The 55170-nt window shown below is 67.7% G+C and carries 54 protein-coding genes and 1 pseudogene (1 of these 55 only partly in view); 32 read left to right on the top strand and 23 right to left on the bottom strand.

Annotation, left to right across the window (positions count from 1 at the left end; all coding sequences use genetic code 11):
• From ugpE to ugpB, 3 genes are all read right to left on the bottom strand, one after another.
• Nucleotides 1-826, bottom strand: partial view of a sn-glycerol-3-phosphate ABC transporter permease UgpE gene (gene ugpE, locus JWP60_RS20320; RefSeq protein WP_299795381.1) — the 5' portion only. Its footprint begins 29 nt before the window's first position; the window shows 826 of its 855 coding nt (coding positions 1-826); its start codon is at nucleotides 824-826; the stop codon falls past the left edge of the window.
• A 2-nt stretch (nucleotides 827-828) separates the two neighbouring features.
• Nucleotides 829-1710, bottom strand: coding sequence for a sn-glycerol-3-phosphate ABC transporter permease UgpA (ugpA, locus tag JWP60_RS20315; protein WP_299795379.1), 882 nt, complete (start codon nucleotides 1708-1710; stop codon nucleotides 829-831).
• A gap of 237 nt (nucleotides 1711-1947) precedes the next feature.
• Nucleotides 1948-3258 (bottom strand): sn-glycerol-3-phosphate ABC transporter substrate-binding protein UgpB, encoded by a 1311-nt coding sequence (gene ugpB / locus JWP60_RS20310; protein WP_299795378.1) that lies wholly within the window; start codon nucleotides 3256-3258, stop codon nucleotides 1948-1950.
• Between the two features lie 191 nt (nucleotides 3259-3449).
• On the opposite strand from ugpB, the gene JWP60_RS20305 reads away from it, so the two are divergent.
• The 22 genes from JWP60_RS20305 to JWP60_RS20200 all read left to right on the top strand — a co-directional run bounded on the left by JWP60_RS20305 (nucleotide 3450) and on the right by JWP60_RS20200 (nucleotide 29033).
• Entirely contained in the window at nucleotides 3450-7346 is a 3897-nt protein-coding gene (locus JWP60_RS20305) for an FAD/FMN-binding oxidoreductase (RefSeq protein ID WP_299795377.1), read from the top strand.
• A complete protein-coding gene (locus tag JWP60_RS20300) occupies nucleotides 7343-7771 on the top strand; it encodes an HIT family protein (RefSeq protein ID WP_299795376.1) in 429 nt (142 codons plus the stop codon). Before JWP60_RS20305 ends, JWP60_RS20300 begins: the two co-directional genes overlap by 4 nt.
• 133 nt (nucleotides 7772-7904) lie before the next feature.
• A complete protein-coding gene (locus tag JWP60_RS20295; protein WP_299795375.1) occupies nucleotides 7905-9287 on the top strand; it encodes a FecR domain-containing protein in 1383 nt (460 codons plus the stop codon).
• Nucleotides 9288-9365: 78 nt separating this feature from the next.
• On the top strand, nucleotides 9366-11003 hold the full coding sequence (locus JWP60_RS20290; RefSeq protein WP_299795374.1) for a ShlB/FhaC/HecB family hemolysin secretion/activation protein: 1638 nt from the start codon (nucleotides 9366-9368) through the stop codon (nucleotides 11001-11003).
• Between the two features lie 143 nt (nucleotides 11004-11146).
• A complete protein-coding gene (locus tag JWP60_RS20285; protein WP_299795373.1) occupies nucleotides 11147-11557 on the top strand; it encodes a DUF971 domain-containing protein in 411 nt (136 codons plus the stop codon).
• 14 nt (nucleotides 11558-11571) lie between these two features.
• On the top strand, nucleotides 11572-12303 hold the full coding sequence (gene ubiE, locus JWP60_RS20280) for a bifunctional demethylmenaquinone methyltransferase/2-methoxy-6-polyprenyl-1,4-benzoquinol methylase UbiE (RefSeq protein ID WP_299795372.1): 732 nt from the start codon (nucleotides 11572-11574) through the stop codon (nucleotides 12301-12303).
• A 31-nt stretch (nucleotides 12304-12334) separates the two neighbouring features.
• A complete protein-coding gene (locus JWP60_RS20275; protein ID WP_299795371.1) occupies nucleotides 12335-13294 on the top strand; it encodes a Tim44-like domain-containing protein in 960 nt (319 codons plus the stop codon).
• Between the two features lie 290 nt (nucleotides 13295-13584).
• Nucleotides 13585-14175: a hypothetical protein gene (locus JWP60_RS20270; protein ID WP_299795370.1), complete on the top strand. Its 591-nt coding sequence runs from the start codon at nucleotides 13585-13587 to the stop codon at nucleotides 14173-14175.
• Complete coding sequence (gene ubiB, locus JWP60_RS20265) at nucleotides 14172-15734, top strand: ubiquinone biosynthesis regulatory protein kinase UbiB (RefSeq protein WP_299795369.1); 1563 nt, start codon at nucleotides 14172-14174, stop codon at nucleotides 15732-15734. The genes JWP60_RS20270 and ubiB overlap by 4 nt, the downstream gene beginning before the upstream one ends.
• 56 nt (nucleotides 15735-15790) lie before the next feature.
• Nucleotides 15791-17263 carry a sodium:solute symporter family protein gene (locus JWP60_RS20260; protein ID WP_299795368.1) on the top strand — a complete coding sequence of 491 codons (1473 nt, stop codon included), beginning with the start codon at nucleotides 15791-15793 and terminating at the stop codon, nucleotides 17261-17263.
• Between the two features lie 315 nt (nucleotides 17264-17578).
• The gene (locus tag JWP60_RS20255) at nucleotides 17579-17962 is read left to right on the top strand and encodes an FmdB family zinc ribbon protein (RefSeq protein WP_299795366.1); all 384 of its coding nucleotides are present in this window, start codon (nucleotides 17579-17581) and stop codon (nucleotides 17960-17962) included.
• Nucleotides 17963-17969: 7 nt separating this feature from the next.
• Nucleotides 17970-18584, top strand: a complete 615-nt coding sequence (locus tag JWP60_RS20250) for a DUF502 domain-containing protein (RefSeq protein WP_299795364.1) — start codon at nucleotides 17970-17972, stop codon at nucleotides 18582-18584.
• 37 nt (nucleotides 18585-18621) lie between these two features.
• On the top strand, nucleotides 18622-20409 hold the full coding sequence (gene aspS, locus JWP60_RS20245) for an aspartate--tRNA ligase (protein ID WP_299795362.1): 1788 nt from the start codon (nucleotides 18622-18624) through the stop codon (nucleotides 20407-20409).
• 103 nt (nucleotides 20410-20512) lie between these two features.
• Complete coding sequence (nudB, locus tag JWP60_RS20240) at nucleotides 20513-20962, top strand: dihydroneopterin triphosphate diphosphatase (RefSeq protein WP_299795360.1); 450 nt, start codon at nucleotides 20513-20515, stop codon at nucleotides 20960-20962.
• A complete protein-coding gene (locus JWP60_RS20235) occupies nucleotides 20959-21687 on the top strand; it encodes an endonuclease/exonuclease/phosphatase family protein (protein WP_299795358.1) in 729 nt (242 codons plus the stop codon). The genes nudB and JWP60_RS20235 overlap by 4 nt, the downstream gene beginning before the upstream one ends.
• A gap of 8 nt (nucleotides 21688-21695) precedes the next feature.
• Nucleotides 21696-22910, top strand: coding sequence for a cardiolipin synthase ClsB (gene clsB / locus JWP60_RS20230; protein ID WP_299795356.1), 1215 nt, complete (start codon nucleotides 21696-21698; stop codon nucleotides 22908-22910).
• Complete coding sequence (locus JWP60_RS20225; protein WP_299795353.1) at nucleotides 22907-23929, top strand: ligase-associated DNA damage response exonuclease; 1023 nt, start codon at nucleotides 22907-22909, stop codon at nucleotides 23927-23929. The genes clsB and JWP60_RS20225 overlap by 4 nt, the downstream gene beginning before the upstream one ends.
• Nucleotides 23930-24062: 133 nt before the next feature.
• The gene (locus JWP60_RS20220; protein ID WP_299795351.1) at nucleotides 24063-25787 is read left to right on the top strand and encodes an ATP-dependent DNA ligase; all 1725 of its coding nucleotides are present in this window, start codon (nucleotides 24063-24065) and stop codon (nucleotides 25785-25787) included.
• Nucleotides 25788-25831: 44 nt separating this feature from the next.
• Nucleotides 25832-26557, top strand: a complete 726-nt coding sequence (gene folE, locus JWP60_RS20215; RefSeq protein WP_299795349.1) for a GTP cyclohydrolase I — start codon at nucleotides 25832-25834, stop codon at nucleotides 26555-26557.
• Between the two features lie 8 nt (nucleotides 26558-26565).
• Complete coding sequence (locus JWP60_RS20210; protein WP_299795347.1) at nucleotides 26566-26988, top strand: BLUF domain-containing protein; 423 nt, start codon at nucleotides 26566-26568, stop codon at nucleotides 26986-26988.
• 8 nt (nucleotides 26989-26996) lie between these two features.
• Entirely contained in the window at nucleotides 26997-27824 is an 828-nt protein-coding gene (locus JWP60_RS20205) for a DUF429 domain-containing protein (protein WP_299795345.1), read from the top strand.
• Nucleotides 27825-27932: 108 nt separating this feature from the next.
• Entirely contained in the window at nucleotides 27933-29033 is a 1101-nt protein-coding gene (locus JWP60_RS20200) for a flavodoxin family protein (protein ID WP_299795343.1), read from the top strand.
• Nucleotides 29034-29040: 7 nt separating this feature from the next.
• Here JWP60_RS20200 and JWP60_RS20195 read toward each other — a convergent pair whose 3' ends face one another.
• The 7 genes from JWP60_RS20195 to JWP60_RS20165 form a co-directional block, all read right to left on the bottom strand.
• A complete protein-coding gene (locus JWP60_RS20195; protein ID WP_299795341.1) occupies nucleotides 29041-30108 on the bottom strand; it encodes a membrane dipeptidase in 1068 nt (355 codons plus the stop codon).
• Between the two features lie 17 nt (nucleotides 30109-30125).
• Nucleotides 30126-30962 (bottom strand): DUF2059 domain-containing protein, encoded by an 837-nt coding sequence (locus tag JWP60_RS20190; RefSeq protein WP_299795339.1) that lies wholly within the window; start codon nucleotides 30960-30962, stop codon nucleotides 30126-30128.
• Nucleotides 30963-31085: 123 nt separating this feature from the next.
• On the bottom strand, nucleotides 31086-32759 hold the full coding sequence (locus tag JWP60_RS20185; protein ID WP_299795337.1) for a Na/Pi cotransporter family protein: 1674 nt from the start codon (nucleotides 32757-32759) through the stop codon (nucleotides 31086-31088).
• A gap of 19 nt (nucleotides 32760-32778) precedes the next feature.
• On the bottom strand, nucleotides 32779-32955 hold the full coding sequence (locus JWP60_RS20180) for a hypothetical protein (protein ID WP_299795335.1): 177 nt from the start codon (nucleotides 32953-32955) through the stop codon (nucleotides 32779-32781).
• An 82-nt stretch (nucleotides 32956-33037) separates the two neighbouring features.
• On the bottom strand, nucleotides 33038-34279 hold the full coding sequence (locus JWP60_RS20175) for an MFS transporter (protein ID WP_299795333.1): 1242 nt from the start codon (nucleotides 34277-34279) through the stop codon (nucleotides 33038-33040).
• A gap of 108 nt (nucleotides 34280-34387) precedes the next feature.
• The gene (locus JWP60_RS20170; protein WP_299795331.1) at nucleotides 34388-36043 is read right to left on the bottom strand and encodes a SulP family inorganic anion transporter; all 1656 of its coding nucleotides are present in this window, start codon (nucleotides 36041-36043) and stop codon (nucleotides 34388-34390) included.
• Between the two features lie 31 nt (nucleotides 36044-36074).
• Nucleotides 36075-37397 carry a sulfatase-like hydrolase/transferase gene (locus JWP60_RS20165; protein WP_299795329.1) on the bottom strand — a complete coding sequence of 441 codons (1323 nt, stop codon included), beginning with the start codon at nucleotides 37395-37397 and terminating at the stop codon, nucleotides 36075-36077.
• Nucleotides 37398-37479: 82 nt separating this feature from the next.
• Here JWP60_RS20165 and JWP60_RS20160 point away from each other — a divergent pair, with 82 nt between their 5' ends.
• Entirely contained in the window at nucleotides 37480-39960 is a 2481-nt protein-coding gene (locus tag JWP60_RS20160) for a ligase-associated DNA damage response DEXH box helicase (protein ID WP_299795327.1), read from the top strand.
• Between the two features lie 108 nt (nucleotides 39961-40068).
• The gene (locus JWP60_RS20155) at nucleotides 40069-40509 is read left to right on the top strand and encodes a BON domain-containing protein (protein WP_299795325.1); all 441 of its coding nucleotides are present in this window, start codon (nucleotides 40069-40071) and stop codon (nucleotides 40507-40509) included.
• Between the two features lie 156 nt (nucleotides 40510-40665).
• Here JWP60_RS20155 and JWP60_RS20150 read toward each other — a convergent pair whose 3' ends face one another.
• From JWP60_RS20150 to JWP60_RS20120, 7 genes and pseudogenes are all read right to left on the bottom strand, one after another.
• Entirely contained in the window at nucleotides 40666-41808 is a 1143-nt protein-coding gene (locus JWP60_RS20150) for a putative zinc-binding peptidase (protein ID WP_299795323.1), read from the bottom strand.
• 95 nt (nucleotides 41809-41903) lie between these two features.
• Nucleotides 41904-42218: a BON domain-containing protein gene (locus JWP60_RS20145; protein ID WP_299795321.1), complete on the bottom strand. Its 315-nt coding sequence runs from the start codon at nucleotides 42216-42218 to the stop codon at nucleotides 41904-41906.
• Between the two features lie 111 nt (nucleotides 42219-42329).
• Entirely contained in the window at nucleotides 42330-42785 is a 456-nt protein-coding gene (locus JWP60_RS20140) for a hypothetical protein (RefSeq protein WP_299795319.1), read from the bottom strand.
• On the bottom strand, nucleotides 42782-43153 hold the full coding sequence (locus JWP60_RS20135) for a phage holin family protein (RefSeq protein WP_299795317.1): 372 nt from the start codon (nucleotides 43151-43153) through the stop codon (nucleotides 42782-42784). Before JWP60_RS20135 ends, JWP60_RS20140 begins: the two co-directional genes overlap by 4 nt.
• 14 nt (nucleotides 43154-43167) lie before the next feature.
• Nucleotides 43168-43437, bottom strand: coding sequence for a hypothetical protein (locus JWP60_RS20130; RefSeq protein ID WP_299795315.1), 270 nt, complete (start codon nucleotides 43435-43437; stop codon nucleotides 43168-43170).
• Between the two features lie 41 nt (nucleotides 43438-43478).
• Nucleotides 43479-43637 (bottom strand): annotated as a pseudogene (locus tag JWP60_RS20125) (DUF1328 domain-containing protein); the annotation flags it as partial.
• 170 nt (nucleotides 43638-43807) lie between these two features.
• Nucleotides 43808-45172 (bottom strand): CHASE3 domain-containing protein, encoded by a 1365-nt coding sequence (locus tag JWP60_RS20120; protein WP_299795313.1) that lies wholly within the window; start codon nucleotides 45170-45172, stop codon nucleotides 43808-43810.
• Between the two features lie 146 nt (nucleotides 45173-45318).
• Here JWP60_RS20120 and JWP60_RS20115 point away from each other — a divergent pair, with 146 nt between their 5' ends.
• A complete protein-coding gene (locus JWP60_RS20115; RefSeq protein WP_275696724.1) occupies nucleotides 45319-45951 on the top strand; it encodes a response regulator transcription factor in 633 nt (210 codons plus the stop codon).
• A 10-nt stretch (nucleotides 45952-45961) separates the two neighbouring features.
• On the opposite strand, the gene JWP60_RS20110 is transcribed toward JWP60_RS20115, so the two are convergent.
• Complete coding sequence (locus JWP60_RS20110; protein ID WP_299795309.1) at nucleotides 45962-46354, bottom strand: response regulator; 393 nt, start codon at nucleotides 46352-46354, stop codon at nucleotides 45962-45964.
• A gap of 210 nt (nucleotides 46355-46564) precedes the next feature.
• Between JWP60_RS20110 and JWP60_RS20105 the strand changes: the two genes are divergently transcribed.
• A complete protein-coding gene (locus tag JWP60_RS20105; RefSeq protein ID WP_299795307.1) occupies nucleotides 46565-46723 on the top strand; it encodes a hypothetical protein in 159 nt (52 codons plus the stop codon).
• A gap of 3 nt (nucleotides 46724-46726) precedes the next feature.
• On the opposite strand, the gene moeB is transcribed toward JWP60_RS20105, so the two are convergent.
• From moeB to gpmA, 3 genes are all read right to left on the bottom strand, one after another.
• Nucleotides 46727-47485: a molybdopterin-synthase adenylyltransferase MoeB gene (gene moeB / locus JWP60_RS20100; protein ID WP_299795305.1), complete on the bottom strand. Its 759-nt coding sequence runs from the start codon at nucleotides 47483-47485 to the stop codon at nucleotides 46727-46729.
• A gap of 208 nt (nucleotides 47486-47693) precedes the next feature.
• Entirely contained in the window at nucleotides 47694-49139 is a 1446-nt protein-coding gene (locus JWP60_RS20095; protein WP_299795303.1) for a S41 family peptidase, read from the bottom strand.
• 179 nt (nucleotides 49140-49318) lie between these two features.
• Nucleotides 49319-50065, bottom strand: a complete 747-nt coding sequence (gene gpmA / locus JWP60_RS20090) for a 2,3-diphosphoglycerate-dependent phosphoglycerate mutase (protein ID WP_299795301.1) — start codon at nucleotides 50063-50065, stop codon at nucleotides 49319-49321.
• A 92-nt stretch (nucleotides 50066-50157) separates the two neighbouring features.
• On the opposite strand from gpmA, the gene JWP60_RS20085 reads away from it, so the two are divergent.
• The 4 genes from JWP60_RS20085 to JWP60_RS20070 all read left to right on the top strand — a co-directional run bounded on the left by JWP60_RS20085 (nucleotide 50158) and on the right by JWP60_RS20070 (nucleotide 52482).
• The gene (locus JWP60_RS20085; RefSeq protein ID WP_299795397.1) at nucleotides 50158-50568 is read left to right on the top strand and encodes a rhodanese-like domain-containing protein; all 411 of its coding nucleotides are present in this window, start codon (nucleotides 50158-50160) and stop codon (nucleotides 50566-50568) included.
• A gap of 21 nt (nucleotides 50569-50589) precedes the next feature.
• Nucleotides 50590-50856, top strand: a complete 267-nt coding sequence (gene grxC / locus JWP60_RS20080; protein ID WP_299795299.1) for a glutaredoxin 3 — start codon at nucleotides 50590-50592, stop codon at nucleotides 50854-50856.
• 132 nt (nucleotides 50857-50988) lie between these two features.
• Nucleotides 50989-51456: a protein-export chaperone SecB gene (gene secB, locus JWP60_RS20075; protein WP_299795297.1), complete on the top strand. Its 468-nt coding sequence runs from the start codon at nucleotides 50989-50991 to the stop codon at nucleotides 51454-51456.
• A 24-nt stretch (nucleotides 51457-51480) separates the two neighbouring features.
• Nucleotides 51481-52482 carry an NAD(P)H-dependent glycerol-3-phosphate dehydrogenase gene (locus JWP60_RS20070; RefSeq protein WP_299795295.1) on the top strand — a complete coding sequence of 334 codons (1002 nt, stop codon included), beginning with the start codon at nucleotides 51481-51483 and terminating at the stop codon, nucleotides 52480-52482.
• Between the two features lie 14 nt (nucleotides 52483-52496).
• On the opposite strand, the gene JWP60_RS20065 is transcribed toward JWP60_RS20070, so the two are convergent.
• Both JWP60_RS20065 and JWP60_RS20060 read right to left on the bottom strand, forming a co-directional pair.
• Nucleotides 52497-52814 carry a thioredoxin family protein gene (locus tag JWP60_RS20065; protein ID WP_299795293.1) on the bottom strand — a complete coding sequence of 106 codons (318 nt, stop codon included), beginning with the start codon at nucleotides 52812-52814 and terminating at the stop codon, nucleotides 52497-52499.
• Between the two features lie 90 nt (nucleotides 52815-52904).
• Complete coding sequence (locus JWP60_RS20060) at nucleotides 52905-53303, bottom strand: PaaI family thioesterase (protein WP_299795292.1); 399 nt, start codon at nucleotides 53301-53303, stop codon at nucleotides 52905-52907.
• Between the two features lie 73 nt (nucleotides 53304-53376).
• On the opposite strand from JWP60_RS20060, the gene nadC reads away from it, so the two are divergent.
• Nucleotides 53377-54243, top strand: coding sequence for a carboxylating nicotinate-nucleotide diphosphorylase (gene nadC, locus JWP60_RS20055; protein WP_299795290.1), 867 nt, complete (start codon nucleotides 53377-53379; stop codon nucleotides 54241-54243).
• A partial coding sequence (gene nadA, locus JWP60_RS20050; protein WP_299795288.1) for a quinolinate synthase NadA occupies nucleotides 54240-55170 on the top strand: 931 nt, incomplete at its 3' end. The genes nadC and nadA, both read left to right, overlap by 4 nt.

Genomic DNA, 55170 nt, shown 5'->3' with positions numbered 1-55170 from the left:
CGAACCACTTCTGCATCAGGACCACCACCAGCGCCGGCGGCAGCATCGCGAGGATGGACGTGGCCATCACCACGTTCCATTCCACGTACACCTCGCCGAAGATCGCGCGCTTGATGCCCAGCACGATGGGATACATCGATTCGCTGGTGGTCACCAGCAGCGGCCACAGGTACTGGTTCCAGCCGTAGATGAACTGGATGACGAACAGCGCCGCGATCGTGGTGCGAGACAGCGGCAGCAGCACGTCGACGAAGAAGCGCATCGGGCCCGCGCCGTCCATGCGCGCCGCCTCGGCCAGTTCGTCCGGCACCGTCAGGAAGAACTGGCGGAACAGGAAGGTTGCCGTGGCCGATGCGATCAGCGGCACCGTCAGGCCCGCGTACGTGTTCAGCATGCCGAGGTCCGAGACCACCTGGTAGGTCGGGCCGATGCGCACTTCCACCGGTAGCATCAGCGTGACGAAGATCATCCAGAAGACGAGGTTGCGCAGCGGAAAGCGGAAGTACACGATGGCAAAGGCCGACAGCAGCGAGATCGCGATCTTGCCGATGGCGATCACCAGTGCGGACACGAGGCTGACCCACAGCATCGGCAGCGCCGCGGCGATGGTGGAGCCCGAGGCCGTCTTGCCGCCGAACAGCGCGAGCTGGTAGGTGTGCAGGAAGTTGTGGCCCGGCACCAGCGACAGCGGATGGCTGGACGCGATCTGGTCCGCCGTCTGCGTCGAGCCGATCAGGGCGACGAGCACGGGGAACATCACGACCAGCACGCCGAGGATCAGGACCAGGTGCGAGAAGAAGTCGAGGACGGGTCTGCGTTCGATCATGGCTAGTACTGCACCTTCTTCTCCACGAAGCGGAACTGCACGACGGTCAGCACAACAACGATCAGCATCAGCACCACCGACTGCGCGGCGGAGCCGTTGATGTCCAGCGCCTTGAAGCCGTCGTAATAGACCTTGTAGACCAGGATCGCCGTGTCGCGGCCGGGGCCGCCGTGCGTGGCCGCGTCGACGATGGCGAAGGTCTCGAAGAAGGCGTAGATGACGTTGATCACCAGCAGGAAGAAGGTGGTGGGCGAGAGCAGCGGGAAGACGATGCTCCAGAAGCGCTTCCAGGGCGTGGCGCCGTCGATGGTGGCGGCCTCGATCAGCGAATGCGGAATCGACTGCAGGCCGGCCAGGAAGAACAGGAAGTTGTACGAGACCTGCTTCCAGACGGCCGCCATCACGATCAGCGCCATGGCGTGGTTGGGATTGAGCAGGTGATCCCAGGGCAGCCCCATCTCCTGCAGGGCGTAGGCGATCATGCCGTAGGGCGAAGCGAACATCATCAGCCACAGCACGCCGGCCACTACCGGTGCCACCGCATAGGGCCACACGAGAAGTGTCTTGTACACGCCCGCGCCGCGCACGACGCGATTGGCCATCACGGCCAGCAGCAGTGCGATCGAGAGGCCGAGAGTGGCGACCAGCCCGGAGAAGATCGCGGTGATCTTGAACGACTCCAGATAGCTTTCATCCGAGAACAGGCGCTGGAAGTTCTCCCAGCCGACGAACACGCTGGTGCCGCCAAAGGCATCCTGCTGCATCACGCTTTGCAGCAGCGCCTGCCCCGCGGGCCAGAAGAAGAACACCAGCACGACCACCATCTGCGGCGCGATCAGCGCCCACGGCAGCCACGCGGACTTGAATCGAACCCGCTTTTCCATAGACGCTTATTGTCGGTCTTCGCGGACGTGCCGACCCGCAATGCACAACGAGGATGTCATTGCGGGCTCGAGCCGCAAGCCACGACGAGGATGTCATTGTGGGCTCGACCCGCAATCCACAACGAGGACGTCATTGCGGGCTCGACCCGCAATCCACGGCGGCGCTTGATCAAGCGCCGCATGGATCCCGGGTCAAGCCCGGGATGACATCCGTTCAGGCCGTCCGGCCGTCCGCCATCAGGACTTGTTGGCCTTCTGAAAGCGTTCCAACTGTTCGTTGCCGCGTCTGACCGCCGTATCCAGCGCCTCCTTCGGCTGCCTCGTGCCGCGCCACACGCCTTCGAGTTCCTCGTCGATGATGGTGCGGATCTGCAGGAAGTTGCCCAGGCGCACGCCGCGCGACTTGTCGGTGGTCTTGCGGATCATCTGGTTCACCGAGACGTCGTAGCCCGGATTCTGCTGGTAGAAGCCGGACTTCTCGGTCAGCTCGAAGGCGGCCTTGGTCACCGGCAGGTAGCCGGTGCGCTGGTGGCTCTTGGCCGCCACCGCGGGTTGCGACAGGTAGTTCAGGAAGCGCGCGATGCCCTTGTATTCATCGGGCTTCTTGCCCGCCATCACCCACAGGCTGGCGCCGCCGATGATCGTGTTCTGCGGCGCACCGGGCACGTCGGGGTAATAGGGCAGGGCGCTGATGCCGTAGCCGAACTTGCCATTGCGCTTGACGTTGCCGGCCAGCGCGGAGGAGCCGGTCATCATCGCGCATTCGCCGGAGACGAAGGTCGCGTCGGCGGCGTTGTCGCGGCCCTTGTAGACGAACAGCCCGCTCTTGGCCATGTTGGCCAGGTTCTCGATGTGCCGCACGTGCAGCGGCGTGTTGAACGCCAAGCGCGCGTCCAAGCCGCCGAAGCCGTTGTTCTTGGTTGCGTACAGCACGTTGTGCCAGGCCGAGAAGGTCTCGAGCTGCGTCCAGCTGACCCAACTGGTGGTGAAGGGGCACTTGTGGCCGGAGGCCTTGAGCTTGGCCGCGGCCAGCGCCACCTCGGGCCAGGTCTTCGGCGGCTTCTCGGGATCGAGGCCCGCGGCCTTGAAGGCGTCCTTGTTGTAGTGGAAGACCGGCGTGGAGCTGTTGAACGGGTAGCTGAGCATCTGCCCGTTCGGCGCCGTGTAGTAGCCGGCGACCGCGGGCACGTAGACCGACGGGTCGAACTTCAGGCCCGCATCGGTCATCACCTTGGCCACCGGCACGATCGCGCCCTTGGCCGCCATCATGGTGGCGGTGCCCACCTCGAAGATCTGGATCAGGCCGGGCGCATTGCCCGCGCGGTAGGCGGCGATGCCCGCCGTCATCGATTCCGGATAGCTGCCCTTGAACGTGGGGACGATCTTGTAATCCTTCTGGGTGGCATTGAAGTCATTGGCCAGGTCGTTCACCCACTCGCCCAACGCGCCACCCATCGAATGCCACCACTGGATCTCGGTCGTCGCGCGGGCCGGGCCGGCGGCGAAGAGCGCGGCGGTGAGGGCCAGCGCGGAAAGCTTCAATTTCATGCATTCGCTCCTGTTGACGTCCTTGAGGAAAGTCGGTGACTCTACGGTTTTTGTGTGACGCGCATTAGACAGATGAGGTCCCGCACCAGCAAGCGGGTTTCCCATGACCGCACTACAAGTGCGCGTGTTGCACTGCGGTAACATCCACCTTCAGCCGAGTCGCTGTGTGCTGGCTGATATTGCACTCACGAATGAACGCGCCAACGACACTCGAACAACTCATGGCTGCGGTCGACGGCGATGCGCCGCGCCTGCGCGAGATCCCCTACAACTACACCTCGTTCTCGGACCGCGAGATCGTGATCCGTTTGCTCGGCGCGCGCGCGTGGGACGTGTTGAACCGTCTGCGCGAAGAGCGCCGCACCGGCCGCTCGGCCCGCATGCTGTACGAGGTGCTGGGCGACATCTGGGTCGTGCAGCGCAATCCCTACCTGCAGGACGACCTGCTGGACAACCCCAAGCGCCGCCGCCTGCTGGTGGAGGCGCTGCATCACCGGCTCGGCGAGATCGAGAAGCGCCGCGATACGCAGAACGATGCGCAGCGCGACGGCTTGGTGGCCGAACTGCTGCAGGCCGCGCAACGCGCGGTGCGCCGCTTCGACGCCGCCTTCGCCGAGACCGCCGAACTGCGCGCGCGCACGCAGCGCCTGCTGCGCAAGTACACGGCCAAGGACAACGTCAAGTTCGACGGCATGTCGCGGGTGTCGCACGTGACCGACGCCACCGACTGGCGCGTGGAGTACCCCTTCGTCGTCCTCACGCCCGACACCGAGGCCGAGATGGCCGGCCTGGTGAAGGGCTGCATCGAACTGGGCCTGACGATCATTCCGCGCGGCGGCGGCACCGGCTACACCGGCGGCGCGATCCCGCTCACGTGGAAGAGCGCGGTGATCAACACCGAGAAGCTCGAGTCCATGTCCGAGGTCGAGCGCGTTGCCATCGGCGGCCATGCCGAGCCCGTGCCGACGATCTGGACCGAAGCCGGCGTCGTGACGCAGCGCGTGTCGGATGCGGCGGAACGCTCGGGCTTCGTCTTCGCGGTGGATCCCACGTCGGCGGAAGCGTCCTGCATCGGCGGCAACGTCGCGATGAACGCCGGCGGCAAGAAGGCCGTGCTGTGGGGCACCGCGCTGGACAACCTCGTGTCCTGGCGCATGGTGACGCCGGATGCCGAATGGCTCGAGGTGATCCGCCTCGACCACAACCTCGGCAAGATCCACGACGCGCCGGTCGCCACCTTCGAACTGCGCTACTTCGACGCCGCGGGCAAGATCGACTGGAGCAAGCCCAAGCGCACCGAGCGCCTGGAGATTCCCGGCTCGCGCTTTCGCAAGGAGGGCCTGGGCAAGGACGTCACCGACAAGTTCCTTTCCGGCCTGCCCGGCATCCAGAAGGAAGGCTGCGACGGCCTGATCACCAGCGCGCGCTGGGTGGTGCACCGCATGCCCGCGCATACGCGCACGGTGTGCATGGAGTTCTTCGGCAATGCGCGCGACGCCGTTCCGAGCATCGTCGAGATCAAGGACTTCATGTTTGCCGAGCAGAAGCGCTCGGGCGTGGTGCTGGCCGGCCTGGAACACCTCGACGACCGCTATCTGCGCGCCGTCGGCTATGCCACCAAGTCCAAGCGCGGCGGCCTGCCGAAGATGGTGCTGATCGGCGACATCGCCGGCGACGAGCCCGATGCCGTTGCGCGCGCAACTTCCGAGGTCGTGCGCCTGGCCAACTCGCGCAGCGGCGAGGGCTTCATTGCGATCAGCCCGGAAGCGCGCAAGAAGTTCTGGCTCGATCGCAAGCGCACCGCCGCCATCAGCAAGCACACCAACGCCTTCAAGATCAATGAAGACGTGGTGATCCCGCTGCCGCGGATGGCCGAATACACCGACGGCATCGAGCGCATCAATATCGAGCTCAGCCTGCGCAACAAGATCGCGCTGACCGACGAACTGGAGCTGTTCTTCACCCGCGGCCGCCTGCCCCTGGGCAAGCAGGACGACGCCGGCGAGATCCCTTCGGCCGAACTGCTGGAAGACCGCGTGCAGCAGGCCATCGCGCTGATCCGCGAGGTGCGGGCGCAATGGCAGGACTGGCTGGCCAACGTGGAACCCTTGTTCGCGCAACTGCAGGACCACTCGCTGCGTGCCAGCTGGAAGACCCAGATCCGCGCGCCGCTGGCGACGATCTTCTCCGGCAATGCCTTTGCATCCATCCTGTCCGAGGTGAACGCGATCCACCAGCGCGTGCTCAAGGGTCGCGTGTGGGTGGCGCTGCACATGCACGCGGGCGACGGCAACGTGCACACCAACATTCCGGTCAACAGCGACGATTACCGGATGCTGCAGACCGCGCACGAGGCGGTGAAGCGCATCATGGCGCTGGCCCGGTCCTTGAACGGGGTGATCTCGGGCGAGCACGGCATCGGCATCACCAAGCTGGAATTCCTGAGCGACGAGGAGATCGCGCCCTTTGCCGACTACAAGCAACGGGTCGATCCGCAGGGCCGCTTCAACAAGGGCAAGCTGCTGCGCCCCTCGAGCGTGGGCGAGGTCGATGCCGACACCTCGGTGTACGCCGACCTGACCAACGCCTACACGCCCAGCTTCGGGCTGATGGGGCACGAGTCGATCATCATGCAGCAGTCGGACATCGGCGCCATCGCCGATTCGATCAAGGACTGCCTGCGCTGCGGCAAGTGCAAGCCGGTGTGCGCCACCCACGTGCCGCGCGCCAACCTGCTGTACAGCCCGCGCAACAAGATCCTGGCCACCTCGCTGCTGGTCGAAGCCTTCCTGTACGAGGAGCAGACGCGCCGCGGCGTGTCGATCAAGCACTGGGAAGAGTTCGAGGACGTGTCGGACCACTGCACGGTCTGCCACAAGTGCGAGAACCCGTGCCCGGTGAAGATCGACTTTGGCGACGTGTCGATGAACATGCGCAACCTGCTGCGCAAGATGGGAAAGAAGAGTTTCCGCCCCGGGAATGCGGCGGCGATGTTCATGCTGAACGCCACCAACCCGGAGACCATCAAGCTGGTGCGAGCCGCGATGGTCGGCGTCGGCTTCAAGCTGCAGCGCCTGGCCAACAACCTGCTGCGCGGCCTGGCGCACCTGCAGGTGACGCGCCCGCCCGATACGCACGGCAGCGCGCCGATCAAGGAGCAGGTGGTCCACTTCGTCAACAAGAAGCTGCCCACCGGGCTGCCGACCAAGACGGCGCGGGCGATGCTGGACATCGAGGACAAGGATTACGTCCCCATCATCCGCGACCCGAAGGCGACGACGGCCGAGAGCGAGGCGGTCTTCTACTTTCCGGGCTGCGGCTCCGAGCGCCTGTTCTCGCAGGTGGGGCTGGCGACGCAGGCGATGCTGTGGCACGCCGGCGTGCAGACCGTGCTGCCCCCGGGCTACCTGTGCTGTGGCTATCCGCAGCGCGGCTCGGGCCAGTTCGACAAGGCCGAGAAGATGATCACCGACAACCGGGTGCTCTTCCACCGCGTCGCCAACACGCTGAACTACCTGGACATCAAGACGGTGGTGGTTTCGTGCGGCACCTGCTACGACCAGCTGCAGGGCTATGAATTCGACAAGATCTTCCCGGGCTGCCGGATCATCGACATCCACGAATACCTGCTGGAAAAAGGCATCAAGCTGGACGGGGCGGGCGCCTATCTCTATCACGACCCCTGCCACACGCCCATGAAGCTGCAGGACCCGATGAAGACGGTGAAGGCGCTGGTGGGCGACAGCGTGCGCAAATCGGAGCGCTGCTGCGGCGAATCGGGCACCCTCGGCGTGACGCGGCCCGACATCTCGACGCAGGTGCGCTTTCGCAAGGAAGAAGAACTGCGCAAGGACGAGGCCGCCATGCGTGCCTCCGGCGTGGTCGGCGAGAAGGAGAACCTGAAGATCCTCACCAGCTGCCCGAGTTGCCTGCAAGGCCTCACGCGCTACAACCACGACCTGCAGAACGGGCTGCTCGAAGCCGACTACATCGTGGTGGAGATGGCCAGCAAGATCCTCGGCGCGGACTGGATGAAGGAATACGTGCGCGCCGCCAACAACGGCGGCATCGAGCGGGTGCTGGTGTGACCGTTCCCGGGTGCCCGCTGTGCGAGAAGGCTGGTGGCCGCGTGGTGCTGCAGACGCCGAAGTGGCGGCTGATCCATGCGCAGGAGGCGGGCTTCCCCGCCTTCTACCGGCTCGTGTGGCAAGAGCACGTGCGCGAGTTCTCGCAGCTTGCCCGCGCTGATCGCATCGTGGTGGTCGACGTACTGGCCGCAGTGGAACAGGCGATGCTGCAGAGCTTGCACCCTGCCAAGGTCAATCTCGCCTCGCTCGGCAACGCGGTGCCGCACCTGCACTGGCACGTGATCGCGCGCTTCGACTGGGACAGCCACTTCCCCGGCGCGGTCTGGGCCGCGCTGCAGCGCGAGGCAGATGCCGCGCGCGTGCAGCAGGTGGCCGCCGCATTGCCGGGTCTCGAAGAAGCCTTCAAGACAGCCCTGCTCGCGTGAATCTGCGCGCGCCGTGAAATCCGCACGAGGCATGCGGCGCCAGCCCCTGCGCTCGCCCCTGTGTCTCTGCGGCAGCGTGTATAACAGGCAAATCAGCTATTCGATTGAAACACCGGTGACCGGAGGTTTGTCCATGCGTGCAGCAAAAGATGTATCTCACTGGCTGGCAACGCTGTTGGCCGGGGGCCTGCTGCTCGTGGCGGCCAGTGCCCATGCCCAAAGTACCGCCGGTGAAGTCGAGTTCTCGCGCGGCGTCGGCTTTGCCCAGACGCCCGGCGAAACCCCGCGCACGCTGGGCAAGGGCCTGGTGCTGCGCGAAGGCGACCGGCTGACCACGTCCGAGGGCGCCTCGGCCATCATCAAGCTGGCGGACGGCACGCGCATGACGCTGCGGCCCAACTCCGAACTCGTGCTGCAGCAGTACCAGTTCCACGAGAACGCGCCCGACAACAACTACCTGATGCAACTGGTGCGCGGCGGCTTCCGCGCGGTGACCGGCGTGATCTCCAAGAGCTCGCCCAATGCCGCGCGGGTGCAGACCAACACGGCCACCATCGGGATCCGCGGCACCGATTTCGACGCACGCGTGTGCAGCGGGGAATGCGGCCAGGAATCGAGCCAGATCCAGGAAGCCTCGCGTCCGAACGCGATCCAGGCGAGTGCCAAGGTGGTGACGGTGCAGGGCGACCTCTTTGCCGTCGACGGCGCCGGCCTGCGCCGTCGGCTGGTGGCGGGCGGCAGCGTCTATCCCGGCGACGTGGTGGAGACGGCGCGCGGCGGCCAGGCGGTGCTGGCCTTTCGCGATGACACGCGCATCACGCTCGGTTCGCAATCGCGCTTTCGCGTCGACAACTTCGTCTACGACGACAAGAACGCCGGCGAAGGCCGCTTCCTGGCCTCCATCCTGCGCGGCTCGGTGCGCACGCTCACCGGCCTGATCGCCAAGGCCAACAACCGCAACGTCGGCTTCAGCACGGCCACGGCCACCATCGGTATCCGCGGCACCGGCTTCGACGTCAATTGCACCGGCGTGTGCGCCGGCGAGCCGGGCGAGCCGGATGCCGGCCTGACGCTGTGGACCTGGCTCGGCGCCATCGAGGTGGGCCAGACCGGCCAGACCGCGCTGCAGGTGCTGCAGGCGGGGCAGGGCCTCTTCATACCGGCGTCGGGCGCCGTGCAGCCGATCGCCAACCAGCCCAACCCGGGCACGCCGCGGCCGGACGAAGTTCCGGTGCCGCCCAAGCTGTTTGCGACCGAGGCCGTGTCCGATGCCGCCGAGGGCCTGTTCGTGTTCGTGCGCGACGGCCATATCGAGATCACCAGCGCGCGCGACGTGCTGGAGCTCGGACGCGGCGAGGCGGGCTTTGCCAGCGTCACGGGCGAGACGGCCCGCCCCTCGCTGATCCCGAAGTTCATCGAGTTCGATCGCGTACCGCTGCCCAACTCCAGGAACCCGCTGCTCTCCACCGTGCTGGGCGAGTCGGGGATCCGCAGCAACAGCCAGGTCTGCAAGTAGCTATGCCAACCGGCGGGTGACAAATTGTTTACCCGCGGCGAGAATGCCCGCTCCCATAAGAACGAGCGGCAAGGAAACATGACTCGAGGCATTGCTTCGCCGCGGCTGTCGCGGCACGGCCTGCTGGCCCTGATGACGATTGCCGCGGGCGCAGCCTCTGCCCAGGGCCGCGCCGCTGCGCCCACCGCACCGACGCCGCCCATGGCCGCCGCCGCCCCGGCCACGGTGTTCGCCCTCCGCGGCTTTCGCATCGAAGGCGAAAACCCGATCGGCGAGGCGGAGGCGCAACGCGTACTCGCCCCCTTCATCCGCCCGAACGCCACGCTCGAAACGCTGCAGCAGGCGACCGCCGCCCTCGAAAGCGCACTGCGCGCGCGCGGCTTCGGCCTGCACCGGGTCGCCCTGCCGCCGCAGGAAGTCGGCGAGACGGTGAAGCTTTCCATCGTGAAGTTCGTGGTCGGCCGCGTGACCATCGAAGGCCGCAGCATCTACGACGAAGAGAACATCCGCCGCACCTTGCCGGAGCTGCGCGAGGGCGAGAGTCCCAACTTCAAGCGCCTGGCCATCCAGACCGCGATCGCCAACGAGAACCCGAACAAGCAGGTGCAGGTGGGGCTGCGCGAGTCCGAGGAGCCCGACAAGATCGACGCCACGATCACCGTGCGCGAAGAGCGCCCGTGGACGCTGGGCATGTCGCTGTCGAACGCCGGCGACGCCACCTCGGGGCGCGATCGCTTCACGGTTTCGGGCGGGCACACCAACCTCTTCAACCGCGATCACCAGTTCATCGGCGCCTACACCACCTCGTTCGAGCGGCCGGATGACGTGAAGCAACTGGGCCTGGCCTACAAGGTGCCGCTCTATGCCGCGGGCGGCGTGATCGGCGCGAGCTTCACGCGCTCGGACGTGGTCGGCAATTTCGGCAGCTTCACCAGCACCGGCGCCGGCCGCACCTTCGGGCTGAACTTCACGCGCTACCTGGCGCCGCAGGGTGGCCGCCGCAGCTATGTGACGGCGGGCATCGACGACAAGGTCTTCAATGCATCGAAGATCAACGACATCATCGTGCCCGGTGCGCTCGATCGCCGCAGCCGCCCGGTGAGCCTGGGCTACACGGCGCGCACCGAGAGCGACACAGCGGTGTGGGGCTACACCACCGAGCTGGCCTGGAACACCGGCACCGGCGAGCACAACGACCTGGCCTCCTACCAAAGCGAGGACCCGCGCATCAGCAAGCTGCACTGGAAGGCCGTGCGCGGTTCGGCCAGCTACACCGCGCCGCTGGCGCAGACCTGGATCTGGAGCCTGCGCGGCAACTTCCAGTACAGCCCGGACGTGCTGATCTCCGGCGAGCAGTTCGGCCTGGGTGGGCTGGCGTCCGTGCGCGGCACCGAGATCGAGCGGCCCATCTCGGCGGACAAGGGCGTGTCGGCGACGCTCGAAATCACCACGCCGGAACTGCTGGCGGGCCTGCGAGGCCTGGGCTTCGTGGATGCCGGCTACGTCTGGAACAACGAGCCGGACGGCCTGAACAAGCCCGCCTCCGACCGGCTCGCAAGCGTCGGCCTCGGCCTGCGCTATGCCAGGGGTCCGTTCGTGGCCTCGGTGGACTACGGCCGGCTGGTGCTGGGCAGCCGCATCCCGCTGACGGTGAACTCCGCGGCGCCGCAATCGGGCGACGATCGCTGGTACGTGAACCTGGGCGTGCGCTTCTAGCAGGGTGGGTTGCCGGAGGCACCCCACCTTTCGGCGCCCACTGGTGGGGTGCCTGCGGCAACCCACCCTACGAATTCTGTTGACCTCGGGCATACGCAGTCTCCCAGGCCTCGGCCGCTGCGGGGTCCCGTACACTGCCATCCATGGCCGGCCTGCGCAGCGACACTCCCAATCCTGAATCCCTCATCTTGCATGGCGCGTCGCGCGTGCTGGAGGTCGGCTTTGCCGACGGCTCGCTGTTCCGCTTGCCCTTCGAGCTGATGCGCGTCTACTCGCCCTCCGCCGAAGTGCAGGGCCACGGCCCGGGCCAGGAGGTGCTGCAGACCGGCAAGCGCGCGGTCGACATCGTCTCGCTGGAGCCGGTGGGCAACTACGCGGTCAAGCCGACCTTTTCCGACGGCCACGACACCGGCATCTACTCCTGGGACTACCTGTACTTCCTCGGCCAGCAACAGGCGCAGCTGTGGCAGGACTACGAACGCCGGCTGCAGGAGGCCGGCGCGGAGCGCGACGCTCCCATGGCCGCCAACGCGGGCCACGCGTGCGGCCATTGAGAAACACGCATTCCATGAGCAACACCCACTTCGGATACCAGTCGGTCGACGAGCGCGAGAAGGCCAGGCGCGTGCGCAGCGTGTTCGATTCCGTGGCGCCACGCTACGACCTGATGAACGACCTGATGTCGCTCGGTCTGCACCGTGCCTGGAAGGCCTACACCGTGCTGGTGGCGGATGTCCGACCCGGGCAGCGCGTGCTGGATCTCGCCGGCGGCACCGGCGACCTGGCGCAGGCCTTCGCGCGCAAGGTGGGCGACACCGGCTTCGTGGTGCATACGGACATCAATGCGTCCATGCTGCGCGTCGGACGCGACCGGCTGCTCGATGCCGGCCTCGTCCTGCCGACCGTGGTGTGCGACGCGGAGAAACTGCCGTTTGCCGCCGGCAGTTTCGACCGCGTGAGCGTGGGCTTCGGCCTGCGCAACATGACGCACAAGGACCGCGCGCTGGCCGAGATGCACCGGGTGCTGCGCCCGGGCGGCAAGCTCCTGGTGTTGGAGTTTTCCAAGGTGGCGCGGCCGCTCGAGAAGGCGTATGACTGGTACTCCTTCGGCATCCTGCCGCGCCTGGGACGCATGGTGGCGGGCGACGAGGCCAGCTACCGCTACCTGGCCGAATCCATCCGCATGCATCCCGGGCAGGAGGAACTCAAGGCCATGATGAAGCAAAGCGGCTTCGGTCATGTGGACTACCACAACCTCACCGGCGGCGTGGCAGCGCTGCATGTTGCAATCAAGTGCTGAGCCCCCACATGGCGCATCAGCAAGGAGATCGATGATGAAGCTTTTCACTGTTCTGCTGGCACTGGTGCTCACCCTCGGAGCGATGAACGCCGAGGCGGCGCGCCTGGGTGGCGGCCGCTCCATTGGCCGCATGTCGCCCAACGTCACACAGCGCTACAGCGCGCCGCCGGCGGTGGCGCCCAGGGCGCCGAGCAACGCGCAAAACGGCAGCGTCGCGCCGCAGACTCCGCCGCTCGCGCCGCCGCGCAGCCGCTGGGGCGGCATGCTGGGCGGCCTCGCCGCCGGCCTGGGCCTGGCCTGGCTGGCGCACTCGCTGGGCTTTGGCGCCGGCTTCGGCAACATCCTGCTGATCGCGGTGCTGGCCATGGTGGCGCTGATGATCTTCGGCCGCATGCGTGCGCGCCGCGACCCGGGCTATGCCTACCAGGGCGCCACGGTCGATGCGCCCGCGTCGCCGCCGCAATACAACCCGCAGAAAGTGGGCAACGACGCCTCGGCGCGGCCCTGGGAGAGCGGCTTCGACGTGCAGCATGCGCAGAGCGGCGTGCGCATCGGCTCCGCCGTGGGCGCGGCCGGCGGCCTGGACGGCTCGCAGAACTGGGGCGTGCCGGCCGGCTTCGACGCCGAGGGCTTCCTGCAGGCGGCGAAGCGCAATTTCGTGACGCTGCAGGAGGCGTGGGACCACAGCGACACCGGCACCTTGCGCAGCATGATGACCGACGAGATGCTGCAGGAGATCCGCACCCAGATCGCCGAGCGCGATCGCCAGCCCGCGGTGACGCCGCAGAAGACCGACGTGGTGATGCTCGAGGCGAAGCTGCTCGGCATCGAGGACCTGCCCACCGAGTACATGGCCAGCGTCGAGTTCTCCGGGATGATGCGCGAAGAGGCCTCGGCCGGGCCCGCGCCCTTCCGCGAGGTGTGGAACATGATCAAGCCCAAGAGCGGCACGGCCGGTTGGCTGGTGGCGGGGGTGCAGGCGCTGCAGTGAACGTCTGACGACGCGTCATCCCCGGCTGTCTGGATGTCATCCCCGGCTGTTTGGATGTCATCCCGGGCTGTTTGGATGTCATCCCGGGCTTGACCCGGGATCCATTGCAGCGCGCGGTCACGCGCCGTCGTGGATTGCGGGTCAAGCCCGCAATGACATCCAGGATGCGGGCTCAGCCCGCAATGACATCCACGATGCGGCGCAGCCGGCAATACCACGGACGGACACGGAAGGTCCGAGCGCCGCCAGTGCCGCCAGCCCCCTCCGGGCGCGCCGCATAATCGCGCATCATGTCGACGACCCCGTCCCCCGCTTCCTTTTTCGACCAGATCTTCGATCGCATCGGCGAGGCCCTGCAGCCTCCCGGCTGGATGGTGCACGAGATGCAGCACCGGCTGGTGCTGATGCTCAATCACGTCCTGCAGCAGGAGCCCGAGGCCCAGGCGCGCCTGAAGCGCCAGGCCGGTCGCCTGGTCGAGGCGCACTGGCGCAACCTGAGCGTGCGGCTGGTTGCCACCCCTGCCGGGCTGCTGGACCTGGGCCCGATCACGCAACTGCCCGACCTCACTCTCACCCTGACCGAAGAGTCGCCCTTCTCGCTGGCGCGTGCCGCCGTGCGCGGCGAGAAGCCGCCGGTGCGCATTGCCGGTGACGTGCAACTGGCCGCGGAAGTGCAGTGGCTGGTGGACCACGTGCGCTGGGACCTCGAGGAGGACCTCGCCCGCGTCTTCGGCGATGCGCCCGCGCATGCCGTCGGCTCGGTGCTGCGGCGCATGGGCGATGCCATGCGCCAGTTCGTCGCGCGCGGGCCTCTTGCGCGGGATCCCGGCGATACCCCGGCTGCCACGTCCCCCATGGGACCGGGGCAGGCAGGCGGATGACGCGCTACCTGCGCGCCGTCTTCATCCTCTGGGTGATCCTGCGCTACGGACTGGACGAGCTGGCGCTCTCCGGCTTCCGGCTGCAGGGGCTCGCCCGGATCATCTCGTTCGGCCGCCGCCGCCAGCTCGACGCCCCGCGCGGGCAGCGCCTGCGCCAAGCGCTGGAGCACCTGGGTCCGATCTTCGTCAAGTTCGGGCAGGTGCTGTCCACGCGGCGCGACCTGCTGCCGGCCGACATCGCCGACGAACTGGCGCTGCTGCAGGACCGGGTGCCGCCGTTTCCCTCCGAGGTGGCGGTGGCCACCATCGAGCGTTCCTTCCGCCGGCCGCTGGCGGCAGTGTTCGAGACCTTCGAGCGCGAGCCGGTGGCCAGCGCCTCGATCGCGCAGGTGCACTTCGCCACGGTCCGCCTGCGCAATGGCGAAGTGCGCGAGGTCGCCGTGAAGGTGCTGCGGCCCGGCGTGCTGTCCGTGATCGACAAGGACCTGGACCTGATGCGCATCCTGGCGCGCTGGGTCGAGAGCATGTCGGTGGACGCGCGCCGGCTGAAGATGCGCGAGGTGGTCGCCGAGTTCGACAAGTACCTGCACGACGAGCTGGACCTGGTGCGCGAGGCCGCCAACGCCGCGCAGCTGCGCCGCAACATGCAGGACCTGCACCTGGTGATGATCCCGGAGATGTACTGGGACTTCGTCAGCCCGGAGGTGATCGTGATGGAGCGCATGCACGGCGTGCCCATCGGCCAGGTCGAGCGGCTGGTCGAAGCCGGCGTCGACCTGCGCCAGCTGGCGCGCGACGGCGTGACGATCTTCTTCACGCAGGTGTTCCGCGACGGCTTCTTCCACGCGGACATGCACCCCGGCAACATCCAGGTGAGCATCGCGCCGGGCAGCTTCGGGCGCTACATCTCGCTCGACTTCGGCATCATCGGCACGCTCACGGAGTTTGACAAGGACTACCTGGCGCAGAACTTCACGGCCTTCTTCCGGCGCGACTACAAGCGCGTGGCCGAACTGCATATCGAGTCGGGCTGGGTGCCGCCCGGCACCCGCGTCGACGAACTCGAGGGCGCCGTGCGCACCGTGTGCGAGCCGTACTTCGACCGGCCGCTGCGCGAGATCTCGCTCGGCATGGTGCTGATGCGGCTGTTCCAGATGTCGCGCCGCTTCAACGTCGACATCCAGCCGCAACTGGTGCTGCTGCAAAAGACGCTGCTGAACATCGAGGGGCTGGGCCGCCAGCTGGATCCGGAGCTGGACCTGTGGGCCACCGCCAAGCCCTTCCTCGAGCGCTGGATGCTGGACCAGATCGGCCCGCAGAAGCTCTGGCAGGAGATCCGCGCCCAGGCGCCGCGCTACGCCAAGATCATCCCCGAGCTGCCGCACCTGATCCACCGCTACCTGCGCAAGGAGCGCGGCATCATGAAGCGCGACGCCGACGAACTGATGGCGGAACTGAAGAAGACCAACCGGCTCCTGCAGACCATCATCTACGTGGGCCTCGGATTTGCTTTCGGCCTGGCGGTGATGCAGTACGTGGTGCACATTCGGGTTTTTTAAGCTCTGCAGTCGTGCTGCATAATTCCGGCTGCCCGCCTGCCGGGTGAGGACTTGGCATGAACTACACGCTCGTCACCTTCGTCGTCCTGTACCTCGTCGGCACCCTGGGGATCGGGGTGTGGGCCGGCACCCGCATCAAGAACACTACCGACTTCGCGATCGCGGGGCGCAGCCTGCCGCTGATCATGGTGGTCACCACCACCTTCGCGACCTGGTTCGGGGCCGAGACGGTGATGGGCATTCCGGCGCGCTTCGTGCAGGGCGGCCTCAATGCGATCGTCGAGGATCCCTTCGGCGCCGGCACCTGCCTGATCCTGGTGGGCCTGTTCTTCGCTACCCGCCTGTACAAGCAGAACCTGCTGACCATCGGCGACTTCTATCGCCAGCGCTATGGGCGCGGCATCGAGATCTTCTGCTCCGCGGCGATCATCCTCAGCTACCTGGGCTGGGTGGCGGCGCAGATCACGGCGCTGGGGCTGGTGTTCTCGGTGCTCACGAACGGTGCGATGTCCGAGACCGCGGGCATGATCGTGGGCACCATGGCCGTGCTGGTCTACGTGGTGATCGGCGGCTTCCTCGCCGTTGCCTGGACGGACTTCATCCAGATGATCGTGCTGGTGGTGGGGCTGGCGATCATCGCCGTCTTCTCCGCCAGGCTGGCCGGCGGCGCCGACAAGGTGCTGGCCCTGGCGACGTCCAAGGACCTGTGGCACTTCCTGCCGGCGCCCAGCTTCACCGAGATGGCCTTCTTCATCGGCGCGGGGCTGACGATGATGCTGGGGAGCATCCCGCAGCAGGACGTCTTTCAGCGCGTGATGTCGGCGCGCAATGCCGAGACGGCGCGCAACGGCGCGGTGATCGGCGGCGTCTCGTACATCTTCTTCGCCTTCGTGCCCATGTTCATCGTCGCCAGTGCCGTCGTCGTGATGGGCAACAGCGCGGTGGAACTGGCCAAGAACGACTACCAGCGCCTGTTGCCCACCTTCGTGCTCACGAAGATGCCCCTGGTGATGCAGATCCTCTTCTTCGGCGCGCTGCTCTCGGCAATCAAGAGCACGTCGTCGGCGACGCTGCTGGCGCCTTCGACCAGCTTCGTCGAGAACATCCTGAAGAACGTGCGCCCGCGCATGACCGACAAGCAGCAGCTGTTCGCGATGCGCGCGACGATCGTCACGTTTACCGGGCTGGTGCTGGCCTATGCCATCGCGATGAAGGGCACCTCGATCTATGACCTCGTCTCCGCCGCGTATCAGGTGACCCTGGTGGGCGCCTTCGTGCCGCTGGTGATGGGCCTGTACTGGAAGCGGTCCACCACGCAGGGCGCGATCTGCTCGGTGGCGGCGGGCATCGCCGTGTGGCTGCTGTTCTTCCCGCAGGTGGGCGGCGAGGTCCTGGGCAAGCAGTTCCCCGGCCAGCTCGCCGGCCTGATCGCCGCCTTCATCGGCCAGATCGTGGGTTCGCTCGTCCCGCAGCGCCTGCGCAACCGGCATGAGCATACGCATCACGTGGCGAGCGTGGCGGCGCAGTAGGGGCTGGATGTCCTGAATCTCCTGGTGTCTTGGATGTCTTGGATGTCCTAGGATGTCATTGCGGGCTTGACCCGCAATCCACGACTGCGCCGGATCAGGGCATGGATCCCGGGTCAAGCCCGGGATGACATCCTCCAGGGATGACACCCTTCAGGGATTTGCACCCTTCAGGCATGACATCCTTCGGGCATGACATCCCTCACATTGCGCTGACATCCGTCTGCCCCGGAATGGCATCCTCGCGGCCCCGGGATTGAATTTCCCCCGGGTCCCTATAATTGAAGGCTTTGCATTTCACGACCTCCTGACACTGCCATGCCCATCTACGCCTACAAGTGCGGCTCCTGTGGCCATGCCAAGGATGTCCTGCAGAAACTGTCCGATCCCGCCCTCACGACCTGCCCGTCGTGCGGCGCCGACAGCTTTACCAAACAGATCACTGCCGCCGGCTTCCAGCTGAAGGGTTCCGGCTGGTACGCCACGGACTTCCGCGGCGGCAACAGCGGCGCGCCGGCCACTCCGGACAGCACGGACAAGCCGCCCGCCGAGAGCAAGCCCGGCGAGAGCAAGCCCGCCGAAACCAAGCCGGCGGAAAGCAAGCCGGCCGAGAGCAAGAGCGACAGCACTCCCGCTGCCGGCAAGACCGATGCGCCCAGCGCCTCGGCCGGCGGCTGCGGCGCGTCCTGCGCCTGCCACTGAGTACTGAATGTCTGCCCTGCGCAAATGGCTCTTGGCGGGGCTGCTCGTCATCGTGCCGGCGGTGGTCACGCTCAGCGTGCTGCGCTGGATCATCGACACGCTCGACCAGACCCTGCTGATCCTGCCTTCAGCCTGGCAGCCCGACCGCCTGATCGGCGTGCACATCCCCGGCTTCGGCGTGTTGCTCACGCTGGCCATCCTGCTGATCGTCGGCGCGACGGCCAGCAATTTCATCGGCCGCAAGCTGGTGCGCCTGGGTGACGCTGTCGTCACCCGCATCCCGGTGGTCCGGTCGATCTATTCCAGCGTCAAGCAGGTCTCCGACACGCTGTTCTCCGAAAGCGGCAATGCGTTCCGCACGGCGGTGCTGGTGCAGTGGCCGCGGGCGGACGTGTGGACCATCGCCTTCGTCACGGGCACGCCCGGCGGCGACGTCACCACCTACCTGCGCGGCGAGGAATACCTCAGCGTCTACGTCCCCACCACCCCGAACCCCACGGGTGGCTATTTCGTGATGCTGCGCAAGAGCGACTGCATCGAACTCAAGATGAGCGTCGACGACGCTCTGAAATACGTCGTCTCGATGGGCGTCGTGTCGCCCCAGAAGACGATCACGCGCTGAGCTGCGCGTTCTCCCGAGGTTCCCCATGTCCCAACAAATGCGTACGACCTACTGTGGTCTCGTGACCGAAGCCCTGATGGGCCAGACCGTGAGCCTGTGCGGCTGGGTCAATCGCCGGCGCGACCACGGCGGCGTGATCTTCGTCGACCTGCGTGACCGCGAAGGCTATGTACAGGTGGTGTGCGACCCCGACCGGCCGGAGATGTTCAAGACCGCCGAAAGCCTGCGCAACGAGTTCTGCGTGCAGGTCAAGGGCCTGGTGCGCGCGCGTCCCGAGGGCACGATCAACGACAACCTCAAGAGCGGCAAGATCGAGGTGCTGTGCCAGGAGCTGACGGTGCTCAATCCGTCCGTCACGCCCCCGTTCCAGCTCGATGACGAGAACCTCTCGGAAACCACGCGCCTGATGCACCGCGTGCTGGACCTGCGCCGCCCGTACATGCAGAACAACCTGAGGTTGCGCTACCGCGTGACGATGGAAGTGCGCAAGTTCATGGATGCCAACGGCTTCATCGACATCGAGACGCCGATGCTCACGAAGTCCACGCCGGAGGGCGCGCGCGACTACCTCGTGCCCTCGCGCGTGCACGACGGCATGTTCTTCGCGCTGCCGCAGTCGCCCCAGCTGTTCAAGCAGCTGCTGATGGTCTCCGGCTTCGACCGCTACTACCAGATCACCAAGTGCTTCCGCGACGAGGACCTGCGCGCGGACCGGCAGCCGGAATTCACGCAGATCGACGTCGAAACCTCCTTCATGACGGAGGAGGAGATCCGCACGATGTTCGAGGGCATGATCCGCAGCACCTTCCAGAACGCCATCGGCACCGAGCTGCCGCCGTTCCCGGTGATGAAGCATGCCGACGCGATGCGCCTGTACGGCTCCGACAAGCCGGACCTGCGCGTGCAGCTGGAGTTCACCGAGCTGACCGACGTGATGAAGGACGTCGACTTCAAGGTGTTCTCCGCACCCGCCAATGCCGAAGACGGCCGCGTGGTCGGCCTGCGCGTGCCGGCCGGCGCCGCGATGAGCCGCGGCGAGATCGACGGCTACACCGAGTTCGTGAAGATCTACGGCGCCAAGGGCCTGGCGTGGGTCAAGGTCAACGACGTCACGGCCGGCCGTGAAGGCCTGCAGTCGCCGATCGTGAAGAACCTGCATGACCGCGCGATCGCCGAGATCGTCAAGCGCACCGGCGCGCAGAACGGCGACCTGATCTTCTTCGGCGCCGACCGGGCGAAGGTGGTGAATGACTCGATCGGCGCGCTGCGCGTGAAGGTGGGCCACAGCGAGTTCGGCAAGTCGCACGGGCTGATCGAGGGCCAGTGGAAGCCGCTGTGGGTGGTGGACTTCCCCATGTTCGAGTTCGACGAGGACGCGCAGCGCTGGAACGCGGTGCACCATCCCTTCACCTCGCCCAAGGACGGCCACGAGGACTGGCTCGAGACCGACCCCGGCCGCTGCCTGGCCAAGGCCTACGACGCGGTGCTCAATGGCATCGAGCTCGGAGGCGGCTCGGTGCGGATCCACCGCGAGGAGGTGCAGAGCAAGGTGTTCCGCGCCCTGAAGATCGGCGAGGAAGAGGCCAAGGCGAAGTTCGGCTTCCTGCTGGACGCGCTGCAATACGGCGCGCCCCCGCACGGCGGCATCGCCATCGGCCTGGACCGCTTCGTGATGCTGATGACGGGCGCCGAGTCCCTGCGCGACGTGATCGCCTTCCCGAAGACGCAACGCGCGCAAGACCTGCTGACGCAGGCGCCGGGGCCGGTGGACGAGAAGCAGCTGCGCGAGTTGCATATCCGCTTGCGGACTTCGCAGGGCACCTGAGAGCCGCCTGAACAACCAACATCCGGACGCAGAAGGCGGCGTCCGGTTGTTGGGTTTGGAAGCGTCCCCGCCCGCCACCGGGAACATGCAGAATGGCCGCTGCATGTCCCGCCCCTTCAAGATCCCGCAATCCGTCCTGGTCGTGATCCACACGCCGGCGCTCGAGGTGCTGCTGATCAACCGGGCCGATGCGACTGAGTTCTGGCAGTCGGTCACCGGCGCCAAGGACCGCGAGGACGAGACTTTCGCGCAGACCGCGCGCCGCGAAGTCATGGAAGAGACCGGCATCGATGTCGCCACGGGCAAGCTCACCGACTGGAACCTCGAGAACGTCTACGACATCTACCCGCGCTGGCTGCACCGTTATGGCCCGGGTGTGACGCGCAACACGGAGCACGTGTTCGGCCTGTGCGTGCCGGCGCAGACGCCGGTCACGCTCAATCCGCGCGAGCACACCGCGTGGCAGTGGCTGCCCTGGCGCCAGGCGGCCGACCGCTGCTTTTCGCCGTCCAACGCCGAAGCGATCCTGATGCTGCCAGAATTCATTTCATGACCGTTCTGCGGATCGCCACCTACAACATCCACAAGGGCGTGCAGGGCCTGGGCCCGGCGCGACGGCTCGAGATCCACAACATCGGCCATGCCGTCGAACAGCTCGATGCCGACCTCGTCTGCCTGCAGGAGGTGCGCAAGCTGCATCGCCGCGAGGAACGCTTCTTCACCCGCTGGCCCGAGCTGCCGCAGGCCGAGTTCCTCTGCCCCGAAGGCTACGTGCCGGTCTACCAGACCAATGCGAAGACCCGGCACGGCGAGCACGGCAACGCGCTGCTTTCGCGCTGGCCGGTGGTGGGCCAGGGCCACGAGGACATGTCGGACCACCGCTTCGAACAGCGCGGCCTGCTGCACGTGCAGGTGGAGGTGAACCGGCGGCAGCTGCACGTGATCGTGCTGCACCTGGGGCTGATCGCTTCCAGCCGCGCGCGGCAGATCGAGCAGCTCGGTCGCTACGTCGAGCGCGAGATTCCGCGCAAGGCGCCGGTGATCGTCGCCGGCGACTTCAACGACTGGGGCGCGAAGCTGCGGCCGGCCATGAAGAAGCTGGGCTTCGACGACCACGTTGGCGAACGCGTGCTCACCTATCCCTCGCGGCTGCCGCTGGCGCAGCTGGACTTCGTCTACGCGCGCGGCATCAAGCCCACCGGCATCTCCATTCCGCGCGGGCGCATCTGGTGGCGCATGTCCGACCACCTGCCGCTGATCGCGGAATTCAAGCTCTAGGCGGTCCAGTGCCGCATGCGCTTCCGCCCCTGCGCGCCGGCCACGACCTGCAACTGCTCGAAGGCAGCCGGGCCTTCTTTCCGGCGCTGGTGGCGGCCATCGACGGCGCCCGCAGCGAGGTGCTGCTGGAGACCTACATCTTCGACTTCACCGGCACCGGCGCCGACGTGGCGTATGCGCTGGAGCGCGCCGGCCGCCGCGGCATCGCGGTGCGGGTGGTGATGGATGGCTTCGGCACGCCGGAGCTGCCGCCCTTCTGGCAGATGCGCTTCGACGAGGCGCGCGTGCACTGGGCGCTCTATTCGCGCACCGGCGCCTTCGGGCTGCTGTGGCCGGGGCAGTGGCGGCGGCTGCATCGCAAGCTGTGCGTGATCGATGGCGCCATCGGCTTTTGCGGCGGCATCAACATCCTCGACGATTTCCACGATCCGAACCACGGCACCCTGGCATCGCCGCGACTCGATTTCTCGCTGCGCGTCGAGGGCCCGCTGGTGAACGAGATGCGCCGCACCATGGTGCGGCAGTGGTCGCGCATCGAGGCCGTCGACCAGTTGCGCCGGGCGCGCCTGGCCAGTGCCTATGACCTCTGGCGCGCCGGCCGCCTGCAGCCCGCGCGCAGCGTGGCGCCGCGGCAGACCGACGTGAACGTGCGCGCGGCGCTGCTGCTGCGCGACAACCTGCGCAATCGCGCGGTGATCGAGCGTGCGTACCTGCGGGCGATCGGCCGCGCGCGCGAGGAGATCATCATCGCCAACGCCTACTTCGTGCCGGGTGGCCGCATGCGCCGCGCGCTGGCGAACGCGGCGCGGCGCGGCGTGCGCGTGAGCCTGCTGCTGCAGGGACGCTACGAATACTTCATGCAGTACTACGCCGCGCGGCCGGTGTTCAGCGCGCTGCTGCGCGCCGGCGTGACCATCCACGAGTACGCACCCAGCTTCCTGCACGCCAAGGTCGCGGTGATCGACGGCCGCTGGGCCACGGTGGGCTCGTCCAACCTCGATCCCTTGAGCCTGCTGCTGGCGCGCGAGGCCAACGTGGTGGTCGACGATCCCGGCTTCGCGCGCCGCCTGCGCGAGCGGCTGCTGCATGCCATGCTGCAGGAGGGCCGGCCCATGGACCCGGCCGCCTTCGAGAAGCGGCCGCCGCTGCAGCGCGCCAAGGAGCGGCTGGCGTTGATCCTGATGCGCATCCTGCTGGTGATCCAGGGGAAGAAGTACCTGTGAGCGCGGACGACCTGATCGTGCAGCGCCCGGAGGGCCTGTACTGCCCGCCCGGCGATTTCTACATCGACCCGTGGCGGCCCGTGCCACGCGCCGTGATCACGCATGCCCACTCGGACCACGCGCGCTACGGCAACGGCCACTACCTGGCGGCAGCGCCGGGCGAGGGCGTGCTGCGCGCGCGCCTGGGCGACATCCACCTCGACACCCTGACTTATGGCGAGCGCATCACGCACCACGGCGTGACGCTCTCGCTGCATCCGGCGGGCCACGTGCTCGGCTCGGCCCAGGTGCGGCTGGAACATGGCGGCCAGGTGTGGGTGGCCAGCGGCGACTACAAGGTGGCGCCCGATCGCACGTGCGCCGCCTTCGAGCCGGTGCGCTGCGACGTCTTCATCACCGAGTCGACCTTCGGCCTGCCGATCTACCGCTGGTGCCCCGACGAGGAGATCTTCGCGGACGTCAACGCCTGGTGGACGCGCAATGCGAGCCATGCGCGCGCCAGCGTCCTTTGCTGCTACAGCTTCGGCAAGGCGCAGCGCGTGCTCGCTGGGGTCGATCCGTCGATCGGGCCGATCATCGTGCATGGCGCCGTGAGGCCGCTGAACGAAGCGTACCGCGCGGCCGGCGTGGCGCTGCCGGAGACGCACATGGTGACCGAGGTCACCGACAAGGCGGACCTGCGCCGCTGCCTGGTGGTCTGCCCGCCCGGCGCCGCGGCCAGTCCGTGGCTGCGGCGCTTCGGCGATGCGCAGACCGCGTTTGCCAGCGGCTGGATGCAGGTGCGCGGCAACCGCCGCCGCGGCGGCTACGACCGCGGCTTCGTGCTGTCCGATCACGCGGACTGGCCGGGCCTGCTGGAGGCGATCGCGGCCACCCAGGCGCAACGCGTGATCGTGACGCATGGCAGCGCGCCGGTGCTGGTGCGCTACCTCGGCGAGCGCGGCCTGCAGGCGGAGTCGTTCGCCACGGAATACGGTGACGATGTGGTGGAGGCGGACCTGAAGGAGGAGGGCGGGTGATCGACCGCATTCTTGAACGCAGAAGTCGCAGAAGAAACGCAGAACACGCAGAAGGACTTCCTTCCAAGGATTTCTTCTGCGATTTCTGCGTCACTTCTGGGACTTCTGCGTTGAAATTTCCAAACAGATCGCGATGAAGAGATTTGCGCGCCTGTTCAGCGAACTCGATGCGACCACCTCCACCAACGAGAAGGTCGAGGCGCTCACGCGCTATTTCGACGAGGCGCCCGCGCGCGATGTCGCCTGGGCCGTCTACTTCCTTGCCGGCGGCAAGCCGCGGCAGGTGGTCAAGACTGGCTCGCTCGTGGGCCTGGCCTGCCACATGGCGCAGATCGACTATTGGCTGTTCGACGAGTGCTACCAGTCGGTCGGCGACCTCGCGGAGACGATCGCGCTGGTGCTGCCGCGCGGCGACGAGCCCTCGGACGTCGGCCTGGCCGAATGGCTGGAGCAGCGCCTGCTGCCCCTGCGCGGCCTGCCCGACGAGGAAGTCGCGCAGCGGGTCGCCCGCTACTGGTGGGAGCTCGATACGCTGGGCCGCTTCCTCCTCACCAAGCTGGTCGGCGGCGGCTTTCGCGTCGGCGTGAGCAAGCTGCTGGTGCAGCGCGCGCTCGCCGCCCATGCCGGCATCGACGCCAAGCGGGTCGCCCAACGGATGATGGGTTACACCGACGGCAAGGTGCTGCCTTCGCCCGAGCGCTACGAGGCCTTGATCGCGGCCGCGCAAGAGGGCGTGCCGGAGCAGCGCGACGAGGGCCAGCCCTATCCCTTCTTCCTGGCGCACCAGCTCGATCTGCCGCCGGAGTTGTTCTCGGCGCGGCTCGGGCCGGTGACCGACTGGATGGTGGAATGGAAGTACGACGGCATCCGCGGCCAGGTGATCCGCCGCGGCGGCCGCGTGTGGATCTGGTCGCGCGGCGAGGAACTGGTGACCGAGCGCTTTCCCGAGATCGAGGCGCTGGCGCAGCAGCTCCCCGACGGCACGGTGCTCGATGGCGAGATCCTGGTGTGGAAGGACTTGCCCGATCCGGAGACCGGTGAGATGGCGGGCCGGCCCGCGCCCTTCGCGCTGCTGCAGCAACGCATAGGCCGCAAGAACCTCACGAAGAAGATCCTGGCCGATGCGCCGGTGAGCTTCATGGCCTATGACCTGCTGGAGCAGGAGGGCGCCGACCTGCGCGGCCTGCCGCAACGCGAGCGCCGCGCGCGCCTGGAGGCGCTGCTTGCCGGCACCGGTTTTCATCTCTCGCCGGTGGAGACCGCGCAGGCCTGGCAGGACTTCGCTCGCAAGCGCCAGCAGTCCCGCGAACGCGGCGTCGAGGGTTTCATGCTCAAGCGCCTCGATGCCGCCTACGGCACCGGCCGCACCAAGGCCGAGGGCCTGTGGTGGAAGTGGAAGATCGATCCCATGACGGTCGACTGCGTGCTGGTGTACGCGCAGCCCGGGCACGGCCGGCGCTCCTCGGTCTACACCGACTACACCTTCGCGGTGTGGAACCGCGCGCCCACCGGCAAGGAAGAGGCCGACGCGGTGCTGGAGGCGATCGCGCGCAAGGAGCCGCCCGCCGCCGATGCCTTGCAGCTGGTGCCCTTCGCCAAGGCCTATTCGGGCCTGACCGACGAGGAATTCCGGCAGGTCGATGCCGTGATCCGCCGCAACACCATCGAGAAGTTCGGGCCGGTGCGCAGCGTCAAGCCCAGCCTGGTCTTCGAGCTCGGTTTCGAGGGCATCAACCGCAGCGGCCGGCACAAGAGCGGCATCGCCGTGCGCTTTCCCCGCATGCTGCGCATCCGCCACGACAAGCCGCTGCACGAGGCCGACACCCTGCAATCCCTGGAACGTCTGCTCGCCTTGTAGCGTCCATGCCGTGTCTCCACCCGGTGGTAAAGTCCAACATGCTGATGAAAGCCGAACCCTCCAGCCAGCTGAGCCCCGCCGCCCTCGATGAGGGCGTGCCGATGTCGGTGCGCATCCGCGAACGCCTGGTCGCGGCGCGCAAGCGCTTCCACTCCAACGACAACATCGCCGACTTCATCGAGCCGGGCGAGCTGGAAGGGCTGCTCGACGAAGTCGAGGAGAAGATGCAGACGGTGCTGGACAGCATGGTGATCGACACCACCCACGACCACAACACCAACGACACGGCGCGGCGGGTCGCCAAGATGTACCTGAACGAGGTGTTCCGCGGCCGCTACGTCAAGGCGCCGCCGATCACCGAATTCCCGAATGCGGAGCACCTCAACGAGCTGATGATCGTCGGCCCGATCACCGTGCGCTCCGCCTGCAGCCACCACCTCTGCCCCGTGGTGGGCAAGCTGTGGATCGGCGTGATGCCCAACGAGAGCACCAACGTCATCGGCCTGTCCAAGTACGCGCGCCTGGCCGAATGGATCATGGGCCGGCCGCAGATCCAGGAAGAGGCCGTGGTGCAACTGGCCGACCTGATCATGGAGAAGACCCAGCCCGACGGCCTGGCCATCGTGATGGAGGCGCGCCACTACTGCATGGCCTGGCGCGGCGTGAAGGATCTCGACAGCAAGATGATCAACTCCGTGATGCGCGGCGCCTTCCTCAAGAACTCCGACCTGCGGCGCGAATTCCTGGCGCTGATCCCGCGCAAGGACTGAGAGTCAGCATGCTGGTCCGCCTCCTCTATTGCAGCCGCGCCGTCGACACCAGCCCCCAGGCGGTCGAGTCCATCCTGCAGCAATCGCGGCAGCACAACCCCCCCCTGGGCATCACGGGCATCCTGTGCTACGGCGACGGCGTGTTCCTGCAATGCATCGAGGGCGGGCGCCTGCAGGTCAGCGAGCTGTTCGGCGCGATCCGGAACGATGCCCGCCACAAGGAGGTCGCCCTGCTGCACTTCGAGGAAATCTCCGAGCGCCGCTTCGGCGGCTGGAGCATGGGGCAGGTCAACGTCTCGAAGCTCAATAGCGCGCTGCTGCTGAAGTACTCGGAAAAGCCCGAGCTCGATCCCTATGCGGTCTCGGGCAAGGTGTCGCTCTCGCTGCTGGAGGATCTGGCGGCCACCGCCGCCATCTGCGGCCGCGGCTGACCGCGCGCATGACGGCCGCGGCGCTGGCGATGCTGGTCGGCTGCGATTTCTCCAGCGCGCCCACGCGGCGCAAACCGATCGTGCTGGCCATCGGCAACGCTGCCGGTGGCCGGGTGCAGCTCACGCGCCTGGAGAAGGTGGATTCGCTGTCCGCCTTCGCCGAATGGCTGCGCCTGCCGCAGGCCTGGATCGCCGGCTTCGACTTCCCTTTCGGACTGCCGCGCGAACTGGTGGAGCACCTGGGCTGGCCGACCGATTGGCGCGACTGCATGCGGCACTACGCCGGCCTCACGCGACCGCAGATCCGCGAGACCTTCGCTGCGTACTGCGACGCGCGGCCGGTCGGCGCGAAGTTCGCGCACCGGCGCTTCGACAAGCTGGCGGGCTCGAGTCCCTCGATGAAATGGGTGAACCCGCCGGTGGCCTACATGCTGCACGCGGCCATCCCGCTGCTGCTGCAGGCGGGCGTGGACATCCCGGGCCTGCACCCGGGCGACCCGCAGCGGATCGCGCTGGAGGCCTACCCCGGCCTGCTGGCGCGGGAGCTGATCGCGCGCCGCAGCTACAAGAGCGACGAGCGCGCCAGGCAGACCCCCGAGCGCCTGATCGCGCGCAAGGACCTCGTCACGGCGCTGGAGCAGGGACGCACGCGGCTGGGCCTGCGCCTGAAGCTCACCCACGCACAGCACGACGCCTTGATCGAGGACGCCAGCGGCGACAGCCTGGACGCGGTGCTGTGCCTGATGCAGGCCGCCTGGGCCGCGCAAAAGGGCGCGCCGCGGTATGGCTTGCCGGAGCATCTCGATCCGCTGGAGGGGTGGATCGTCAGCGCGTGATTGCCGACCGTGGCAGCGGAATACGGACATCGTTCGATGTCCGGCTGTTCGCCGGCCCTGGAACCCCCGCACTCGGCTACGCTGGGAACCCTGCCCGAGGAGCCCGCCATGTCGACGCCGCAGCCGCCCGATCCCTCCGAACCTGAAGTCCGCAAGGGCCAGTGGCAGGGCCTGCAAGCGCGCGAGGTGTTTCGCGAGCGCTTTCGCGCGCGCTTCTTCGATCCGGCGTTCCGCGCGGAAGATGAAGCCATTGCCCGCATGGAGGAGATCGCCTGGCACGCGTACAGCGAGGGCCGCAAGGCGCCGATCACCCGCAAGGCCGGCCCCGAATTCCAGGACCCGGACTACGACCTCTCGGTGGAGTGGTACGAGCAGCGCAACAAGGTGCGCGCGGCGCAGGCGCGCCAGGCCGACCCGGCCAGTCCCTCGCGCGTGCTGGTGATCAACTGCTCGCCGCGCAACGACGGCACCTGCCCGGGCGAGATGTCCAAGAGCTGGCGCCTTGCGCAAGCCGCGTGCGACTCGCTGCGCGCCGAAGCCATCGAGGCTGACCTGCTCGATCTCAGTCGGCTGACCTCCGACTACGACTTGCACATCCACCCCTGCAAGGCGTGCGTCTCGACGGCCATGCCCCTGTGCCACTGGCCGTGCAGCTGCTATCCGAATCACTCCACCAACCAGGTGAACGACTGGATGGCGGAGATCTACGAGCGCTGGTCCGCCGCGCACGGCGTCATCATCGTGACGCCCACGCACTGGTACCAGGTGGCCAGCCCGCTCAAGCTGATGATGGACCGGCTGGTCTGCGCCGATGGCGGCAATCCCGACCCCAGCAGCACGTCCGGCAAGGACGCGGCCAAGGCGAAGAAGGTGGAGCTTGCCGGCTGGCCGTATCCGAAGCACCTGGCCGGGCGCACCTACGGCGTGGTGGTGCACGGCGACGTGGCCGGCATCGAGGGCTCGCGCCGCGCGCTGTGCGACTGGCTGGACTGGATGGGCCTGATCGACGCCGGCACGCAGGCGCGGCTGGATCGCTACATCGGCTATTACGAACCCTACGCGACCAGCCACCAGGCGCTGGACCGCGACCGCGCCGTGCAGGAGGAAGTGCGCAACGTGGCGCGCGCGGTGGTGAATGCGGTCGGCCAATTGCGGGCAGGGCGCCTGAGCGCGCCGGACCGCGAGCTGCCGCGGCCGCGTGTCAAATGAGCAGCCCCTACGCCATCGCCTTCTTCAACACGCGCGCATAGTTGCCGATGCAGACATCGTGCAGCACGCCGGCCGGCATGCCGCGGCGCACCAGCGTATCGGCGACGGTGCGCAGGTCCGCGTAGCGGGTCAGCGTCGGGTCGGCCCCGGCGCCCTCGAGGTCGGTGCCGAAGCCCACGGCTTGCGGCCCCAGCAGGTCCACCATGCGCATGATCTCGTCGGCATAGGACGGCGGGTCGCGCACCGGGTAGGACCGGTCGGAGCGCACGCGCACGCTCCACAATCCGACCACCCCACCGTGAGCCGCGATCCGGCGCGCCTGCGCGGGCGACAGGGAGCGGGCCACGTTCTGCCAGTCGCGCCAGGTGCCGCCGTTGCGGCTGATCCAGGAGTGCGACCAGATCATGGTGGCGTCGGAAGCAGCCAGCGCGGCGTCGAAGAAGGATGGCGCCGAGTGCGCCAGGTCGACCAGCACGCCCAGGCGCTTGCACTCCTGGATCACCTTCAAGGCCGCGGCGGGCAGGCCCTCGTGCTGCGGTGCCTCGGTCTGCAGGTCCCCCAAGGGTGAGCGGATGAAGTGCACCAGCTGCAGGTGCCGCAAGCCCATCGCATGGGCCTGGGCGACGCGCTCCGGCTGCCCCTCCAGGAAGTTCGCCGACTCGCAAGCCATCACCACGTGCGGCGCACCGTGCACGGCGGCATCGACATCGGCCGGCGTGAGCGCCTTGGGCAGCTTCCAGTTCCGCAGCTCGTTGTCGTAGCGGACCACGCGCTCCTGGAAGAAGTTCCAGAGCTGCCCCGGCTCCGGCTGCCGCACCTGCGTGATGCCCTGCGGCGTGACCCGTGTGAAGGGCGTGTCGTCCACCAGCGCCCAGCCGATCAGCGTGGTGCCGGTCTCCTCCATCTCGCGCTTCAGGTGGAGGCCGACCGTGCGCTGGAACATCGTGGCATGCGAGTGCATGTCGCCCAGGAGCTGCCGCCTCTCCTGCGCCAGCAGGGGCGCCAAGGGCAGCAGGGCGCCCAGGCCGGCCAGCGTGAAGCTGCGGCGCTGCAAGGCGTGGCTGGCGCAAGCCATCCGCGACCCGTGCTCCGTCAGATATTGCTGCCGTCCCGCGTCCCCGGCAGCGAGCGACCCATCTCGCTGGCGGCGGCCGTCAGCGCCGCTTCCATCGCCTGCAGGCTCACGTCGTTGAACGCCGCGCCGGCGGGGCTGCGGATGAAGGCGACGTAGGCGCTCAATTGCTCGGACGAGAGCGAGACGTAGCTGCGCGCGAAGGAGGACAGCATCAGGGCGGTGTACGCCTTGAGCATCTGCGGGCGCTGCGGTTCCAGGGCTGCGCGGGCCTGGGTGGCGGACGGTCCGGTCACGCCGGTGATCGCACTGGCGGCACCGAGCTGCACGGCAACCGTGGTGTTGATCGTGAGCTGCACCATGCCCTCGGCCGCGTGCGTGGCGGCGAGCAGGTCGTCCAGCAGCTTGCGGCGCTCGCGCGGCGTGGAGGCCAGCACGCGCAGGCCCTCCTTCATCGCGGTGGCCGAATCGGCGGTGTCGGCGGAGATCGCCTCTTCTGCGTGCGCCACCGCCTGGCCCAGTGGCGAGTCGAACCAGGCGCGCAGCGCATCGACATCCTGCGGCTGCATCCGCGCAGCGATGATGCCGGTGCTGGTCGCCCGCAGCCGGTCCGCCGCATACGCTCTCGCGATCACGCGGGCGATCCGCGCCTTCTCGCTGTCGGCGGGCGCGAGCTGCGCCCGGTGCATGGCCTGCTGCAAGCCGGCTTCGATCTGCGCCGCGACACCGCTCAATTGTTCCCAGAGCCCCGACTTGCGCGCCAGGTTCTCGGCGGCGGGCGGATCGATTTCGGCGTGCGCCAGGGTGGCGGCGGCCAGCAGGGCTGCGATGCAAAGAGCGTGGAGTGGGCGTGTCATGCTGGATCCCGATCGGAGGACTCGTAGGCCCTTTGTACGGAATTCAGGCCGCGCCGGCAAGCCCCAACGGCGGGCCGGCACCGTGCCGATCGCGTCATGCGAGGCGCTCCCGGGCGCCGGCGCTCACCGCGAGAGCAGGCCGCTTTGCGAGGGGACCTCGGGCCGATCGGCCGCTGTCGCCGCAATGGGCGGGGGACGGTGCGCGTCCAGCACCGGATACGCGATCGAGCAGATCTGCGAGTTGATCCGCTTCAGCTCGCTGATCAGGTCCAGGTGCAGCGAGCTGGTTTCTATGCTCTGCACCGTGTTTTCGCTCAGCCGGACCAGGTGCGTGCCGGCATAGGCGCGCTCGAGGTCGCGAAAGCGCGCCTTTTCCTCCAGCAGCTTCTGCGCGTCGCGCAGCGAGCCATTGAGGAAGACGCTCATGCCCAGGCGCAGGTTGTCGAGCAGGCGCGCATGCAGCTCGCAGATCTCCGCCATGCCGGCGTCGGAGAAGCTGCGGCCGGACCGGATTTTCTTGTCCTCGATGTCCTGCAGGATGCGCTCGATGATGTCGCCGATCTGCTCCATGTTGATCGTGAAGCTGATGATGTCGGTCCAGCGGCGGCTTTCTTCCTCCCCCAGCGCCTCGCGCGAGATCTTGGTCAGGTAGTACTTGATCGCCGAATAGAGCTGGTCGACGGTGTCGTCCATCTTGCGCAGGTCGTGGGCGAGGCGCAGGTCGTTGTCCTTGATCACGCGCAGCATCCCCAGCATCATCGTCTCGACGATGTCGGCCTGGTGCAGCGCCTCGCGCGCGGCGTTCGAGATCGCCAGCGAGGGCGTCTCCAGGGCGGAGGGATCGAGATGATGCGGCCGCCCGAGCGAGTTGTCGCGGTCCACCGGCAGCAGCTTCTGCACCCAGCGAGCGATCGTGTCGGTCAGCCCGATGAAGGCGATGCCCACGACCACGTTGAACGCCAGGTGGAACATCACGACCACCGACGAGGGATCGAGGTAGGGCCGCACCGCGCGCAGCCACCAGCCGGCGAACGGGGCGGCGATGACCACGCCCAGCACCTTGAAGGCCAGCGTCCCCATCGGGACGTGGCGCGCAGCGACCGCAGACTTCGCCGTGGTCAGGACCGCCAGCGCGCCGCTTCCGAGATTGGCCCCGAGCACCAGTCCCAAGGCAACGTCCAGCGGCACGCCGCCCGAGGACGCCAGCGTGGCGATCAGCAGCACCACGGCCAGGCTCGAGTACGAGATCACCGCGAGCACGGCGCCCAGCAGGATTTCCAGCAGCAGGTCGCTGCGCACCGAATCGAGCAGCGCGCGCACGGCCGGCCCCTGCGTCAGCACCTGGGTGGAAGCCGTCACCAGACGCAGTGCCAGCAGCATGAGCCCGAGCCCGATCAGCACGCGCCCGATCCGCCCCGGCGTGGACGCCTGGCGCGAGATGAACAGCACCACGCCGACCAGGATGAACAGGGGCGACAGCCAGGACAGGTCGAAGGAGAACAGCACCGAGATCAGCGCCGTGCCGATGTCCGCCCCGCGCATCACCGCCAGCGCCGACGGCAGCCCGATCAGCCCCTGGCCGACGAAGGCGGACGTGATCAGCGCGGTGGCCGTGCTCGATTGCACCAGCGCCGTGACACCGATGCCGGAGAGCGCCGCGGTCAGGCGGTTGCCGACGCTGCGCGCCAGGAGATGGCGCAGGTTGGCGCCGAAGACGCGCAGCACCCCGGTGCGAACGAGATGGGTGCCCCATACCAGCAGCGCCACGGCCGCCAGCAGGTTCAGCAGGTGAGCCATCCCGTGCCGCGCCTCGCTCTTAGTCGACCTTGACGCCGGAAGCCCGCACGACGTCGCCCCAGGTCTTGAGTTCGTCGTTCATGAACTTCGCGAATTGCGCCGGCGTGCCGCCACCGGGCTCAGCCGCGTCGGCGGCCGGCATGGCCGATCGCGCTGGAGTCGTCTCGCAACCGAACTGCACTTGCTTGGACATCATCGCCAGCATAGCCGGTCCGCCGGCCTTGCAGGGCACATGGCGCACGTCGGTGCCCGTGAGGCAAGCCTGCGGAGCATGCCCGTCACGGGCTGGCGGCCCGCCGCCCGGTCCAATAGCTCAGCCCGCCGAGCACCAGCAGCAAGACCAGCGCCGATGCCATCAGCGAGGCATGGATGCCGAAGGCGCTGCCGCCGAGGCCCACGGTGATGCCCGCAAACGCCCGCAGGCCGAGGGCCGACATGTTGTACAGGCCGATCACGCGGCCGCGCGAGGCCGCCGGCGCATTCACCTGCACCAGGGTCATGGCGATGCTGCTGAAAGCGAGCTCGCAGACACCGGCCGCGAACAGCAGGAGCAGCGCCATCGGATAGGAACTGGTCGCCGCGAAGCCGCCCAGCGACACGCACCACAGCATCGCCATCACCACGGCGGTGCGCGGCGTGGTGGCCAGCAGGCCGCTGCGGCTTTCCAGCAGCAGGCCGGCCGCCAGCGCGCCCGCCGCGTCGGCGGCCAGCAGCATGCTGTACGTGGCGCCCGGGTCGCCGTGCCCGAGGTCGTGCGCGAACCCGGGCATCTGTGCCTGGTAGCTGTTGCCGACGAAGAAGGAGGCGCAGCCAGCCACGAGGATCATGGCGGCCAGCACCCGCTGGGAGCGCACTTCCGCGATCGTGCGCAGGATGTCCGCCAGGCCGCGCACCGCCCGTGCCGGCACCGCCGCGCGCGACTGGAAGCGCGGGCCGTACGGCGCCCGCCACAGCCACAGCACCGCGGGCAGATAGAACAGCGCGTTGAGCAGCAGGCCATAGCGCGGTCCGATCGTGAGCATGATGGCGCCGCCGACGGCGGGCCCCACCAGCACGCCGAGCGTACGCGCGGTGGCATTCAGCCGTACCGCGCTGCCCAGGACCGGGGCCGGAACGATGTCGTGCAGCAGCATCTGGCTGGCGCCCTGCCACAGCACGCCGGCGCAGCCGTGGATGACGAGCAAGGCCATCGCCTCCCACAACTGCAGCGTGTCGGTGATGAAGAAGTACGACCAGCCGAGCGAGGCCACGATGAACAGCGCCATGCCGCACTGGATGATGCGGCGCGGATCGAACCGGTCGGCCAGCGCCCCCGCCGGCACCGAGAACAGCAGGAAGGGCAGCCAGTGCGACACCACCGCGAAGCCGCCGAGCGCGGGCGAGTGGAACTTCTGGAACGCCATCCAGTAGCTGATGACGTGCTCGATGTTGTCGGCCATCATGGCCAGCAGGTAGGTGCTGAAATGCGCCTGGTAGCCGCGGATGCGCAGCGCGGCGAAGGAGCGGGGGGAGTCGGGCACGGGCAGCGGGTTTGGAGGGCGAAGCGGCGATGCTACGGGTTTTGGGGAAGGGGCGTTCCGAACGCTGGGGTCTTCGTAGGCTGGGCTGCCGCAGGCACCCCAGCAAGCTCACGGACTCAAGCGCCCGAACGCCAGCAGCGCCTCGGTGTCCGTGCGGTACATCTTCAGCAGCGGACTTTCCTCCAGCACGCCGGCGCGTTGCAGCACCCGCTCCACCGGCAGCTTGATGCCGCTGACATGCAGCGTCACACCGCGCTCGCGCAGCATCTTGCGCAACTGGCCGAACATCTCCACGCCGGTGGCGTCGACGCGGTTGATCGGGTGCGCGAACAGGCACACGTGCCGCACCTCGGGATGCGCCGCGAGGTGCTCCACGATCGCGCGCTCCATCGCGCTGGCGGAGGCGAAGTCCAGTTCGGCGTCCATGCGCAAGGCATAGAGCTGCGGCGCCAGCGGCGCGAGCTGCCACAGGTGGCGATCGCGCAGGCTGCCGTCCGGGTGCAGGCCGACTTCGATGATGCGCGGGTGCAGGCGCAGGATCAGGAAGTGCGCCAGCCCCAGGAGCACGCCGGTGAGCACCCCCCAGTAGATGCGCGGCGCCGACAGCAGCGTCACCGCAAACGTGACCGTGGCGGTCACCGCCTCGACCCGATCGATGCGCCATAGCGCGACGACAGTGCGCGGCTTGAACAGGCTGGACACCGCGGCCACCACCACCGCGGACAGCACGGCCCGTGGCACGTGAGACAGCGCCGGGGTCAGGAACAGCAGCACCAGCAGCACGAAGAAGGTGGCGATCACCGTCGCCCACCCGGTCTTCGCTCCCGCATACAGGGTGAGCGCCGAGCGCGAGAACGAGGTGCTGGTTGCGAAGGAGCCCGAAAAGGCGGAGGCCAGCTTGCCCATGCCTTGGCCCACCAGGTCCTGGCTCGCGTCCCAGCGCTTGCCGTCACGCTGGTTCTCGATCTTGGCGCTGGACGCCATCTCGAGCGAACTCACGAGCGTCAGCACCAGCGCGGGCGCGATCAGCGTGGAGAACTGGTCCCAGCCGGGCCACGTCGGCCAGTAAGGCTGCGGCAGCCCCTCTGGCAAGGCGCCGACCACGGCGCCTCCCTTCGAATAGCCGCTGAGGTACGAGATCGCGCCGGCCGCAGCCAGCACGATCAGCATGATCGGCAGGCGCGGTGCCACTCGCCGGGCGACGATGAACAGCACGAGGCTCACCACGCCGTACGCCAGCGCCTGCAGGTCGATGTGCGGCTGGTGCAGCAACTGCGCCAGCGATCCGTCCAGGCCGATCAAGGCCGGCAACTGCGAAGCGATGATCAACAGGGCGGCGGCCTGGCTGAAGCCGGCCAGCACCGGCGAGCTCACCAGGTTGAGGATCCACGCCGAACGCGTGAGGCCCACCAGCAGTTGCAGCGCGCCCGCGAGCAGCGCGAGCCACACCGCCAGGGCGACCCAGCTCGCGCTGGCGGGCTGCGCCATGCCCACGAGCGAGGCGCCGACCAGCACGCTGCTCAGGGCCGAGGGACCGACCGACAGGCGCGTCGACGCGCTGAAGAGGACGGCCACCAGCATCGGCAGGAAGGTGGCATAGAGGCCGGTCACCAGCGGCATGCCGGCCAGTCCCGCGTAGGCCACCGACTGCGGGATCATCACGACCGCCACCGTGACCGCGGCGATCGCCTCGGCATGCAGCAGGTTGCGCTCGGGACGCGGCCAGTTCAGGAAGGGAAACCAGCGGGACAGCGGCTTGACCATGCGGCGAGTATGCCCGGCGGGCTCGCGTGTCTTACCGCTGTGGCATGTCCTTCGCCGAGTAACCCAGGCTCACTGTCGCATCCGCGGGAATGGGCGGCATCGTCTCGTTCCACTGTTCCCAGGCATCGCGCAGGTCGGCCAGGCGCTGCGGCTGGCGGCCCGCGAGGTTGGCGCGTTCGCGCTCGTCCGCGGCGATGTTGAACAGGTAGTCGTGGCCATCCACGCGCAGGTATTTCCAGTCGCCATCGCGCAGCGCCCGCTGGCCGCGATGGTTCATGCGCCAGTGCAGTGGGCGCGCGAAGGTGCGCTGCCCGTCCTGCAGCACGGGCAGCAGCGACACGCCGTCCAGGGGATAGGCCGGGTCCGCGGGCACGCCGGCCGCGTCGAGGATGGTGGTCGTCCAGTCCATCGTCATGCACTGCTGCGTGCTGACCTGCCCCGGCGGAATCCACTCCGGCCAGTGCGCTATCCACGGCACGCGGATGCCGCCTTCGGTGAGGTCCATCTTGCCGCCTACCAGCGGCCAGTTGTCGGAGAAGCGTTCGCCGCCGTTGTCGCTGGTGAAGATCACCAGGGTGTCGCGCTCCATGCCGTGGCGGCGCAGCGCCTGCATCACCCAGCCTATGCCTTCGTCCATGTGATGGATCATGCGGCGGTAGGTGTGGACGTTGCCGCCGTGCAGGTGGAACAGGTTGTCCTTGACCTCCCGGATCAGCGCCTCGTCGTCGCGCGTTTCCCAGGGCCAGTGCGGCGCGGTGTAGTGCAGGCTGAGGAGGAACGGCGCCCTCTCTTCGGCCGCGGCGACGCGGGCCAGGTAGTCGACGGCGCGACGCGAGATCAGGTCGGTGAGATAGCCTTCCTCGTGCTGCTCCGCTTCGCCGGACCACAGGTCGTGCTGGCCGGTGAAGCCGCAGTGGGTGAAGTAGTCGACCCCGCCCGACATGGGTCCGAAGAATTCGTCGTACCCGGAGCGCAGTGGCCCGAAGTGCGGTGGATAGCCGAGGTGCCACTTGCCGAACAGCGCCGTGCGGTAGCCGGCGCTTTTCAGCAGCGAAGGCAGCGTCGGGTGCCCGCTCGGCAGGCCCAGGGTGGCGCTGCCGCGGCTCTTGCTGTTGATCGGTTCTTCGGCGGCGCCGCGCAGGCGGTATTGATAGCGGCCTGTCATCAGCGCGAAGCGCGTGGGCGAGCACACCGGCGAATTCGAATAGCCCTGCGTGAAGCGGATGCCGTTGGCGGCGAGTGCATCGAGCTGCGGCGACACGCGACCGAACTGCGCCTCGCGGCCGCCATAGCAGCCGAGGTCCGCGAAGCCGAGGTCGTCAGCGACGATGAAGAGGATGTTGGGGCGCGTCATTGCCATCATTCCTGCGGCCGGCAGCCCTTGGAGATGCCGCACAATCCTTGCTCGAGATCGACCATTGTCCGCAAAAACCAGCATGCCCGCGCCACGCCCAAGGCCGTCGAGTGCTGCCGAAGCAGCGCCCGCCGCCCAGTGGCTGGAGCGCCGCGGCTGGCAGGCCTTCGCTTTCCAGCGCGAGGTATGGCAGGCGGTGGCCGAAGGCCGCAGCGGCATGCTGCATGCCACCACCGGATCCGGCAAGACCTACGCCGTGTGGCTCGGCATGCTGGATGCGCTGCTGCGCCGACACCCGCACGGCCGCAGCGCCGAGCCGCTGCGCGTCGTCTGGCTCACGCCCATGCGCGCGCTTGCCTCGGACACCACCAAGGCGCTGACCGAGCCGCTGCGTGAGCTGGCGCCGAACTGGACGATTGGCCTGCGCACCGGCGACACGCCCAGCGCCGAGCGCGCGCGGCAGGACCGCCGCATGCCCACGGTGCTGGTGACCACGCCGGAGTCGCTCACCTTGATGCTCACCCGCGAACACTCGCGCGAAGAACTGGCGGGCGTCGAGTACGTGGTGATCGACGAGTGGCACGAGCTGATCGGCAGCAAGCGCGGCGTGCAGGCACAGCTGGCGCTGGCGCGCCTGCGCACCTTGCATCCGGGCCTGGTGACCTGGGGCCTCAGTGCCACGCTGGGCAACCTGGAAGACGCGCTGGCCGTCCTGTGCGGACCGGACCCCGAGCCCGCACCGCGCCTGGTGCGCGGACGCATCGACAAGACGCTGATCATCGACACGCTGATCCCGCCCGATCCCGGCAAGTACTCGTGGGCCGGCCACCTGGGTGCGCGCATGCAGTTGCCGGTGGTGGAGGAGATCGAGCGCTCCGGCACGACGCTGGTCTTCACCAACGTGCGTTCGCAGGCCGAGGTCTGGTACCAGCTGCTGCTGCAAGCGCGCCCGCAGTGGGCCGGCCACATCGCCCTGCATCACGGCTCGCTGGACAGGGGCACGCGCGAGTGGGTGGAGCAGGGCTTGAAGGAAGGCACGCTGCGCGCCGTGGTGGCAACCTCGTCGCTGGACCTGGGCGTGGATTTCCTGCCGGTGGAACGCGTGCTGCAGGTCGGCTCGGCCAAGGGCGTGGCGCGCATGATGCAGCGCGCCGGCCGCAGCGGCCACGCACCCGGGCGGCCGAGCCGCGTGACGCTGGTGCCGACCAACACGATGGAGATCATCGAAGCGGCCGCGGCGCGCCGGGCAGCGCAGGCCGGCCGGGTGGAAAAGCGCATCCCGCCGGACAAGCCGCTCGACGTGCTGGTGCAGCACGTGGTCACGGTGGCGCTCGGTGGCGGTTTCGCGCCCGACCCGTTCTACGAGGAAGTGCGCAGCGCCTGGTCCTACCGCACGCTCACGCGCGCCGAATTCGACTGGGCGATTGCCTTCTGCGAGAAGGGCGGCGACAGCCTCGGCGCCTATCCCGAGTACCACCGCATCGTGCGCGACGAGGCGGGCATCTATCGCGTGCCGGACAGCGGCGTGGCCAGGCGCCACCGGCTGGGCGTGGGCACGATCGTCAGCGATGCCGCGGTGCAGGTGAAGTACCTCACGGGCGCGACCATCGGCACGATGGAAGAGGGCTTCATCGCGCGGCTGCGGCCAGGCGACTGCTTCTTCTTCGCCGGCAAGCTGCTCGAGTTCGTGCGCGTGCGCGACATGGCCGCGTATGTCCGCAAGGCCAGCAAGAACAAGGGCACGGTGCCGACCTGGCAAGGCAGCAAGATGGCCTTGTCCACCGAACTGTCGGAGGCCGTGCTGGAGATGATGCAAACCGCCGCGCAAGGCGACTTCGTCGAGCCCGAGCTGGAGGCCGCGCGCCCCATGCTGCAGACGCAGCAGCGCCTGTCGAAGATCCCGACGCCGCACACGCTGCTGGTCGAGACCTTCGCATCGCGCGAGGGCCAGCATCTTTTCGTCTATCCCTTTGCCGGGCGCAACGTGCACCTGGGGCTGGCCAGCCTGCTCGCGTGGCGACTGGCGCGCGCGCAACCCAACACCTTCAGCATCTCGATCAACGACTACGGCTTCGAGCTGGTGAGCGCGGCGCCCTTCGACCTCGCGCCGGTCACGAGCCAGCAGGTGTTCTCGGGCACTGACCTGTTGCGCGACGTGCTGGATTCGCTCAATTCGTCGGAGCTTGCGCAACGCCGCTTTCGCGAGATCGCGCGGGTGGCGGGGCTGATTTCCACCGGCTATCCCGGCCAGCCGAAAAGCACGCGGCAGCTGCAGGCGTCGAGCGCCTTGTTCTTCGAAGTCTTTCGCAAGTACGACGCCGACAACTTGCTGCTCAGCCAGGCGGAGAAGGAAGTGCTGAGCCAGGAACTGGAGATCTCGCGGCTGGGCGAAACGCTCGCCCGCATGCGTGCGAAGACGATGGACTTCGTGAGCTTGCGGCATCCCAGCCCGATGAGCGTGCCGCTGATGGTCGAGCGATTTCGCGAGAAGCTCAGCACGGAATCGCTTGCTGCGCGGCTCGAGCGGATCCTGCGCGACATGGAGGCCGACGACGCGGCTTAGGGGCGCTGCTCTTTTCCTACAACCTGTGCAGCAACGCCCCGACCAGGACCGCTCGTACCGGTCCTTACATTGGGTCCCGTACTGAAGACGTTGTCGGGAGAAGCAAGGATGAAAGTGAGAATCGAGCGTGCGGCATGGACCGCTTCCTCCCTGCTGCTGCTGGCATTGGGCGCGTGTGGCGACCGCGTGGAGAGCACGCAAACCCCGCAGCCCGCGCAAGCCAGCGTGGAGACGAATCGCCAAGGCTTGCCGGGCGCGCAGGATGCGCAAGCGGCGATCGGTGGCGAGCACAACACGAACCAGATGGGCGCCGCTGCGGCTGGCGCCACGGAGGTGGATGCGGACGAGCGGATTGCAGCCGACGTGAAGTCGGTGCTGCAGCAGGATCCGGCGATCGGCACCAGCACGAAGATCGATGTGAACAGCCAGCACGGCGCCGTGACCCTGCGCGGCCAGGCCCTCGACCCGCAGGCCCGCGAGCGCGCCACCGAACTCGCCAAAGGCGTCCGGGACGTGAAGTCCGTGGAGAACATGCTCACCTTGGGTTGAGCGAGATCGGGGAAGGTGAAAGAGCCGCAGGTGCGGCCCTTTTTCGCGATCTTGTCCCGGCATTCGGATGTCATCCCGGGCGTGACCCGGGATCCACGACGCCGCTCGATCAGGCGCCGCCTGGATTGCGGGTCAAGCCCGCAATGACATCCAGCATCACTGCGCCGCCGCGCCAGCCACCGCCTCTTCCTTCTGCGGCTGCACCCCCTGCGCGGCCGACTGCGAGCGCGTTTCGCTGATCACGTCGTGCACGAAGCGCAGTTTTTCCAGCGCGCCCGGTGACAAGGCGAAGGGATAGGCGTCGTCCTGCCCGAGGCTGCGGTTCAGGCTGTTCAGCAGCAGCGTGAGCGGCACCCACTGTTCCACCAGCAGGTCGAAATGGGGGTGGCCGGTCTCCAGCGGATTCATCACCTCCTCCACTTCCAGGTCCTGCCCGGGGATGGTCAGCCGGGTGTTGTACGAGGCCGCGGTCTCCAGCAGGTCCACCATGTGCAGGTAGTGCGCCCAGGTCTCGGCCCAGTCCTCCCACGGGTGGGAGGTGGCGTATTCGCTCACGAAGTGCTCCTGCCAGTCCGCCGGCGTGCCCTGGTGCGCGTAGTGATCCTGCAGCGCCTGTTGGTAATTGAGCTGCTCGTTGCCGAAGACTTCGCGAAAGGCTTCGGTGCGGCCGCCTTCGTCGATCAGGCGGTCCCAGTAGTAGTGGCCCGACTCGTGGCGCAGGTGTCCGATCAGCGTGCGATACGGCTCGTGCATCTGCTCGCGCCGGCGCACGCGCTCGGCATCGTCGGCCTCGGCCACGTTGACGGTGATCACGCCCTGCGAATGGCCGGTCATCACCGGTTGCCCCGGCAGGTCGGCCAGGAATTCGAAGATCGGTCCATCGGCGGCGCCGTTCGGTGGGGCAGTCGCCACGAGGCCCAGCTTGCCCAGCGTGTAGAACAGGCGCCGCTTGGCGGCCTCGAGGCGGTACCAGCGTTCGGGATTGCCCGCCACGGACAGGTCCGGCAGGATGCGCGTCAGCCGGCACGCCACGCAAAAGATGTTCGGGTCGTCCGCGGGCACGGCGAAGTTGCACGCGTTGGCCGTCGTGTGGTTGCTGCACAGGCGATAGCGCAGCGTCGAAGTCTTCTTGCCCCGCGCGCGCGGGCGCCAGGTCTCCTGGCCGCCATCGGGCGCCGGCTCGATCGCCGCCATGTTCAGCCGATCCGGCAGGAACGCCAGCTCGCTTTCGCACTGCAGGCATTGCACGTTCTCGAAGAACAGCGGATGGCCGCAGTACTGGCAATGGAAGGTCTTCATGGCGGTTCGACTCCCGGAAAAAGAAAAGGGCAGGCGCGCCGACGGCCCGCCTGCCCGCGCCCGGCAGCGCGCAGCTGCCCGGGGCCGGTGTGCTCTTACGGACGCACGACCAGGTTGTTGCGCACTTCGCGCACGCCGCGGGTGTCGGCGGCGATGCGCCCGGCCTGGTCCTTCTCGAACTGAGACTTCGCGAAGCCCGAAAGGGCCACGGTGCCATTGAGCGTATCGACGTTGATCGACAGGCCGCCGGTCGACTTGTCCTCGATCAGCTTGGCCTTGACGGCGGTGGTGATCGCCTTGTCGTCGACATAGCTGCCGACGTTTTCCTGGCCGCGCCAGACGGCGCAGCCGCTGGTGACGAGGGTGAGGCCGGTGAGGATCGCGAACGCGAGGGCGCGGGTTTGTTTCATGTGAACTCCCTTCCTTGTGAGGATGATTGTTGATTTGGTGCGGTACTTGCAGAGAATGCGTACACCGGGGAGCCGCACCTTACTCCCCGGGACGCGGATTCAACGAGGACGCTAGCGGTCTTTGCGGTAGTCCGCCGCTGACATCGCCGCTGTCAGCAGGTGCGACAGCTGCGAGGACTTGAGCAGGGCAAGCACCACGGTGCCTATCGAGATCAGTTTCCAGGGGCGCGCCAACGTCAGCAAGGCACCCGCCGCGAAAGCGATCCCCAGCAACTGCACCGGCTTGCGCCGTGCGTAGGTGCGCATCAGGGGCGAGGCCAGTTCCACCGCCATGTGGGCCGGGTGGTAGCGCCACCAGACTCGCACGGCATGGGACAGGTGGGCGAACCAGCCGCCGCCCGTGGGCATGGTCGCTTTGTCGTCCTCATCGTTGTAGTCGGAATCCGGGCCCGGCGGAAAGTCGCGGCCTTCGGAGGTCTCGCGCGGATCGTGCTTGCGCTGCTTGCGGGCGATGTGATCGACGATGGCCTGTCGGCTGCGCGCCAGTTTCTCGGAGCCCTCGCTCATGAGCGCGCACCGATCGCACGCAGGGCCTGCGCGTCGGCATCCAGCTGCGCCTTCACTTCGCTGAACGCCTTCTCCGGCAGGCGCTTGCGCGCCATGAGGAACGCGGCGACGGCGATGGCCAGCGCAATGGCCGGGACGATCACGAAGGCCCAGTGGAACTGCTCGTCCACGGCCGCCAGCATGACCGCGACGCCGGCCAGGATCAGGAACACGAGCAAGGAGAACAGGGTCACTGCCCACGCGACGGCGCGCTTGACGACCTCGATCCCGACGGACGAGGCCTCGTCGCGCACCAGCGAGGCATAGCCGGCGACATGCTCCATCACGAGCTCCGGCTTGGTGATCAGCACCGAGAAGATCGGATGCATTGGGCGTCCGCGGCTTAGAAGTAGCGGTCTTGCTGCTCGCGGCGGTGGCGCATCGCCAGGACCACGCCCGCCACTGCCGCGCCCACGGCGGCGGCGATGAGGGCGGCCTTCAGCGGGTTGTCGGCGACGTAACGGGTGCCGTAGCCGGCGTAGTCGCCCACGTAGCGTTGCGCCGTCGCGGCGCGATCCGACATGCCAGAGCGAAGCTCCTTGATGGTGCTGTTGGCGCGGTCCAGCGCATCCGCGGCCATGCGGCGGGTGTTGTCGAGGGTTTCGTTGATCATGTCGGGGTCCTCTCTTGTTGGGGATGTGCGGAAGCCTGGAACTTGCGCAGCAGGGCAATGACCAAGGACAACGCGGACAGGGTCGCGAAGCCGAAACAAATCAGCTTTGCAATTCCGTCCGCGTCCCCTGCAATGCCGCCGAACCCCAGCACCGCGGCAATGAGCGCGATGACCAGATAAACGACGGCGTAATGCAGCAAGGGAAGCTCCTCAATGCGGGGAAACAAAGACCTTCTGCGCACAGGCACGCAGGCAATTCGTGCCAGCGGCTAGCTTAAGCATATCGGCCGGCGCAATGATCAGGGGCAGGCGTGACCGCTTGTAGTCGCCCTGTAGGTGCCCCTGTAGGAGCACGACTACGTCAGCCCGTTCACGCAGCGGCGGTTGCGTTGCTGCTCGCGGCTGCGGCTGCGGCTGCGGCAGCCGGCAGCTTGGGCATGGTGGCCGTGATGCGCGTGCCGCGCCCCGGCGCCGACTGCACCACCAGGCGCCCGCCTGCCGCCTCCACGCGGTGGCGCATGCCGGCGAGGCCATGGGTGGACGGCTTGGCCGCGCGCACGTCGAAGCCCTTGCCGTCGTCGCGAATCTCCACCTCGACGTGATTGCTGTAGTCACGCACGCTGATCTCGACCTGCTTGGGCTCGGCGTACTTGCCGATGTTGGTCAGCGACTCCTGCACGGTGCGATAGACGGTCAGCTGCGCCTGCTCGTCGAGCTCCACGCTCTCGAGGCTGCTGGCCACCTCGAAACCCGAGCGCTCGGAAAATTCGCGCGCCAGGATTTCCAGGGCCGCGGTCAGGCCGAGGTTGGACAGCGACGAGGGCCGCAGGTCCTCGATGATGCGGCGCTTGAGCGCAATGCCGCTGTTGAGCGACTCGGTCAGGTGCTGCAGCCGCTGCGTCACTTCGGGCGGCGGGGTGCCCAGCTTGGACTTCAGGCGCGCCACATCGAGCTTGGCCGCCGTGAGCAGCGCGCCGAGTTCGTCGTGCAGCTCGCGTGCGAGATGGCCGCGCTCCTCCTCGCGCACCTGTTGCAGGTGCGTGGCCAGTTGCGCCAGCGTGGCGGTGCGCTCGCGCACCTGCGACTCCAGCAGGTCGCGTTCCTGCTGCAGCGCCGCCTGCTGCTGCTCGCCCGCGAGCTTCAGCCGCGTGGTCTGGCGCAGATAGAGCGCGAACGCGAGCAGCGCGGCGAGGGTGACGACGGCGATGCCGCCCCGTGCCAGCCCCAGCGTGTGCTCCACCTGGTGCTGCGCGTCGACCATGCGGGCGGTGGCGCTGTCGCTCAGGCGGCCGGCCTGGTCGCGGATGGCATCCATGTGCTCCTTGCCCACGTCGGTGAGCAGCACGAATTTCCAGGCCTCCTCGTTGCCCTGCTTGCGCATGCGCACCGAAAGGTCCATCTCCGCCAGCTTGCGCTGCACATTGCGCGTCAGCTGCACCAGCATGCCGGCTTCGGGCGTGTTCACCGGATAGGCCTTGGCCAGGGCGTCGAGATTGGCGGTGATCTCGGCCAGGGCCGCGTTGTACGGCTCCAGGTAGCGCGGATCGCCCGTGAGCAGGTAGCCGCGGGAGCCGGTCTCGGCGTCCAGCACGTGCTGCAGCAGCTTGTTGACGGTGTTGCGCGTGCCCGTGTACTGCTCGATCTGCTGCAGGGCGCCGTTGGAGCGGCTGTAGCCGGCTTCATTGATACCGATGAGCACGAGCGCGGCCAGCAAGGCGAGTGCAAGCCCGATCATGCCGCGGGATTCGCGCAAAGAAGCCGGCAGTTTCACCCTAAAGACTCACTGATGTGAATAAAATCAGTCCACGTCATGACTCAAGGGTAGGCCATTTCGATCGTGAAGTGGGGCACAATGAATCAGCTTGGCGTAGAAGGTGAAGCATGATCAAAGTGGGCATTGTGGACGACCACGCCATCGTGCGGTCGGGGCTTAAGCAGTTCTTTTCGGAGCAAGTCGACCTGCGGGTGGTGGGTGAGGCCGCAAGCGGGCGCGAAGCCATCGACCTCGTGCGCGTCACCGAAATGGATGTCCTGGTGATGGACTTGTCGATGCCGGGTCAAAGCGGTATCGATGCGCTCGGAATGATCCGGGCGAAGGCGCCGGATGTCGGCATCCTGATTCTCTCGGGCTATCCCGAAGAGCATTACGCGATGAACCTGATCCGGCAGGGCGCCAGCGGCTACCTGAACAAGGAATGCGAGCCGATGGAGATCGTCAACGCGATCCGCACGATCGCGCTGGGCCGTCGCTACATCTCTCCGGCGGTGGCCGAACTGCTGGCACAGCAGCTCAATCGCAAGGAAGGTGGCGCGCCGCACGAGCAATTGTCCGAACGCGAGTTCCAGGTGTTCCTGAAGCTGGCCAAGGGCGAGACGGCGGGAGACATCGCGAAGGCGCTGTCGCTCTCGGTCAAGACGGTCAGCACGTACCGTACGCGCCTGATGGAGAAGATGAACCTCTCCTCCAACAGCGACCTCACGTACTACGCGCTGAAGAACAAGCTGATCGACTGAAGCCCAGGCTTCACGCGCTGGCCGGACGCTCGCCGAGGCCCAGGCCGAGGCAATAGTCCACCAGCGCGTCGATCTCGTTCGATTTGTCGAAGACGGCATCGGCCCCCAGCTGTGCGCAACGCTTGCGCATGTCGTCGGTCGCATAGTTGCTCAAGACCACCACGCGTTGACCGCGGCCGCGGTCCTGGCACGCCTCCAGCACCCCGAGGCCGCTGCCCTGGCGCAGGAACAGGTCCACGACCACCAGGTCCCAGCCGCCGTGGTGCGCGGCCATCCAGCTCTTTGCGTCCTTCTCCGTGTCCGACCAGCCCAGCGCCTGCACCGACGCCAGCTCCTCGAGCGTCTCGATCAGGTTCTCGCGGATGGTGGCGTTGTCTTCGACGATGTAGGTTCGCAGTTCCACGAGGCGGGCATCTCCGGTTGGCGCGGTGGTGCCGAGGTCCCGTCTCGACGCGCGCCATTGTGCCGTGCGCGCCGGGCCCCCGCGGTAGGAGCGCTCCTACCCAGCCGCCGCGGGCGCGGATGACGCCCTGCGCGGCTGCGGGACGACTGACGCGGGGCCCACGTGCTGAAACACTCGGTGCAACAGGCAAGGCAGTACGCCGAGGACAACATGAAGCTGTTCATCCAATCGACCATGATCTTTTTTGGCACGTTGCTGGCAGCAGCGCTGGTCGCGCTCGGCCAGCCGGCCGCCGCCGAAGTGCAGATGACGCAGGCGGCCACCCCGCCCGCCGAGATGGTGGTCAGCCTCCTCGGCCTCGGCAACTGAGTTTCAGCTTGCGCGCCGGTGCGCGCACACCGGGCAGGCCGGGTCGCGCTTGAGCCGCATCTCGTTCCATTCCATGCTGCGGCCATCGAGCATCTGCAGGCGGCCCGCCAGCGAACTCCCGACGCCGGTGAGCAGCCGCAGCGCCTCACTGGCCTGCATCGCGCCGATGATCCCCACGAGCGGTGCGAACACGCCCATGGTGGCACAGCGCGCTTCCTCGAATTCCTGGTCCGGCGGAAAGATGCAGGCATAGCACGGGCTGTCCTCGCGGCGCGGATCGAACACGCTGACCTGGCCGTCGAAGCGGATGGCCGCCCCGGAGACCAGCGGCTTGCCATGCGCGAAGCACGCGCGGTTGATGGCGTGCCGGGTGGTGAAGTTGTCGCAGCAGTCGATCACCACGTCCGCCGCCGGCACCAGTTCGTCCAGCACCTGGGCATCCGCCTTCAGCACCAGGGGTCGGACCACTACGTCAGGATTGATCGCGGCAATCGCCTCGCGTGCCGACTCCGCCTTGGGACGGCCGACGCGCTCCAGCGTATGCGCGATCTGGCGCTGCAGGTTGGTGAGGTCGACGACATCGTGATCGACGATCGTGATGCGTCCGACGCCCGCCGTGCCCAGGTACAGCGCCACCGGCGAGCCGAGGCCGCCGGCGCCTATCACCAGCGCATGGGCAGCCATCAACCGCTGCTGCCCTTCGACCCCGACCTCGTCCAGCAGGATGTGGCGGGAGTAGCGCAGGAGCTGGTCGTCGGTCATGGGGGGATTGTCCCGCAGGCAGGCACAGCAAGAATGTCCGGGATGTCATCCCGGGCCCGGAGGATGTCATTGCGGGCTTGACCCGCAATCCACGACGGCGCGTGTGTCGGCGCAGCGTGGATCCCGGGTCGAGCCCGGAATGACATTCTTTCGGGCCCGGCAATGAAAAAAGCGGCCCGAAGGCCGCTTCTTGCGAGGCGAAGGGGGATCAGTTTTCCTTCTTCTCTTCCTTGTTCTCCACGACCTGCGTCTTGGAGACGGCGACCGGACGGCCCTTCAGCTGGTTGAGGGCTTGCGCCAGCTGGAAGTCCTTGTCGCTGCCGAACTCGGGCACCTTGCGATCGGCCGGGGCCTTCTTGGCCTCTTCCTCGGCGCGCTTGCGCGCTTCCTCGCGGGCCTTTTCGAAGGTGGGGTCCTTCGTGATCTCGGTGCCGCCCTGGCCACTGGACAGGTGCTTGTCGAGGTCGGCTTCGCGGGTGCGCAGCGCGGCGAACAGGTTGCCTTCGGGCGTCTCGTCGACCATCACCTCGGGCACGATGCCCTTGGCCTGGATCGAGCGGCCGCTCGGCGTGTAGTAACGCGCCGTGGTGATCTTCAGGCCGGTGTCCGGACCGAGCGGACGCACCGTCTGCACGGAGCCCTTGCCGAAGGTCTGGCTGCCCAGGATCATGCCGCGGTGGTGGTCCTGCAGTGCGCCGGCCACGATCTCGGACGCCGACGCCGAGCCTTCGTTCACCAGCACGATCAGCGGCACCGTCTTGAGTTGCGGCGGCAGGCTGCGCAGCGGGTCGGCCCCGGCGCGGCGCTGGTAGAACTCCGGCGCGGCCTTGTAGACGAAGTTGCTCTCCGCCAGCTGGCCCTTGGTGGACACCACGGCGACGTTCTCCGGCAGGAAAGCGGCGGAGATCGCGACAGCGGAATCGAGCAGGCCGCCCGGATCGTTGCGCAGGTCAAGCACCATGCCCTTCAGATTGGGGTCCTGCTTGTAGATCTCCTGCACCTTGTGCGCGAAGTCGTCGACCGTGCGTTCCTGGAACTGCGACAGGCGGATCCACGCGTAGCCCGGCTCGATCACCTTGCCCTTGACGGACTGAGTCTTGATCTCCTCGCGCGTGACGGTGACCGGGAAGGTGCGGTTCTCGTCCTTGCGGTAGATCGTGAGCGTCACCTTCGTTTGCGGCTCGCCGCGCATGCGCTTGACCGCATCCGACAGCGACAGGCCCTTGACGGCGGTGTCGTCGATCTTGGTGATCAGGTCGCCGGGCTTGAGGCCGGCGCGGAAGGCAGGCGAGCCCTCGATGGGCGAGACCACCTTCACCAGGCCGTCTTCCTGCGAGATCTCGATGCCGACGCCGACGAAGCGGCCCGACGTGCCTTCGCGGAATTCCTTGAAGGACTTCTTGTCGAAATACTGCGAATGCGGGTCGAGGCTCGACACCATGCCGGAGATGGCATCGGTGATCAGCTTCTTCTCGTCGACCGGCTCGACATAGTCGGTCTTGATCATGCTGAACACGGCGGCCAGCTGCTGCAGTTCTTCCAGGGGAAGCGGGGCCAGCGAGCCACGCGCAACGGTTTGCAGCGAGACCGTGGTGAGCACCCCGGCCAGGGCGCCTACGGAAATCCAGCCGACAGTCTTCAGTTTATGGCTCATGGGCTTACGTTCCAGTCCTCTCGACTTCAATATACACCTGCGGAAACCTCTCTGATGCGTGCGGGGGGCGAGCGGTTCCCGGAGCATGGGGTGCGGTATGTGAAAAAAGCGCACATTGGCGCAGGAAAGGTCCTACAGGCTGCGACGCATCATTGCGGTGCGTGCGGGCTGCCTGTTTTTCAGGCGGATCTACCCTGCTGCGCCACTGCGGCGGCCGCCTTGGCCGCCGCTTCGGCGTCGCCAAGATAGTAGTGCCGCAGCGGCTTCAGGTCCATGTCCAGTTCGTAAACCAGCGGGATCCCATTCGGGATGTTGAGGCCCACGATGGCGCCGTCGGAAATGCCGTCGAGATACTTCACCAGCGCGCGGATCGAGTTGCCGTGCGCGGCCACGACCACGCGCCTGCCCGCGCGAATCGCCGGTGCCATGGACTCGTTCCAGAAAGGCAGCACGCGCGCCACGGTGTCCTTGAGGCACTCGGTCAGCGGAATCTGGTCCGGTGCGAGCCTGGCATAGCGCACGTCGCCGCGCTCGCTGCGCGGATCGGTCGGCTCCAGCGCGGGCGGCGGCACGTCGTAGCTGCGGCGCCAGACCAGCACCTGCTCGTCGCCGAACTGCTTGGCCATGTCCGCCTTGTTCAGGCCCTGCAGCGCCCCGTAGTGCCGCTCGTTCAGGCGCCAGGAGTGGACCACCGGCAGCCAGGTGCGGTCCATTTCGTCCAGCACGTGCCACAGCGTGCGGGTGGCGCGCTTCAACACGCTGGTGTAGCAGAGGTCGAAGTCGTAACCCTCGGCGCGCAGCAGCCGGCCCGCGGTGATCGCCTGCTGCAGGCCCGTGGGGGTGAGGTCGACGTCGGTCCAGCCGGTGAAGCGGTTTTCCAGGTTCCAGGTCGATTCGCCGTGGCGGATCAGGACGAGCTTGTGCATGGGTCGGAGCGGGTGAGGGGTAAGCCGGCATTCTAGAATTGCGGGTTGTCCCGGACCTCGGGGCGAGAAGAAAGAAGGTTGGAATGAATCTGTTGCCGTTTTTGCTGCACAACTGGGCGCTCCTGCTGATCGCCGTGGTCGCGGGCACCCTGCTGATGGCGCCGGGCCTCATGAGCGGCATGCGCCCCGGCGGCCTGAGCGCCGGCGATGCGGTGCACCTGATGAACCGCGAGCGGGCCGTGGTGGTGGACGTGAGCGAGAACAACGAGTTCGCCGCCGGCCACATCGTGGGCGCGCGCAACATCCCGGTGGCGCAGTTCGACCAGCGGCTGCCGGAGGTCGTCAAGAACAAGGGCGTGCCGCTGATCCTCGTGTGCGCCACCGGCGCCCGGGCGCAGCGTTGCCTGGCCAAGGCGAAAACCCTGGGGTACGAAAAGGCTGTCGTCCTCGCTGGCGGACTTCGCTCATGGAAAGACGCTAATCTCCCGGTGGAGCGGAGCTGAGCCGCTGTCAACCTGGGAACCATGCAGTCCGTCAAGATGTACACCACGGCCGTTTGCCCTTATTGCATCCGTGCCAAGCAGATCCTCAAGGCCAAGGGCGTCGAGTCCATCGAGGAGATCCGCGTCGACATGCAGCCGCAGGAGCGCATGAAGATGATGGAGATCACCGGCCGCCGCACCGTGCCGCAGATCTTCATCGGCGACACCCATGTGGGCGGGTGCGACGACCTGGTCGCGCTCGATGGCCGGGGCGGACTCGTGCCGCTGCTCAAGGGCGTGGCCCGCTGACCTTCGGCCCCCCCTTGGAAGGGCCTCTGGCGCTGGCGGGGGCCGCGATGCGCCTGCCATAATCGCCCGCTGAACGCACGCCCGCCTGAGCGTCCCGGCGGGCTTTTTCATCTGCATCGAAAGGCATTGGCCATGGCCGACAACAACGAACCCGTATTCCAGATCCAGCGCGTCTACATGAAAGAGGCCTCGCTGGAGCAGCCGAATTCGCCGGCCATCCTGCTGGAGCAGGAACAGCCCACCGTCGACATCCAGCTGGGTGTCGAGGCGCAGCAGGCGGCGGACGGGATGTTCGAAGTGGCCGTGACGGCGACGGTGACCACCAAGCTCAAGGACCGCACCGTCTTCCTGGTGGAAGTGAAGCAGGCCGGTATCTTCGAAATCCGCAACATCCCGGCCGACCAGATGCAGGCCGTGATGGGCATCGCCTGCCCGCAGATCGTCTATCCCTACCTGCGCGGCAACGTGTCCGACCTGGTCACGCGCGCCGGCTTCCCGCCCGTGCACCTGGCCGAGATCAACTTCCAGGCGATGTACGAGCAGCAGCAGCAGACGCAGCAGGCCAGCGGCCAGACCTCCGGCATCATCACCTCCGCCTGAGCGGCCAGCAGGGAGCCGGCAGCCATGGACATCCTGGTGCTCGGGGCCGGCGCCTGGGGCACGGCGCTGGCGATCGCCGCCGGCGCCCGCCATCGCGTCACGCTGTGGGCGCGCAACGAGGTCCACGCTGCGGCGATCTCTGCGGACGGCGAGAACCGCCACTACCTGCCCGGGCAGCGCCTGCCCGCCGGTGTGACGGTCGCGTCGCCGGCGGACGGCGATCCGGCGGCACTCGCAGCCCGTCACGCGCTGGTGATCGTCGCCACGCCCATGGCCGGATTGCGCGAGACGCTGCGCGCCTTGCATGGCTGCCAGGCTCCGGTGGCGTGGCTGTGCAAGGGCTTCGAGGCGCCGGTATCGCGTCCCTACGGATTGCTTGGCCACGAGGTGCGCGCCGAAGTGGCGCCCGGCCTGGCCACGGGCGTCCTCAGCGGACCGAGCTTCGCGCAGGAGGTCGCGCGCGCGCAGCCGACCGCCCTGGTGGCCGCGAGCGATTCCGCCGCGGTGCGCGAGACGCTGGTCGCGGCCTTCCACAGTCCGTCGATGCGGGTCTATGCCAATGAGGATGTCCCGGGCGTGGAGGTCGGTGGCGCGGTGAAGAACGTGCTGGCGATCGCCACCGGCCTGTGCGACGGCCTGGCTCTCGGATTGAACGCACGGGCCGCGCTGGTGACGCGCGGCCTCGCGGAGATGATGCGCCTGGGCGTCGCGCTCGGCGCCCGTGCCGACACCTTCATGGGCTTGTCCGGGCTGGGGGACCTGGTGCTGACGGCGACCGGCGACCTCAGTCGCAACCGGCGCGTGGGCCTGCTGCTGGCCGAGGGCCGCACGCTGCAGCAGGCGGTGCAATCGCTGGGCCACGTGGCCGAGGGTGTGTACAGTGCCCGCACGGTGGTCGAACGCGCCAGCCACCTCGGCGTGGAGATGCCGATCGCAGAGGCGGTGGTGGCGCTGCTCGACGGGCGCGTCCAGCCGCGGGAAGCCGTGGCGCTGCTGATGGGACGCGACCCGGCGGCCGAGACCTGACCCCTGACGTCCCCTCACGCGACCTTCGCCATCTCCTCGCGCACTTCAGCCAGGCTCGCCGGCCGCACCACGCGCGCCACCTCCCGGCCATCCTTCAGGAAGATCAGCGTCGGCCACAGCCTCACACGGAAACTGCGGCCCAGCGGCCGGCCGGAGCCGTCTTCCACCTTGATGTGCCGCAGCTCGGGATGCGCGGCCAAGGCGCCCGCGATCAGCGGCTGGGCCGAGCGGCACCAGCCACACCAGCTGGTGCCGAATTCCAGCACCGTCGCGCCCGCCAGCGCATCCACTTCGGCGCGGGCCGGCTCGGTCGTCGCATAAGTCGTTTCCATGGCGGGATTGTCCGGGAAAGCCGCGCCGGCGCCAGTCAGCCGGGGGCCGCAGCCCTTGTGGGAGCGCGCGGGTCAAGGGCCCGCTCAGGGTCAATCGAGCACCAGCTGCGTCTGCGTCACCACCGAGCAGAGCTTGCCCTCGGCGTTGCGGATGCTGGTCTGCCACACCATCGTCGTGCGGCCGCGGTGCAGGGCGATGCTCTCACCCGTCACCGTCGTGTCGCTGCGCGCACTGCCAATGAACTTGGTGCTGGAATCCGTGGTGGTGGTGCGCTTGCCGGGCGGCAGGTTCAGCACGGTGCCGACTGCGCCGAGCGTGTCGGCAAAGGCCATGTGCGCGCCGCCGTGGAGGATGCCGCCGGCGGTGCACAGCTCGGGTCGCACCAGCATCGTGGCCTGCACCCGCTCGGGCGTGGCCTCGGTGAGCCGCACGCCCATCAGGCCGGGGAAGAGCGGCTGCAGCAGCTGCTGCAGTTGATCGAGGTTCATGCGTCCTCCTGCTGGAGTGGACTCTAGCAGCCCCGCCGGCGAGAAGGATTGCCGCTTCGCTTATGCTCGTGCCATGACGTCCGTGTTCGATTTTTCCCCGGCGGCCATCCGGGAATTGGCGGCTGCCGACGCCGCCCGCGCGCTCGCCGAAGACGTGGGCGGCGGCGACCTCACTGCGGCCCTGGTCGATCCCTCGCGCCGCGCCCAGGCCCGCGTGCTGGCGCGCGAAACTGCCGTGATCTGCGGCGGCCCCTGGGTGGAGGCGGCCCTGCGCCAGGTCGACCCGGGCGTGCGGCTCGAATGGCTGGTGGGCGAGGGCGAACGCTGCGCCGCCGAGCAGGTGGTGCTGCAGATCGAGGGCTCGGCGCGTGGCCTGCTGACGGCTGAACGCACCTCGCTCAACTTCCTGCAGCTGCTCAGCGCGGTGGCCACCAAGACGGCGACCTACGTCGAAGCCGTGCGCGGCACGCGCGCGCAGATCGTCGACACGCGCAAGACGCTGCCGGGCCTGCGCCTGGCGCAGAAGTACGCCGTCAAGACGGGCGGCGGCAGCAACCATCGCATCGGCCTGTACGACGCCGTGCTGATCAAGGAAAACCACATCGCCGCGGCGGGTGGCGTCACCGCGGTGCTGCAAGCGGCGCAGCGCGTGGCGGCGCAAGCCTCCTTCATCCAGATCGAAGTGGAGACGCTGGCGCAATTGCAGGAGGCGCTGGCTGCGGGCGCGAAGATGGTGCTGTTGGACAACATGGACATGGAGACCCTGCGCGAGGCCGTGCGCGTCAACGCCGGCCGCGCGGTGCTGGAGATCTCCGGCGGCGTGACGCTGGAGCGCCTGCGCGCCTATGCGGAGACCGGCGTCGATCGCATCTCGATCGGCACGCTGACCAAGGACATCCGCGCGACCGACTTCTCCATGCGGCTGAAGGAACTGCGATGAACGCCGTCGTGATCCCGCTCAAGGATGTCGAATACGAGCACCCGTTGCCCGGCAACACCTGCGACACCAAGCATGCCTGGGCGCGCGTGCCGGTGGAGCCATCGGCGAGTGAGCGCACCGCGCTCAAGGAACGCATCAAGCGCCTGCTGAAGGAGCGCAATGCGGTGATGGTCTCGCACTACTACGTGCACCCGGACCTGCAGGACCTGGCCGAGGAAACCGGCGGCATCGTCAGCGACTCGCTGGAGATGGCGCGCTTCGGCCGCGAGCACGCGGCGCAGACGCTGGTGGTCTCCGGCGTGCGTTTCATGGGCGAGACGGCCAAGATCCTGTCGCCGGAAAAACGCGTGCTGATGCCGGACCTGGACGCCACCTGTTCGCTCGACCTGGGATGCCCGGCCGACGAATTCGATGCCTTCCGCGCGCAGCATCCGGAGCGCACCGTGGTGGTTTATGCCAATACGAGTGCCGCGGTGAAGGCGCGCTCCGACTGGCTCGTCACTTCCAGCTGCGCGCTGGACATCGTGGGCGCCCTCAGTGCCGCGGGCCACAAGATCCTGTGGGCGCCCGACAAGCACCTGGGTAGCTACATCCAGCGTGAAACCGGCGCCGACATGGTGTTCTGGAACGGCTCGTGCATCGTGCACGACGAGTTCAAGGCCTTCGAGCTGGAAGCGCTGAAGAAGCAATACCCCAAGGCCAAGGTGCTGGTGCATCCGGAATCGCCGGCCGACGTGGTGGCGCTGGCCGACGCGGTCGGCTCGACCTCGGCCATCCTGAAGGCCGCCAGGGACATGGACGCGCCCGAATTCATCGTGGCCACCGACAGCGGCATGCTGCACAAGCTGCGCACGCTGAACCCGGGGAAAACGTTCATCGAAGCCCCTACCGCCGGCAACAGCGCCACCTGCAAGAGCTGCGCGCACT

The sequence above is a fragment of the Ramlibacter sp. genome (genome assembly GCF_028291745.1).
GTDB lineage: Bacteria > Pseudomonadota > Gammaproteobacteria > Burkholderiales > Burkholderiaceae_C > Ramlibacter.
The sequence above is the reverse complement of the archived record's forward strand: the minus strand, read 5'-3'. Positions and strand labels throughout refer to the sequence as shown.

Excerpts from the sequence above, each read along its gene's own strand:
- ugpA (WP_299795379.1), bottom strand. The coding sequence starts at position 1,710 with ATGGAAAAGCGGGTTCGATTCAAGTCCGCGTGGCTGCCGTGGGCGCTG.
- ugpB (WP_299795378.1), bottom strand. The coding sequence starts at position 3,258 with ATGAAATTGAAGCTTTCCGCGCTGGCCCTCACCGCCGCGCTCTTCGCC.
- JWP60_RS20305 (WP_299795377.1), top strand. The coding sequence starts at position 3,450 with ATGAACGCGCCAACGACACTCGAACAACTCATGGCTGCGGTCGACGGC.
- JWP60_RS20295 (WP_299795375.1), top strand. The coding sequence starts at position 7,905 with ATGCGTGCAGCAAAAGATGTATCTCACTGGCTGGCAACGCTGTTGGCC.
- JWP60_RS20290 (WP_299795374.1), top strand. The coding sequence starts at position 9,366 with ATGACTCGAGGCATTGCTTCGCCGCGGCTGTCGCGGCACGGCCTGCTG.
- JWP60_RS20285 (WP_299795373.1), top strand. The coding sequence starts at position 11,147 with ATGGCCGGCCTGCGCAGCGACACTCCCAATCCTGAATCCCTCATCTTG.
- ubiE (WP_299795372.1), top strand. The coding sequence starts at position 11,572 with ATGAGCAACACCCACTTCGGATACCAGTCGGTCGACGAGCGCGAGAAG.
- JWP60_RS20275 (WP_299795371.1), top strand. The coding sequence starts at position 12,335 with ATGATGAAGCTTTTCACTGTTCTGCTGGCACTGGTGCTCACCCTCGGA.
- JWP60_RS20270 (WP_299795370.1), top strand. The coding sequence starts at position 13,585 with ATGTCGACGACCCCGTCCCCCGCTTCCTTTTTCGACCAGATCTTCGAT.
- ubiB (WP_299795369.1), top strand. The coding sequence starts at position 14,172 with ATGACGCGCTACCTGCGCGCCGTCTTCATCCTCTGGGTGATCCTGCGC.
- JWP60_RS20260 (WP_299795368.1), top strand. The coding sequence starts at position 15,791 with ATGAACTACACGCTCGTCACCTTCGTCGTCCTGTACCTCGTCGGCACC.
- JWP60_RS20255 (WP_299795366.1), top strand. The coding sequence starts at position 17,579 with ATGCCCATCTACGCCTACAAGTGCGGCTCCTGTGGCCATGCCAAGGAT.
- JWP60_RS20250 (WP_299795364.1), top strand. The coding sequence starts at position 17,970 with ATGTCTGCCCTGCGCAAATGGCTCTTGGCGGGGCTGCTCGTCATCGTG.
- aspS (WP_299795362.1), top strand. The coding sequence starts at position 18,622 with ATGCGTACGACCTACTGTGGTCTCGTGACCGAAGCCCTGATGGGCCAG.
- nudB (WP_299795360.1), top strand. The coding sequence starts at position 20,513 with ATGTCCCGCCCCTTCAAGATCCCGCAATCCGTCCTGGTCGTGATCCAC.
- JWP60_RS20235 (WP_299795358.1), top strand. The coding sequence starts at position 20,959 with ATGACCGTTCTGCGGATCGCCACCTACAACATCCACAAGGGCGTGCAG.
- JWP60_RS20220 (WP_299795351.1), top strand. The coding sequence starts at position 24,063 with ATGAAGAGATTTGCGCGCCTGTTCAGCGAACTCGATGCGACCACCTCC.
- folE (WP_299795349.1), top strand. The coding sequence starts at position 25,832 with ATGAAAGCCGAACCCTCCAGCCAGCTGAGCCCCGCCGCCCTCGATGAG.
- JWP60_RS20210 (WP_299795347.1), top strand. The coding sequence starts at position 26,566 with ATGCTGGTCCGCCTCCTCTATTGCAGCCGCGCCGTCGACACCAGCCCC.
- JWP60_RS20205 (WP_299795345.1), top strand. The coding sequence starts at position 26,997 with ATGACGGCCGCGGCGCTGGCGATGCTGGTCGGCTGCGATTTCTCCAGC.
- JWP60_RS20200 (WP_299795343.1), top strand. The coding sequence starts at position 27,933 with ATGTCGACGCCGCAGCCGCCCGATCCCTCCGAACCTGAAGTCCGCAAG.
- JWP60_RS20195 (WP_299795341.1), bottom strand. The coding sequence starts at position 30,108 with ATGGCTTGCGCCAGCCACGCCTTGCAGCGCCGCAGCTTCACGCTGGCC.
- JWP60_RS20190 (WP_299795339.1), bottom strand. The coding sequence starts at position 30,962 with ATGACACGCCCACTCCACGCTCTTTGCATCGCAGCCCTGCTGGCCGCC.
- JWP60_RS20185 (WP_299795337.1), bottom strand. The coding sequence starts at position 32,759 with ATGGCTCACCTGCTGAACCTGCTGGCGGCCGTGGCGCTGCTGGTATGG.
- JWP60_RS20180 (WP_299795335.1), bottom strand. The coding sequence starts at position 32,955 with ATGATGTCCAAGCAAGTGCAGTTCGGTTGCGAGACGACTCCAGCGCGA.
- JWP60_RS20170 (WP_299795331.1), bottom strand. The coding sequence starts at position 36,043 with ATGGTCAAGCCGCTGTCCCGCTGGTTTCCCTTCCTGAACTGGCCGCGT.
- JWP60_RS20165 (WP_299795329.1), bottom strand. The coding sequence starts at position 37,397 with ATGACGCGCCCCAACATCCTCTTCATCGTCGCTGACGACCTCGGCTTC.
- JWP60_RS20160 (WP_299795327.1), top strand. The coding sequence starts at position 37,480 with ATGCCCGCGCCACGCCCAAGGCCGTCGAGTGCTGCCGAAGCAGCGCCC.
- JWP60_RS20155 (WP_299795325.1), top strand. The coding sequence starts at position 40,069 with ATGAAAGTGAGAATCGAGCGTGCGGCATGGACCGCTTCCTCCCTGCTG.
- JWP60_RS20150 (WP_299795323.1), bottom strand. The coding sequence starts at position 41,808 with ATGAAGACCTTCCATTGCCAGTACTGCGGCCATCCGCTGTTCTTCGAG.
- JWP60_RS20145 (WP_299795321.1), bottom strand. The coding sequence starts at position 42,218 with ATGAAACAAACCCGCGCCCTCGCGTTCGCGATCCTCACCGGCCTCACC.
- JWP60_RS20140 (WP_299795319.1), bottom strand. The coding sequence starts at position 42,785 with ATGAGCGAGGGCTCCGAGAAACTGGCGCGCAGCCGACAGGCCATCGTC.
- JWP60_RS20135 (WP_299795317.1), bottom strand. The coding sequence starts at position 43,153 with ATGCATCCGATCTTCTCGGTGCTGATCACCAAGCCGGAGCTCGTGATG.
- JWP60_RS20130 (WP_299795315.1), bottom strand. The coding sequence starts at position 43,437 with ATGATCAACGAAACCCTCGACAACACCCGCCGCATGGCCGCGGATGCG.
- JWP60_RS20120 (WP_299795313.1), bottom strand. The coding sequence starts at position 45,172 with ATGATCGGGCTTGCACTCGCCTTGCTGGCCGCGCTCGTGCTCATCGGT.
- JWP60_RS20115 (WP_275696724.1), top strand. The coding sequence starts at position 45,319 with ATGATCAAAGTGGGCATTGTGGACGACCACGCCATCGTGCGGTCGGGG.
- JWP60_RS20105 (WP_299795307.1), top strand. The coding sequence starts at position 46,565 with ATGAAGCTGTTCATCCAATCGACCATGATCTTTTTTGGCACGTTGCTG.
- moeB (WP_299795305.1), bottom strand. The coding sequence starts at position 47,485 with ATGACCGACGACCAGCTCCTGCGCTACTCCCGCCACATCCTGCTGGAC.
- JWP60_RS20095 (WP_299795303.1), bottom strand. The coding sequence starts at position 49,139 with ATGAGCCATAAACTGAAGACTGTCGGCTGGATTTCCGTAGGCGCCCTG.
- gpmA (WP_299795301.1), bottom strand. The coding sequence starts at position 50,065 with ATGCACAAGCTCGTCCTGATCCGCCACGGCGAATCGACCTGGAACCTG.
- grxC (WP_299795299.1), top strand. The coding sequence starts at position 50,590 with ATGCAGTCCGTCAAGATGTACACCACGGCCGTTTGCCCTTATTGCATC.
- secB (WP_299795297.1), top strand. The coding sequence starts at position 50,989 with ATGGCCGACAACAACGAACCCGTATTCCAGATCCAGCGCGTCTACATG.
- JWP60_RS20070 (WP_299795295.1), top strand. The coding sequence starts at position 51,481 with ATGGACATCCTGGTGCTCGGGGCCGGCGCCTGGGGCACGGCGCTGGCG.
- JWP60_RS20065 (WP_299795293.1), bottom strand. The coding sequence starts at position 52,814 with ATGGAAACGACTTATGCGACGACCGAGCCGGCCCGCGCCGAAGTGGAT.
- JWP60_RS20060 (WP_299795292.1), bottom strand. The coding sequence starts at position 53,303 with ATGAACCTCGATCAACTGCAGCAGCTGCTGCAGCCGCTCTTCCCCGGC.
- nadC (WP_299795290.1), top strand. The coding sequence starts at position 53,377 with ATGACGTCCGTGTTCGATTTTTCCCCGGCGGCCATCCGGGAATTGGCG.